A 57671-nucleotide genomic window follows, 5' to 3' on the forward strand; every position below is an offset into this window, starting at 1 on the left:
TTATTCTGGAACAGGGGATTTTGAGCGAAGAAGAGCTTGAGGAAATTCTAAATCCATTTGAAATGACAGAACCAGGTATTGCTGGGAAAAATCTCCTAAACTGTGAGGAATCCGAATTATAATGGAAAATATAATTACTTAATAAATAAAAATTGAATTTTAAATTATTTGAAAATAGTTAATTTTCCTGAAAGAACCAATTTTTTTAAAGTAAATTTAATAATAAGAGTAAATGTTCAGCATAAATATTATTGAAGAAAGGAGTAATATTGAAATGCAAAAAGAAAAAACTTTATGGCAAAAGTATCGCTCAATTCCATTAGTTTACAGAATTGCAGTATCTTTTATTCTAGGTTCTATAATGGGACTTATTTTTGGAGAAGCAATGGTTTCCATAAAATTTTTAGGAGATATTTTTATCAAATTACTTAAAATGATTGTTATTCCAATTATATTTTTTACTTTAATAATGGGAATGAAGAAATTAAGTCCTTCTAGACTTGGTAGAATTGGTATTCAAACTGTTTTATTTTATAGTTTGACTACAGCTATAGCTATATTAATTGGATTGTTTATGGCAAATCTTATTGATCCAGGTATTGGTTTAACTCTTAAAACCAGTGCTGAGATATCGGCTGAAAAAGCTCCTGGTTTTCAGCATGTTATTATGAATATTTTCCCAGATAATGTTGTAGGAGCAATGGCGGAAGGAAATGTATTACAGACAATATTTTTTGCAATTATTTTTGGAATAGCTTTGGCTATAGTAAAAGAAAGTGGAAAAGCTAAAATTAAAAAAATTGCTGAATTATTATTTGATCTTGTGGAAACAATTTCAGAAGTAATGTTCAAAATAGTATGGGGAATTATGGAATATGGGGTATTAGGTATATTTGCTTTAATGGCTGGAGTTTTTGGGGAATCAGGATTAAATGTAATTATTCCCTTTGCAAAATTAATTTTTTCTTTACTATTAGCTGTAATAGTTCATATTTCAATTACATATCTTTTAATAATAGTAATAGGCTTTTTAAGAAAATCACCACTATCTTTTTTAAATGGTTCCAAAAATACAATGCTGACTGCTTTGAGTATTCGTTCTAGTAGTGGAACTTTGCCTGTGACAATGAATGATGCTGAAAATAATTTAAAAATTGATGAATCTGTTTATAGTTTTACACTTCCTTTGGGTGCAACAATTAATATGGATGGTACAGCAATGTATCAAGGTGTAGCAGCTATATTTGCTGCCAATTTAATCGGGCAGGCATTAACAATAGGAGAACAGATGACCATTGTTTTAACAGCAACCCTGGCGAGTATTGGTACTGCAGGTGTGCCTGGTAGTGGTTTAATTATGCTAACTATGGTTTTAACACAGTTAGGCCTTCCATTAGAGGTTGTTGGTTTTGTGGCAGGAATAGATCCTATTTTAGATAGAATAAGGACTATGAATAATGTAACAGGAGATCTTGCAGTAACTTCTCTTGTAGCAAAACTAAATGATGCTATTGATTTAGATAGTGGAACCTGGATTTAGTAATTAATTGTATTGTTTCTGATAAGTTCAGTAAATTTCAAAATACTTTTGTAGTCCTGGGAATTGATGCAGCTGTTGGTTTTTTTGGTTGAGACGTTTTCTTCTATAAATAGCAAGCTAATGCTTCTTCTTTTATCTATAATTTTATCGGTTTTACCATTATATTTTTGATCTGATATTATTAATCTATTAATCTTTCAGAATTGTAATAGTCAATGAAATTTTCTATATTTTCTTTAGCTTCATAAAATTTCTGATAGATTTCTTTTCTATAGATATTCTTATACACTGGATGCAGATTGCAGATTCAATAAAACGTTTTTTTCCATTGATAAAATTGGTTTGCATAAATTCCATGTAATGAAAGCTGTAAATTAAGATGTTGATCAGGTAAGATGCAATGAACAGAATAAGCAGTTTGATAATAAAGAACTCAAAAGACAATGCACATCTGTCTTAAATACAAGAAGAATTTAATTAAAGGGCAGAAAAAGAAACTAAAATCACTATCCGAAATGAATTTAAAAACAATGAGAGCCTATAATCTTAGATTATTTCTGCAGAAATTCTGGAATATAGATGATCTCACAATAGCAGCAAGTTATCTGAAGAAATAATAACTCTGGGCGATTTGCAGCCAGCTGGAACCAATGGTTGAGATAGGCTGATTTATCTATAGACACTGGCAGGGGATAATAAACGATATTGAAAGCCGAATCAATAATGGTATATTAGAGGGTTTAAACAGTATTGTTTAGACCAGAAAGAGAAAAGCCAGAGGGTTCAGGAATTTTAATAATTTCATGACAGCTATATATTTACAGTGTGGTAAACTTGAATTTGATTTATTTAAAGCATTTATTTAATATTAAAATTCAGGCTGACTTGAGGGTGTATTTAAATTTTACGTTACCACTAATGTTAATATATACCATTTAGGTTATCCACACTAAACAGTTAAGAGCCTATTTCCTCATTAAGCAGGCTTTTTTTATATTCAATTTTTTTCTGCTTCAATAAATTCTATCAGCTTTCTGTAAAAACTAATATCTTTAGAATCCATTTCTTTAAGGTAATCCACCAGCTGTTCCAGCTCTTTATTGTCAGTTATTTCTTTCAGCAGGGATTTTTCTTTAACAGCATTTTTTTCATTAAAATCCAGCAGTGTGTCAATACTGCACTGTAATGTATCAGAAATTTTTTTGAGAATTTCATAAGAAGGCTCCTGATTTTTGCTCTCATAACCGGCCACAGTTGATCTTTTTATTCCCACCAGCTCTGCCAATTCTTTTTGTGTTAAACCGCGTTTTTTTCTCATTTTTTTTAGGTTTTCACCAAAAGACATAAAAACACCTCTGATTTTGTCGAAGGATTAAATAAAAAAGAAAATTTATGTAATTTGACTTGACAAAGTTCTGAATTGACACTATAATATAATTAAAATGTGGTAATTAAGAACAAAATTGTTGTAATACTAAACTGCAGCAGTAGATAAAAAAATAGATTAAAGACTATAAAAGGACAGAGTTCTTCCCCGAACTCTTAAAATTAAGAAAGGAGGGATTAAGTTTAAATAATTAAAATGTGGGGTAACAGATTACAGCTGCCACTGTTCTGTTAGTCAAACACTCTCTGACAAATTATATCATATTAATTAGTTTGTGTAAATTTATCACTGTTACTTTTGCCAGAAGTATCAGAATATTGTTACATACTGAAAATTATAATTTAAGAACTAGGGCTCTGGGCCGGGAGATATATTTCCCCGGCCTTTTTACATGTATAAGTAATAAGTTTGGGTTAATAAAGTTTAGAAATAGAAAAGGGTGTTTTTATGTGCAAAAAAATGAAAGCTGTTGTCAAGGATAAACCTGGAAAAGGTGCTGTATTAAAGGAGGTTGATATTCCGAATTGTGGTCCTGAACAGGTTTTAGTAGAAGTGGAAAGTACTTCAATATGTGGAACAGATCTTCATATTTATGAATGGAATAATTGGGCACAGCAAAACATTAAAGTACCACAGATAATGGGACATGAACTTGCAGGTAAAGTTATAGAAAAAGGTGAAAGAGTTGAAAATGTAGAGATTGGGGACTTTATATCAGCAGAAACACATATTCCATGTGGACATTGTTATCAGTGCAAAACAGGTAAAAGACATATATGTAATGATATGAAAATTTTAGGAGTACACACAGATGGTGTATTTGCTAAATATGCAGTTATAAATAAAGTCGATGTGTGGGAAAATGATGATTCTATTCCTCCTGAATTTGCTTCTCTGCAGGAACCGATGGGAAATGCTATAGATACTATAAGTGCTGGCAATGTAGCCGGAAAAAATATTTTAATTACCGGAGCAGGACCGGTAGGTCTGCTTGCCATAGCTGTTGCCAGAGCATTTGGAGCAGCCATTATTATAGTGAGTGAAATTAATGATTACAGAAAAGAACTTGCGGAAAAAATGGGAGCTGATATTGTTGTTGATCCTACCAGCAGTAATTTAGAAAATGTAGTTATGGATAATACTAATGGAATAGGGGTTGATTTTGCAGCAGAGATGTCCGGAAATGAGAATGCTTTAAAGCACTCACTGAAATCAATTACTTCCGGTGGAAGTATGGCTGTATTAGGTCTGCCGGACGGCAGTGTTGATTTAAATTTAACCGATGATGTAGTTTTTAAAGGTATAGATCTGCACGGTATAACCGGCAGAAAAATGTTTAATACATGGTATACCGCAAAACGTCTGCTGAAAGAAGAACTTGTTGATCTCAGTCCTTTGATTACTCATACCTTTTCATTAGAAGATTTTGAAAAGGGTATGAAGCTAATGGAAGAAGGAAACTGTGGTAAAATAATTTTGAAACCCTGAGGAGGAATTTTTATGAATACCGAATTTCAAAGAGAATTACAAAATAGAATTTCAGATTTAAAAAAAGAAGGACTATATAATAAAATAAAAACTTTAGAGAGTCCACAGGGAGCATGGCTGGAAATTAACGGAGAAGAAGTTTTAAATTTCAGTTCGAATAATTATCTGGGACTGGCAAATCACAAAGAAATTGTTAAAGCTGCTCAGGATGCTCTCAATAAATTTGGAATTGGTCCCGGTGCTGTAAGGAGTATTGCTGGAACTATGACACTGCACAATGAACTCGAAAAAAAGCTTGCAGAGTTTAAAAAAACAGAGGCTGTTTTAACTTTTCAATCCGGTTTTAATGCCAATTTAGCTGTAATACCTGCACTTGTTGGCAGAGAAGATACTATAATTAGTGATGAATTAAATCATGCCAGTATAATTGATGGAACCCGTCTTTCTGGTGCTGAAGTAAAAGTCTATAACCACGTAGATATGAAATCATTGGAAGAGGTTCTGCAGTCAGATTGTAAGGGGAGAAAATTAATTGTGACAGATGGTGTTTTCAGCATGGATGGAGACATTGCTCCACTGGCAGATATCGTTGAGTTAGGTAAAAAATATAATGCTTTAGTTATGGTTGATGATGCTCATGGTGAAGGTGTTTTAGGGTCTCACGGACGCGGTATTGTTGATCACTTTAATCTTCATGGAGAAGTGGATATTGAAGTAGGAACTTTTTCTAAAGCAATTGGAACAGTTGGTGGATGTGTTGCTGGAAGTAAAGTACTTAAAGAGTATTTAAAACAGCAGGGAAGACCATTCTTGTTTAGTTCTGCAGTTACACCACCAGATATAGCAGCAACAATTAAAGCAGTAGAAATTTTGCAGAGAGATGATAAATTAGTCAGTAAACTCTGGGAAAATGGTGATAAATTTAAAGAAAAATTAAAAGAAGCTGGTTTTGATGTAGGCCACAGCGAAACTCCTATTACACCGGTTATGATAGGTGATGCAAAAACTGCTCAGGAATTGAGTGACAGACTATTTGAAGAAAAAATATTTGCACAGTCGATCGGTTACCCAACTGTACCGAAAGGGAAAGCAAGAATAAGGGTTATGATTTCAGCTGTTCACAGCAGTGATGATCTGGAATATGCTGTAGAAAAGTTCAAAAAGGTAGGTAAAGAAATGGATTTAATTTAGATAAAATTAATTCTAAAAAATTTTATAATCAACAAATTTAAAACTCCTTTCTTATTGAAGTAGAAAATTCAATAAGAAAGGGGTACTTAAATAATAGAAAAGAAAGAAAATTCTAAAATAACATATATAATAGTTAGTTAGAAACATTTTATTTATATTTTAATAAACTAGAAGTTTCCTTTTCTATTTTAGTTAATTAAAATACAGTAAAATCAAAATATTTTAAGGGGTGTCTAATTAATGAAAAAATTAGGTTTGGTTCCCAGGTTATTGATAGGTATTATAATAGGTATAATAATTGGTATGATTTTTCCTACCTGGATGTCTAGACTGATTTACACATTTACTCATATTTTTGGAGAATTTTTAAATTATATTGTTCCCTTTGTAATTTTAGCATTTATTATTCCTGGAATTGCAGAACTTGGTGATAAAGCAGGTAAACTTTTAGGTTCCACAGTTTTAATTGCTTATGGGTCTACTATTACTGCAGGTACAATTGCTTATTTAATTGCAAGCAGAATAGTACCTGCTATTGTAAAAAGTGCTTCTGTTGCTAATCCTGAAGAAGGGGGATTGGAGCCATATTTAAAATTGGAAATTCCACCATTACTTGGTGTGATGACAGCACTTGTAACTGCTTTTATAATTGGTCTGGGTATAAATTATATTAGATCTCAAAAAAATCTTCAAAACCTGTATGGATTTATGAATGAATTTAGAGAGATAATAGTATTAGTTATTGAAAAAGTAATTATACCATTTTTACCATTTCATATTGCCGGTGTATTTGCAAATATGGCACATTCCGGGACTGCATTTCAAACCCTTAGTGTCTTTGGTAGGGTATTTGCCTTAATTATAGCAATGCATCTTGGTTATTTGGTACTACTGTTCTCAATTGCTGGTGGATTTTCTGGTAAAAATCCATTTACAAGTTTAAAAAATATGATTCCAGCTTATACGACTGCTATTGGTACTATGTCGAGTGCAGCAACAATCCCAGTAACTTTAAAAAGTGCGAAAAAGAATAATATTAGTGAACGAGTTGCTGATTTTGTTATTCCCTTAGGTGCTACAGTTCATTTAGCAGGAAGTACAATTACATTAACAACCTGTGCCATTGCAGTAGTATTAATCCAGGGGGGAACACCAGTATTTGGACATTTCTTTCATTTTATAGTTCTACTTGGTGTAACGATGATTGCTGCACCTGGAGTTCCTGGTGGGGCAGTAATGGCTGCTTTAGGCCTTCTAACCTCCATTCTTGGCTTTGGTGAAGGTGCAACTGCGTTAATGATTGGACTTTATCTGGCTCAGGATAGTTTTGGAACAGCATGTAATGTTACTGGTGATGGAGCAATTGCTATAATAGTTGATTCACTGCGGAAAAAAAGTAGAGAAGGGGTAAATGCAGCGTAATGCAAAAAAGGTTGATTTAGATAATTCGTAGTATTAGTGTTTTTTAGAATATATAATACCAGGACATTTGTCCTAAATATAAATTTTTAATTTAGTTAGAATCATTTTTTAAAATTTTAAGGTTCATATGGTCAAAATAAGGAGATGAAATTTATGCATAATTTAAAAAAGGTTGATCCGGAAATGGTTGATATAATTGCTGAAGAAAAAAATCGTCAGGCTAAAAATATTGAACTTATTGCATCCGAAAATTTTGTTAGTGAAGCTGTAATGGAAGCAGCTGGTTCTATATTAACTAATAAATATGCAGAAGGATATCCTCATAAAAGATATTACGGCGGCTGTGAAGTAATAGATAAAGCAGAAGAACTGGCAATAAAAAGAGCAAAAGAACTCTATAATGCAGAACATGCAAATGTGCAGCCTCATTCAGGATCTCAGGCAAATCAGGCTGTTTATTTATCACATGTTCCAGTTGGTGGAACTATTCTGGCTATGGATTTAACTCACGGTGGACATTTATCTCATGGGAGTCCAGTTAATATATCCGGTAAATACTTTAACTTTGTCCATTATGGAGTAACAAAAGAAGAAGAAATTATAGATTATGATCAGGTCCAATCTTTAGCAGTAGAACATAAACCAAAATTAATTGTTGCTGGCGCAAGTGCATATCCGCGTGTGATTGATTTTAAAAAATTCAAAGATATTGCTGATTCAGTTGGAGCATTATTTATGGTAGATATGGCACATATTGCTGGTCTGGTAGCTGTTGGACTGCATCCTAATCCAGTAGAAGAGGCTGATTTTGTGACAACCACAACTCACAAGACACTTAGAGGTACCAGAGGAGGAATGATTCTCTGCAAAAAAGAATATGCAAAAGATATTGATAAGGCAATTTTCCCGGGCCTGCAGGGTGGTCCTCTAATGCACATAATAGCAGCAAAAGCAGTTGGTTTTAAAGAAGCACTGACAGATGAATTTATGGATTACCAGCAGCAGATTATTGATAATGCACAAACTTTAGCTCATGAATTAAAATCACATGGTATGCGGCTGGTTTCTGGTGGAACTGATAATCACCTTATGCTTGTGGATTTAACCAATATGAATATAACAGGTAAGGAAGCAGAAGAGGCGCTGGATAAAATTGGAATTACAGTTAACAAAAATACAATTCCCTTTGAGACAAGGAGTCCATTTGTAACAAGTGGAATCAGAATAGGTACACCTGCAGTTACTACCAGGGGTATGAAAGAAAAAGATATGAAAAAAATAGCTGAATTTATATTTGAAGCATTAAAAGCTTCAGATGATGAAAAAACTCTTAAAGAACTAAAAAATAAGGTACATAAATTTTCTGAACAATTTATCAACTAATTAAAATTAAATACTTAACATTCAGGCCGGGATATCCCAACAGAACAATAGTACCGGGTACAAATGAAATTTTTCACTTGTACCCGGTACTATTTCCTTTTTATGTACCCGGTACCTATCTTTTTTTTCTAAAAATACAGCAGGATTATTTTAACAAATGTAGAATTATACCATAATTGTACTAAAATAATTTTTTTAGGAGGTCAGCAGATGAGCAGAAAAGAATTAGGCAGGAACATATTTTTAAAAATGTCACTATTTATTTTTATTTCATTAATTGTTTTTTCTTTTACTATCTGTACTGCAGTAGAAGGTAAATCTAATAATACAGTGATGGGTGGTTCAGAATTTATTCAGGCTGTAGTGGATAATAATATTGATCAGATTAAAAATTATGTGGAGCAGGGAGGAGACCCAAATCTAAAGCTAACATATCAGGGAAAGGAAACCTATCCCCTCATTATGGCTGTAAGGACAGATAATATTGATCTGGCCAAACTGCTGCTTAATAATGGTGCAGATATTTCTATTACCAATTCTAAGGGACAAAATGCCTACCAGATAGCACAGAACTCCGAGGTGAATCCACTGCTGTTGGCAGAGTTATATAAAGCTAAAAGCAGGTGGGAAGAAGAAACTGGAGAGACTTTAACTGCTGATACTGGTAATTCTGATAAAAATGGACAATCTAACAGCAGTGCTAAAAATGAAACTAAAAAAATTGCAGTTACAAAAAAAATCAGAGATGAAAGAAAAAAAGAAGAGAATAAAATTATCGAAATTGTTACCAAAGAGAAAACTAAGATTTTCACCTATACTAGTGGTGAATCATTCACAAAAAGGATGGGCGGTTTTAATGATGCTATTTTCAGTCAGAATGGAAAAACTCTTGTCTTAGTTGAAAGTTATGATAAAGGTCACAGAACAGTCAATGGGAATAGGCAGTCAAGAGATTATCACAAATTCAGTCTTTATCGGCTCAAAAACGGAGTATATAAATTTATTGACAGTTTAAATTTTAATACTTTTGTAGATACAGGCGGCCGATCCTATAGAGAGAATTATAATATGGCATTATCTCCTGATGGAAGTCTAATAGCTATACATAGAGAAAATAATATTTATTTATATCAGGGGGATAATTTCAATTTTATTTCTACTTTACCAATATCAAACTCTGATGAAGGATATTATATCGCAATAAGCCCTGATAATAAATATATTTCGGGAATTTATAGTTCTCGCTCAGATGATGTTTATTATAATAAGTGGTCAATCAGCCGGAAAAGTAAAGTTGTTACTAGAGAAAAAATTAATTTAATTAAAAATAATGCTTCAGGAAGATATATATATAAAGGTCTTGATTATTCTCCTGATGGCCGTTATTTAATAATAAAAGGGTATTTATATGCAGACCCTGGAGATTATTATACGGTGGCACTGATTGATGCAGAAAGTTTAGAGGTAATAAATGATTTTAATGCCGCCCAAAAAAATGATGTAACAGCAGATTATGTATTTGACCTATATTTCGATGGGGTTGGCAAATATGCATTTCTGCACACCTATGACAGCCATAAATTATTTAATTTACAAGAAAAAAGAATTGAAGATCTAAATTTTGAAGAGAGAATTAAGTTTTATGCAAGTGAAGATTTAGTTGACGGAAAATTTTATAAAAACTGGCTGGTAGGACTTTACAGTAGAAATGCTTTTTATGAGGTACTGCTGACCGAAAGTGATTCTGCTGAATATGCAAAAAAAGCAGTGAAAAATAAAAAACTAACATTTGATGAGAAGATTTATGGAATAAGCTATTTATATGATACTGATGAATGGGTGATCGCTGCCAGAGATGGGCTCCATTATATTGAAGCAGAAGATCAGGAAGAATATGAAGCAGCAAAACAGGCAGAAGCTGAAAAAGAAGCTCTGGCAGCAGAGCGAGATAAAAAGCTGGCAAAAATGGTGGCAGAAAGACAGAAAAAAAGAGAAAAAGCAGAAGCATTATACAAAGAAAGTCTTGAACTTATCAATGTTGGCTTTGTTGATCAGGGTTATAATAAATATATAGAGGCTGTTAAGACCGATCCTTTAACAGCCCGAAATATGGCCAGACTTGATCAGCTTTATAATATGCTGGGGACTATAGAAGTTTATCAGCTGGCAGAAATTTTCCGCTATCAAAAAGAAGTTATTTTAAATCAGGATAAAACAGCCAAACTCGGATTTATTCCTGAGCTGAAAAATAATCAGTGGAAGATCAAATCAGTTACTGCAGGTACTCCAGCTGAAGAGGCCGGAATGGAAGTTGGTGACCACATATTATTATTTGATGAGCAGTATCCAGAAAATCAGGAGGAATTATTCTGGCTTTTAGAAGAAAAATCTCCCGGTGATCAAATTGGATTAACATTTATAAGTGCTGATGCAGAAGGTGATTATAAAGAAGATGCTTATTTTAGACTTGTAGAAGGATATAGAGAAAATTCAGCAGTGGCAAAGCTGACAAATAGGATATTTGACTATGGACTGCTTGCTTTTAGAAGTGGACACAACCATTTGACCAGAAAAAGTATTGAAGAGCTGGAAAAACTGGCGGAAAAATATCCAGCTGATTTTTATCCACAGCTAAAAGAAGTAAATAAAGACTCAATTATTATTTTGGAAGCTCTGCTTAAAACATCAGCTGACAGCAGCAGTGCCTACAATTATATGCTGGAAAAATTGGATGGAAGAAAGCTGAATGAAGTACTGCAGGGATATTTTAAATTTTTTATTACAGCAGAAATAATGGCACCACTTTATGCAGATAGAGTTAAATTGTCATATTTTACAGGTGTTCCGCAGGAAGAACTGCCGGAAGTAGAAATGTGGCCACAGCAGAAATTGAATTTTGTTGATTTGAACGGCAGCTTCATACAGGGCCAGGCAGCAGACCCGTATAAAAAATAGTGCAGGAGGCTTTACCGTATCTTTTGGAAGGAACAGCTGCATATCAGTCTCAGATTTACAGAGGTGCAATTCAGTCTGTAGGAGGATCACAGATGAAGGCTGTCCTTTCTCTTGGTATGACAAAATGGGAGGGAATAAGGCATATTATTCTGCCACAGGCTCTGAGGAAAGTTATTTCGGCCTTTTATTTCCACTTTACATCAGCTTTTTTTCTGGGTACAGTTCGCTGATATTCAACATCAGGATAACCGATTATCATAACTGTCACGAGCACTTTGTTTTCTTTAAGGTTGAGAAAATCTTTAATTTCCTGATTATCTTCTGCAGCTGTTACAGAAAAGCCGCTGAATACGACTCCCAAATTTAGTGCATTTGCCATCAATTCCATGTTTCCGGATGCAAGTGCAGCATTTACCGGAGATTCTGCAGAAACTGCTATCACTGCCGGAGCATTGAAAAACAGGTTTTGACCCTCCTCGGGGCAAGCCCCCGAGGATTCCTGCTTCTTAGAAGTAGTAATCCACCATCTCCACAGGCTTAAAATCCTGTTAGCCCAACAGTATATCCTCTAACTTGCCTTTTGTATTTTTAAACCTTCATCTAAGATGTTTTTGCTAGCATTAATATCTCTATCGTGTACTTTTCCACATTCAGGACACTTCCACTTTCTAATATTTTGCCTTTAACTTTTTGAGATTTACTGAATTTAACCCATCCCAATTTAGGCAGCTTAATCTTATTATCCTTTATTTCAATATTGGTAGTTCCACTTTTTCGAATAAACTTATTAGTTCGATAAGAATTTTTAATATTCTTTTTAGATTTAAACTGGGGAAAATTATATTTGCCGCTAAAAAAATTATTAAAAGCTTTATCTAAATCTTTAAGAGCATTTTGTAAAGCAAATTTATCTGGCTCTTTAAGCCACATTAATTCTCTTTTTAATTGTGTTAGCTGCTTAGAATATTCAGTATATGTTTTATATTTATCTTCTTTAGCTTTTGCAAGAAAATGGTTATATACATACCTTGTACAACCAACTGATTTATTTATTAATATTTTTTGTTTTTTATTAGGATATAGCCTGAACTTATATCCTTTTTCTCTTATAATTTTTTTGCTTGTCATGCTTTCACCTCCTCACTAATATTACGTTACGTCAAATCTAATAGTTTTTTTAAAAGTATTAATAGTTATCATAATTGCCAGGTTAGGAATCTGCATAAAATGAAGGAATCGCCTCCTCTGAGCTAGTAAATAGTAATTGAGAAGTCACAACCTTCTACACCTAGAAAGGAAGTGTTACCTTCCATCTTCATCTCACTGACTTCTTCACTGTGTATTTTCAAAAGCAAAATTAAAGCTATCTGATACTACCCCGTATGGGTATATAGTATTTACATTAAACATATCATTTGATTTATTGTTTGTCAAGAAATTTTCACGAATGTGAACTTTCCTTTGTCAGTTTTAATAATTTTTACCCATTATTCCTATGAGGTATATTTAAGAATAAAAATTTTTCTCCCGTCTTCCAATTTGTAGGATACTGAGTTAAGATATATAATAAACTAAGGCAGCATTCAAGGGAAAATTTATTCAAAAGATTACAGGGAGGTTAAGTTCGAATTTTTAGCTGATGATATGGATGTTAAAATCTTTCGCGCTGAAAAACTTCTCTTTGACAGATCTATCAGGGAGAAGTTTTTTGAACTGCAGCAGCTTAACTGCTTTGTATTTATTAAATTTAAATAAAAAGGTGGGATTTATGTGAAATCTATTGATTTAATTGAAGATCTTTCCAATGCAAATGGTATTTCTGGATTTGAAGATGAGGTTCTTGAGGTGATCAGGGATTATGTCGGAGATGACCTTATGGTTAAAGAAGACAAGCTGAGAAATCTTTATCTGTATCATAAAAACTTTGATAAAACAAAGCCGGTGCTGATGCTAGATGGACACTCAGATGAAATAGGATTTATGGTCAAATCGATCAACAAAAATGGTACTCTTAAATTTATTACAATCGGCGGCTGGTATTCGCAGAATGTGCCGGCACATAAGGTTAGAATCAGAAATAAAGATGGGAAATATGTTAAAGGTATTGTAGCATCAAAACCACCTCATTTTATGACAGATGAAGAAAAAGATAAGGTTATTAAAATTAATGAGATGGTAATTGATATTGGAGCTGTAAACAGGGAAGAAGTTTTGAGAGATTACCGGATAGAAGCCGGTGCTCCCATTATCCCCGATGTTGAGTTTGAATATTATGAAGATAGAGAAATTATGACAGGTAAAGCTTTTGACAACAGGCTGGGTACCGCCTGTGTGGTTGAAATAATGAAAGAGTTAAAAGATGATCAGCTGGATATAAATATTGTTGGTGCACTATCGGCTCAGGAAGAAGTTGGTACAAGGGGAGCAGAAATTACGGCGCGAACTGTTAAACCAGATCTGGCAGTTGTTTTTGAAGGTACACCGGCTGATGATACATTTAAGGATGAATATGATGCTCAGGCAAAATTAAAAAGTGGTCCACAGATAAGGCATATAGATGTTTCTGTTATAGCAAGTCCGAGATTTACAAAATTTGCCCGCCGGACAGCTAAAAAAAATGATATACCTTTTCAGGATGCAGTGAGGGTTGGTGGAGGTAATGATGGAGGCAAAATAGCTTTAAGCAGTTCCGGAATACCAACTATTATTATAGGAGTACCGGCTAGGTATGCCCACACCCATTACGGGATTTCCTCTTTTGAAGATTACAAAAATACTGTCAGGTGGAGTACGGAGATCATTAAAGCTTTAAATAGAGATGTTATTAGTTCTTTTTAGATTTTTTCCGTGAAAAATCATTTCAATATATCAAAATTAAATATTTAGTCTTAATTTAAATAAAAAGCACCTATAATTGCATGCTTATGTTAGGAAATTTATTTAGAGAATCTGGAGTAATGATTTCCATTTTTGGTTAATTAAATGATTTTAGTAGTATGTAAATCATTTTTGTTTTAGATAATTATGCAGCTGAAGGAGGTGTTGATATGTAAAAAATATTTTATAAGAATTGTTCAGTATATAAGAAAAATGTTCAAAAAGATTTTACAGTACTTAAATTATTTAAGGGGGAAAATATATGAAAGCTTTAGAAGGAATTAGAGTAGTAGACCTTGGCCATGTTCTAGCAGCTCCGTTTTGTACAATGATTCTGGCTGATTTAGGAGCAGAAGTTATAAAGGTTGAGCCACCTTTTGGTGATGATTCAAGAGAATTTGGACCATTTGCTGAAAAAGGTGATGAAATTCAGAGTGGATATTTTATAAGTGTTAACCGTAATAAAAAGAGTACTTGTATTAATTTAAAGACTGAAGAAGGTAAAAAAATACTTACTGAACTGATCAAAAAATCAGATGTTGTAGTGGAAAACTTTCGTCCAACAACTATGAAAAAATTAGGTTTTTCCTATGAAGATATGAAAGAAATTAAGTCAGATATTATTTATTGTTCAATATGTGGTTTTGGACATGACGCTTTACCAGAATATGCTACAAAACCAGCTTATGACATGGTAGCCCAGGCATATAGTGGACTAATGAGTATTACTGGTCCAGTAGGAGGACCTCCCTGTAGAGTTGGATCTTCTGTTGGAGATATTTTTGCAGGACACCAGGGAGCTATAGGAATACTGGCAGCTTTACAATACAGAGAAAAGACCGGTGAAGGTCAACATGTCGATATATCTATGGTAGATGGATTAGTTTCTGTTCTTGAAAATGCTGTAGTTCGCTATACTATAAATGGTGAAATTCCAGGTCCATTAGGTGGAGCTCATCCCACTATTGTTCCTTTCCAATCTTTTGAAACAAAAGATGACTGGATAATTACTCCTATTGGTAACGATAAATTGTGGAAGGACTTCTGTAAGGCAATTGATAAAGAAGAATTAACAGATCATCCTAAATTTAAAACAAATCGTCTCAGAACAGAAAATAAGGATGAACTCATTCCAATTCTTGCAGAAGTTATGAAATCTAAAACTACTAAGGAATGGATTGACATTTTTGAAGAATATGGTTTACCATATTCACCACTAAATACAGTTGATAAAGTAGTTGAAGATGACAATATTAATTATCGGGGTATGATGAAAGAGGTAGAACAACCTGGAATTGGTAAAGTGAAGATTGCTGGTTCTCCATTGAAATTATCTAAGACTCCTGGAGAAGTAAGATCACATGCTCCAAAACTTGGCGAAAATACAGAAGAGGTTTTGAGTAAGTTGTTGAATTACAGTAATAAAGAAATTGAAAATCTTAAAAATAATGAAGTTGTTAAATAATTAAGTAGTTCAATAAATATAATCTGAGGGGGCAGTAATGCCCCCTCGGAAAAAGGAGGATCTTAAATGGAAATATTGGGAATGGGTTATGTGGCCTTGTTTATGTTAATTGGTTCATTTTTAGGTAGAATTTTAGGTCAGTTAATAGGTGTTGGCGGAGATGTCGGTGGTGTTGGTATTGCTATGCTTTTAATGGTGGTTACTACAAATTATTTAAAATCAAAAGGTAGACCACTCCATAAAAATACTGAACGGGGAGTTAAATTTCTCAGTGCTATTTACATTCCTGTAATTGTAGCCATGGCTGCACGCTTAAATGTTGTAGGTGCTCTTAGAGGAGGATTTGTTGCCTTGTTAGCAGGAGGAGTAGCAACTATAGGTGCCATGTTTTTAGTACCTTTAATTTCAAAATTGAGAAAAACAAATGATTAGAGAGGAGTGATAATAAATGTTTCAAGCAGCTTTAGAATCCTTTATGGGGGCAGATCATCTTATAATTGCAATTGCCTTAGTAGCTTTTATTATGTTAATTACTAAAAAAATATCTAAAATGTTAGGAGAAGAAAGAATTGCTTCTGCTTTGGCCATTATTACGGGTTTAATACTGGCATATATAGGAGGAAGAACAACAGGCGGTGATAGTGGTCTGGCTGATGTATATATTTTTGGAGGAGCAAGTGGATTAGGTGTGGGTTTGCTTGGAGGTAGTATGATTAGAGATTATACTATTATTTCAACAGCTTATGGTGTAAAAACTGAAAATTTAAAAAAAGCGGGTCCGATTGGAGTCATCTCTCTTTTTATTGGTGTTATATTTTCATTTATAGTTGGTGCCCTAATAGCCAGAATTCTAGGATATACAAATCCAGCTGAAATAACTACAATAGGTGCTGGAGCAGTAACATTTATAGTTGGACCTGTAACAGGAACATCTCTAGGAGTAAGTTCAGATATAATTGCTTTATCAGTAGCAGCAGGTCTTGTAAAGTCTATTTTGACTATGATAATAACTCCATTTATTGCTGATTTGATTAACCTAGATAATCCCACTGCTGCTATGGTATATGGAGCTTTAATTGGAACAACGAGTGGTGTAGCTGGTGGATTGGCTGCAACAGATAAAGAACTTGTTCCTTATGGGGCGATGACTGCAACATTTTATACAGGTCTAGGAACTTTGTTAGTACCCTCAGTAGGCTTTCTTCTTATGAGAATGTTATTTGCTTAGCTATTTAAATAGGGCAATTTTAAATTATTATCCTGGGTCACTTTTAGATTATCATATATATAAATTTTGTGTAAAAGACCAGATAAATGTAGTAGAGGAGTAGAGAGGTGTAAAAAAGACGTAGATTGTTTTTGTGATTTAAAAATGATAAATAATATTCTCAATATGTAAAAGCTCCCTCATTATGCGGGAGCTTTCTTTTTAGTTAAAATTGATATACACCTGTTTGCGACAGTATGGTGGCACAGTAATGTGTTATATTAATATTAGGTAAAAACTTCTTGTTTTTAAGAAGGTTTATTCTGATAAATCGAGAATTTTAATAAATAGAAAATAAAAGTATTTTAAGTATATGGCGACTTTGTGTGACTTTAATCGACATAATATTTAGAATGAGGTGGTTTAAAATGCAGAGTAACTTCTCTTTTTTAAAGACGAAGTGGTCAAATTTAGCAGAAATAGCTGAACTGGCAGAAGAAAACTTATATCAGGACCCAAATACTACAATTGTCAAATTAAGGATGTTTACAGAACAGATTGTAGATTATATATATGCCTATGATAATTTAGAAGAACCTGAAGAAAACAGCTTTTTTAATAAATTAAAATTACTGGAAAGAGAAGAATTAATTCAAGGAGAAATTGAAGATGTATTCCATACTTTAAGAATTGAAGGTAATAAAGGTGTACATGAGTCTTTAGATTCGACTGAAACTGCTAAAACCCTGCTTTCTTTAAGCCATAAACTTGCTGTCTGGTTTATGCAGCTTTATGGAGACTGGAATTATGAAGCAGAAGAATTTAAACTTCCCGAAAAAAATGATGAGCAAAAAACAGACTTAACAGCACTTGAAAATAAATATGATAGTCTGATTGAAGAACTACAGCAAGAAATAGATGATTTAAAGAAAAGTCAGAACAGTCAGGAAATAGAAGATAGAAAAGAAAAAAGCAGAAAAATAAGTAACAACTTAGTATTTAATGCTGATGAAGATAATATTATTAAAATTAATAAAGATAACAGCATTGAAATCAGTTCAGAATATAAGTTTATAACTACAGATACTATTGAAGATAAAACACCAGCTTATAAAGACTCCTGGGATGCTGTAAGAAGAGCTTTTAGCGGCAGACAGTGTCTTGCCTACTGGCGTTATCCGCTTTTTTCTAAACGAGGCGAAAAACATAAAGAACCTGATATTACAATAATTGATAAAGATTTAGGTGTTGTAGTCTTAGAAATAATTGATATTAAATTAGATGAACTGACTAATGCTCAGTATGAGCGCTGGGATTTTAAAAATGGCAGCAGCCAGGAAGTGATCTATAAAGTTGAAGATAACTTATATGAACTAAAGGGTCTTTATCAGGGTAATAGAAACCTAAGAAGAATTAAAGAGAGTTCTGCAGTGATTTTACCTGAGATAACTAAAGAGCAATGGTTAGAACAAGACTTTGATGATAAAAAAATTATTTTTAAAGATCAATTAACACCGAAGAAATTTTTGAATAGAATTGAAGAAATTGATACTTTAGCAGGAAATGAAAAGTTGAGCAGTGAAGCCTGGAATGATATCTTAATGATATTAACAGGTCAGATTACTCACAGTGTTCAAAGTTCTACAGATATTAATTCCACTAATGAATCGGATAAATTGAAAAAGCGCAGTCAGATAAAACAGAAAATTAAAGAGGATCTTTATGAAGTAGATATGCAGCAGGAGGTAATTGGTAAAACAATACCACCCGGTCCCCAGCGGATTAGAGGAATTGCTGGTTCAGGTAAAACTGTACTTTTAGCTCAAAAAGCTGCTCATATGCATTTGAAACATCCTGACTGGAAAATAGCTTTAGTATTTTTTACCCGCAGCCTATATGATAGCGTCATCGAAGAGGTAAATAAATGGCTTAAAAGATTTAGTAATGGCAAGGTTGAATATGATCCAAATAATAATAATTTACAAGTATTACACGCCTGGGGAGCTAAGGATCAGCCAGGATTTTATAGAGAATTGTGTAAGGCTCATGGTAAAAAACCATTAAGTGCTAGAAGAAAAAAATTAGTAGATGGAGCCCCAAATGAAAAGTTAGTTCATGCCTGCAAATATTTGTTGGAAGATGTTGCTGAAATAAAAGAAATTTATGATGCAGTTTTAATAGATGAAGCTCAGGATTTAGTAGTTGATAATGAAGAAATAAAATATGAGAATAAACAGCCATTTTACTGGCTTGCTTATCAGAGCTTAAAAACAATCGATAAAGATAAGGATAAACGTCTGATCTGGGCTTATGATGAAGCACAGAGTCTGAATTCACTAAATATACCTACTGCACCACAGCTATTTGGGGATGATCCGCATTTTAAAAGATTGGTCAGTGGTTTTCATCCCGGTGGAATTAGAAAAAGTGAAATTATGAATAAATGCTACAGGACTCCTGGCCCAATTTTAACTGCAGCTCATGCAATAGGAATGGGGCTTTTAAGAAAAGACGGAATGCTTAGAGGCTATACAACTCAGGAAGACTGGGAAAATATAGGTTATGAAATAAAGGAAGGGAGCTTTAATCCAGTAGGACAGAAGGTAGTCTTACATCGTCCTAAAGAAATGACTCCCAACCGGGTACCGGAATTATGGCCGGATGATATTATAAAATTTAACAGCTATAATACTCGTAAGGAAGAGCTTAACAATTTAGTGGAAAAAATAAAATATAATATTGAAGTCGATGGCCTCTCACCAAGTAGAGATATTTTAGTTATTGCTTTAGGAGAGAGTAGAGAAGCATATAATCTAAAAGTCAGAGCTGCTAAAAGGCTCAATAAAGAAGGATTTGATATTTATATTCCTAAAGCACTGAAAAATAATATTTTTTATCCCAAATTTCCTAATGAAGATAGAAATAAATTTTGGAATGAGGGTGGAGTTACCTTTACAACTACTTACAGAGCCAAGGGTAATGAAGCTTATATGGTCTATGTAATTGGTCTGGATAAAATTGCAGAAGATGAAAGTAATTTTGCCTTAAGAAACCAATTGTTTGTAGCTCTAAGCAGAACTAAAGGCTGGTTAGAAGTTAGTGGCATTGGTGATTTCCCGATGTATGATGAATTTAGAAAAGTTATTAAAAGTGGCAATACTTTTGAATTTAACTTTCAGAGGCCGCTATTAGAAAAGAATGAAAAGAAAAAAGAAGCAAGACAAATAAAAATTAATGATATAGTTGAACTAAACGATGGAGAAAGAGCAAAAGTAATTGAAAGGAATGATAAACAGCTGATAGTTAAAGTATCTCAAGATGAGACTAGAGTTATAAAAAATAATGAATGCAAGTTTATAAAAGAAGGTAAAAAAGTTTATTAAATAATTATATTGGAGAGATGATATATGCAGGATATTGTAAAAAATGGATTAAATCTTTTTAAATATTTAGAAGAAGTCATTCGATTGAGTTATAAGGTAACCTATAATGTTGATAACTACAACAACCTTTTATTATACGAATATCAGTTTCAGTCTGAAGAATTTATTACTATAGAAAAAGAAACAGAATTATCTCCTCCAGTAATAACAATTAAGAGGCCAGATGAGCCAGAGAGACCGGAAATACCAGAAATATTAAAAGGATGGATTGAATTTGAAGAAAATGATAAATACATTCTGCCAACTAAAATAAATAAAAAATCTGTTGTTAATGAAACTGGAGAGGAAGAAGAGATATATTTTTCTGATGAGGATCAAAGAATTGAAAGCTATCAGAAGTATGTAAATAAATTAGAAAATTGGTTAGAAGAAATTGAGCCGGTTTTAAAAATCAGAGATATTTATAATAAGTTATTCCAGGAAAGAAAAGCTCTGGATTATCAGGATAATATTGAGTTTGTAGTTGGTTATGGTTTAATGCAGTGGCAGAAAGATAATTCATTCCTCAATTATCCAGTTATTACCCACAATATGACTATTAATTATGATGGTAAATCAAATGAAATAAAAATTACATATCCAGATGATGCAAGCTGGATGTTACAGGACGAGCAACTTTCAGAATTTACATCTATGTCAGAAAGAGAAAGTATAAAAAAGGTCTTCAATGAATTAGTGAGTTCAGATCCTACTGAAGAGGGATTTCTTGATTTATTATATTTTTTAAAAGGACTGGCTCCAGGTGCGGAAGTCAAAAAAATAGATAAATTAGATTCAGCTAAGATTAGTCAGGATTTAAAAATTTTTGACGGCTGGCTTTTATTTACCCGCAAAAAAACAATTGTTGAACAGATAAAGGATATTGATGAATTTAAAAAGGAAATAAAAAATGCTTCAGCTATTGATAATCCAATTTTAGAACAAATTTTAACTCCACCGGAAGATAAAAAAATTGATCACAGTCAAATTGATACCCACACCGAGTGGGACAGCACTTTGGATAAGAAGGTCTTATTTCCTAAGAAAATCAACCAAGAACAGGTACGTATTTTAGATTATCTGCAGCAGAGTCAGGGAGTTGTAGTCCAGGGACCTCCTGGTACTGGTAAAAGTCACACGATTGCCAATCTTGTCTCTCATTTTGTCGCCAGTGGGAAAAGAGTATTAGTGACCAGTGAAAAAGAACAGGCTTTAAGAGTGTTATCTGATATGCTGCCTGATGCTGTTGAAAAATTAAGTATGACTGTTTTATCAAATGATGATGACAGGATTAAGAGGCTGGAAAGAGTAATAGATAATATCACTAATATAGTTTCCAACTCATCTGAAGCCCAATTATTTGAAAAGAGATCAAATCTGGAAAAATCATTTGAACATAAAAGAAAGAAATTAGAGTCTATCAAAGCAGATATGAAAAAATTATCTAATGCTGATAAGGCAGTATTTATAGAACCAATGGATAAAGAATTATATCCAGCTGATGCTCAGAGATTTGTTAAAAATGAAGAACATAAATATCAATGGTTTAATGATTTTCCTGCCTATGAAATAGAAGAAAAAAGAACTAAATTTGAAGAGATCATAAAACTACATTCGACAAATATTCCTTCAGCTGAAAGTCTCAGTGAAGCTTTAAAAATTAGAAAAGATATTGAAGATAATCTGGAAGATTTGGTAAATTATAAGCTACCTGATCTAAATCAAATAATAACCAAAGCAGAATTTGAAAAGATTGCAGAAAACAAGTATGAAATTGCAAAAAAAGAAGCAGATATTAATAAATATTTTGAGGGCTTAGAGTTAAAAAATAATTTAGATGATTTAAAAGAAGCATATAATTTTACTCAAGAAGTAAATGAGATTTATTCTGATATTGAAGAAAGCTGGGCTCTGGAGTTTATTGAAAACAATAAAAAAGAGATGGATAATATTGAAAAAAGTTTAAAAGAAATAAATGAGTTAAATAATAAAATGCAAAAAGAGGCAGAAAAATTAAGTTTTACAGATAATATAGAGCTTAATGATAAATATGATTACGAGAGTTATCAGAAGTTTATTGATCAGGCTCTTGAGAGAGTTGAAAATGGGAAAAATGCCTGGAATGTTTTAAGCTTCTTTGGTCTATTAGATAAGGGGCAGAAAGAGGCTATTAAATCTGTCCGTTTAAATCAGGAACTTCCAGAAACAAAAGAGACTTGGAAAAAGATTAAAGCATATATTGAAAGCAAAATTATTCAAAAAGAACTTATTGTCAAATGGGATAATTTTGCTGCTAATTTTATAGATAATAATTTGCCTGAAATAAAAATAGAAGACAAGGCGAAAAAAGTGAATTCAATTGTTAACAAAATTGTTAATGCCTTTAACTATAATAAATCCTTAAAAAATCAATTAAAAATGAAATTAAATAAAGTGATCTATGGTTCTGGAAAAATAATTCTAAATAATCTAGAAAAAGAATTTACAAATATATTAGAGGTTTTAGAGCTTAAAATAGATAATTTAAAGTTGAATCAGGCTGATGATAAATATAGCAAGCAAAAAGAATATTTATTGAAATTTAAAAATAAAAATGTTCATCCTACAGCTTTAAAATTGTTTGAAATCTTAGAAAAAGATTTTGCAGAATTCAGAGATCATGTAGATAGCTGGGGAGAACATTATAATCAATTAGTTAAATTAGATAAGGCTCAAAAAAAGCTGCAGGAAATGAAAAGTTATTTAGAGATTCTTAAAAAAGAAGCTTTTCGCTGGTATCAGGATTGGTTAGATTCTGAAATTGATTCTAATGAGCTTAAACCAGATAACTGGAAAGAAGCCTGGAAATTTAATATTCTAAAATCTTATCTAAAAGATATAGCAGATAAAAATGAGAAAATGTCTAAATTAGAAGCTGAACTTAAAGAAAATCAGGATAAGATTAGAGAATTAAAAGAAGACATTGTGGAAGTGACTACCAAAATTAGTTTGATCAATAATATTACTCAAAAGAATATAGGGGCCTTAAAAAGCTGGAAAAGTATGGTCAAAAAAATTGGAAAGGGTTATGGTAAATATGCCAGTAAATATGCTGCCAAAGCCCGTAAATATATGAAAGAAGCTAGAGATTCTGTACCTGCCTGGATAATGCCTGTCTATAAGGTTTCTGAGACAACAGTGAAAAAAATGTCAACTTTTGATGTTGTCATTATTGATGAGGCAAGTCAATCTAATGTAACTAGTTTACTGGCCCTTTTGCGAGCTAAAAAAGCAATTATTGTTGGAGATGAAAAACAGATTACTCCTTCTGCAGTAGGTAGAGATAAGCAGAAAGTTTTAGATTATATTACTCGTTATTTAGGTGATATTCCTTTTAGTGATAACTTTGACTTAGAAACTAGTATTTTTGAGTTAGCAGAAATATTTTTTGGGACAAAGAAATTGATGTTAAAAGAACATTTTAGATGTTTACCTGAGATTATATCTTTTAATAATGATCTTTTTTATCAAAATAAAATAATTCCATTAAGAAATCCGGCTCAGAGCGAAAAATTAGAGCCTGTTTTAGAAAATGTTTATGTAAAAGATGGTTATAGAAAAAATAAAGTTAATAAAGTAGAGGCAGAAGCAATTTGTAAAAAAATAGCAGAGTTAATAAAAAAAGATAAATATCGAGATAAAACCTTTGGTGTTATCTCTTTAACCGGAAGAGATCAGGCCAAACACATTTATAATTTAATTGATAATTATATTAGTACTAATGATCAAGAAAGAATAAGATTTCATGCTGGCGATGCTTATGATTTTCAGGGTGATGAAAGAGATATAATTATTTTATCAATGGTTGTTGGTGGTCAGAATGATAATTATCGAGCTTTATCCGGTAAAACCTATGAACAGCGAATTAATGTTGCTACCAGCCGGGCTAAAGATAAATTAATCTTATTCCATTCCGTTCAATTGGGAACTGATCTTACCAATCCAGATGATCTGCGCTATAAATTATTGAATTATATTAAAAATGGAATTACAGAAAAAGATTTAGATGAAAATAAAAAGAAAAAATGTGATTCTGTATTTGAAGAAGATGTCTATGACTGGTTAACTGAACGCGGATATGAAGTTACACCTCAGGTAGAAGTAGGTGCTTATAGAATTGATCTGGTTGTTGAAGGAGAAAACAACAGACTGGCTGTAGAGTGTGATGGTGACCGCTGGCATCCACCGGAAAAATGGTGGGCTGATAAAATGCGTCAGCATCAATTAGAAAGAGTTGGCTGGACCTTCTGGCGAGTATCAGGTTCTGCTTTTTATAATGATCCAGACCAGGCAATGAGTTCTGTAATTAAAATACTTAATTCTTTAAATATAAAACCTCAAAAAAGAAAAAAAGAATTTGAAGAAGAGTCTAAACAAATTGAAATAGATAATGAGAATCAGGATAGATTAAAAGAGCATAATCAAGTAAAGGATAATGAAAATGATGAAGTTGGCTCTAATAGTTTTCAAGTTATCAGCAGCCAAAAAGAAATCACTGAAAATGAAGAATTAAATCTTAAGTTTGATTTTGGAGAAAGTAATGAAGAAGACTTTGATGAGTTTGATCTACACGATATTGTAGAAAATTATGATGGTAGAACAGGGAAAGTTTATGATATTGAAAATGATCATCTGATTGTTATTAACGAAGCAGGCAAGATTGAAAAGTGGAAGATCAAAGATGTTGATTTGATTAGGCCAAGTTGATTTTAGCAGAAAGGGGCAGTTATGAGTTATCAAGAGATGAATCTAGATTTTGATAATCAAATTAATTATAAAAAATTAGCAATAGACTTTATTAAAGCGGAAACAGAAAAAGAAATTGATTCTATCTTAAATAAACATGAAATTTTTGCTGATGATAATAACTGGCGAAATTATGGTGATTTAGATAATAACTTTGGCACTATTGGTAATCAACAGAGTGATTCTACTTTAGCTTTAGTAGAAAAAATAATCAATAGTATAGATGCAGTTTTAATATCTGAAGCTAAAAAGACCGGTATAGATCCTAGTAGTGATGCTGCGCCTAAAACTATGAACCAAGCAGTTGAAAGGTTCTTTAATATTCAAGATGGTAAAATTTCTCTTCTTAGTTCAAAAGAACAAACTAAACTAGCTGAGAAAATAAACTTGATTGCAACAGGATCCCGTCAAAATCCATCTTATATTATTTATGATAAAGGTGAGGGGCAAAGACCAGAAGACTTTCCGGATACTCTATTAAGTTTACATAAATCAAACAAAGACAAAATTTTATTTGTTCAGGGTAGATTTAATATGGGTGGTACTGGTGCCCTTCCTTTTTGTGGTCATAAAAATTATCAGTTTGTTATGTCTCGAAAACATCCTGAAATTGATGATTCAAATAATGAATGGGGCTTTACTTTAGTTAGAAGAAGGCGCCCCAAGGATGGAGAAAAATTTTCGGTTTATGAATATTTTGCACCAGATCAAAAAATTGCAAGTTTTAAGGCTGATAACTTAGATATACTACCTGATAGTAAATCTGGGAAATATCAAAACAGAATAAATTATGGTACATTAATTAAGCTATATGAGTATGATATAACTGATAGAACTTTAATTACTTTTGATTTATATTATAGCTTAAACAGAAAAAGAGGGAGATAGGATTACAATTGATGTTGAACTAGACAGTTTTGGTGCTGCACCTACTTTTGCGAAGAGTTTAATTTTAAATATAACTGAAACTGATAAAGGAAAGAAAAAGAAGACTAAAACTAATAAACCTAAAGATAAAAATGATAATTTAAATTTACCTAATATTTCTTTATTAGAAAAAGAGGATTGGCCTGAAAAATGGAGTGAAGATAGTACAATTTTAATTAAAGAGTCAGATAAAGACTTAGATATTTATGTAAATAGAGATAATGTTAATTTAAAGAGAACTTTAAAAACTAAAAAATTAGATCAGAGTGAAATAGAGCTCTATGAAGAAAGATTTAAAATAGCTCTGGGATTAATAGGCTTTTCTATCTACTCTCAGTTAGAAGATGAGCAGGATAAAGAAAAAGTGATTCAAAAAACTACTAAGCCCATTTCTCAAATCATATTGCCCTTGATTGAAGAATTGGGAGATTTATCAGATTTGATGTAGAATAAGATATTTTATTATAAAATCATTTTCTGCTGCAGTTATAACAATAACATCAAATTCATCAATTTCTGAATAATATCATTATTTTCCTTGTTATTGCAGGGATTAATTAACTTATGTATAATATAACAAGTAGGAGTTTAATTGGCCCGATTTACAAGGAGAAGTGATATTTGATGAAAGAAAAATTAAAATATAGTTCAGGAATCAAGTCTAAACCCTTCCTGTATGTAGAGTTTAAAAAGGCTGCCGAGCTTATGTTAGAGCATCCCGACCAGTCTATCAGAGATTTAAAAAAGAAAACTGTAGAAGAAAATATATTTCAATTTGATTCAACTAATCGTAAAAAAGAAGTCGCTTCTGCAGTTTTTAAACGATTAAAAGTTTTAGATGATTTTTTAATAGAAAAATTATTAAATGGCACCATTGATAGTGGTAAGCAAATAACAGTTTATTCTATTTTAAAAACCGACCGACTCTTTTTTGAATTTATGAATGAAGTTTATAAAGATAAATACCAAGTGAGAGATCCATATTTAAGAGATAAAGACTTTAATATTTTCTTTCAACATAAGGCTGAGCAGAGTGAAAGAGTCGCTAAATGGGTTGATTATACCTATTACAAGTTGAAGCAGGTTTATATAAGAATCCTATTTGAAGCTAATTTTATTAAAGACCAGGATGAAAGAGAAATAAATAAACCCTTAATTAGTCCAGAACTTGAAGATCATTTAATTAATATCGGAGACAAAGTATATCTAGAAGCTATGCTGGGGGGAGAATAATGAGCGAGATAAGAAAAAGATTAGATCAAATACTGCCAGAAATAAAAAAGAAAGATTTTTTAAATAACAAAGGATTAGGTAATGAAATAGGATTTTATTTATTTGATTATGATCCTGAAGATGAATTAATAGTCAGAGATCATATTGATTTTTTAATTCGCAAGATGAATAATAATCCAGACACAGCAGATATAGTAGAATTTGATCTTTTTAATATTATGATAGAAATTCTTGAAGATAAAGGTTATTTGGATAAGACTTTTAAGATGGAAGAAAAAAGCGGCAGTCAAAAGATGATAAAAAAAATAAAGACTACTTTAAGTTTAAAAAGTAATGCCCGTTTATTTACCAACTACATTTCTGAAAGAGTTGAAGAAAATCAGATAATATTCATCACAGGAGTTGGTAAGGCCTGGCCGATTGTAAGATCACATACAGTTTTAAATAATTTACATCCTAAAATAGAGGATAATCCCTTAGTAATGTTTTTTCCAGGAAACTATGATGGTGCCAGCTTAAGTCTATTTGGGGATATTCATGATGATAATTATTATAGAGCTTTTTCTTTAGTACCCAGAAAAGATTCAGTCATTTAGGAGGCTAAATTAATGAGAATTGAAAATATGTTTAAAAAAGACATAAATAGAGAGATCAGAGGAGTTATTAAGGTTGCTCAGAATGATGAAAAAATAGTTAAAAATGAATTAGAAGAATATGTTGTTACCAATGAATTAGAAATGCACTTCCAGGACTTTTTTGAAGCCTATAAAAAAGGAATTGACGATTATACAGATAAGATGGGAGTATGGATTTCAGGTTTCTTTGGATCTGGTAAATCACATTTTTTAAAGATACTTTCTTACATATTAGATAATCGTGAAGTTAAGAATAAAAAAGCTAGAGATTTTTTTGATGAAAAGATAAATGATCCAATGCTGCTTGCAGATATGCAGAGAGCAAGTGAAATTCCTTCTGATGTTATTTTATTTAATGTTGATTCTAAGAGTGATTCTGACAGTAAAGCTGATAAGGAAGCAATTGTAAAAGTTTTTATGAAAGTTTTTAATGAACATCAGGGTTATTGCGGTAGTATTCCCTGGCTTGCAGATTTAGAAAGAAGATTGGATCAAGAAAATAATTATCAAAAATTCAAAAATGAATTTGCAGATATTGCAGGAGATAACTGGGAGAATAAAAGAGAAGATTTCTATTTTGAAGAAGAAGCAATTATTGAAGCTTTAGTTAGATCAACCAAAATGAACAAAGAATCGGCCAAGCACTGGTATGAAACTTCTGAAGATAATTACAGTATTAGTATAGAAAAGTTTGCAACAAGTGTTAAAGAATATATAGCAGAAAAAGAAGATAATCACCATGTATTATTTTTAGTTGATGAGATTGGTCAGTATATTGGCGATGATGGACAGTTAATGCTTAACTTGCAGACTGTAGCTGAAGACCTTGGTATTCACTGTGGTGGAAAGGCCTGGGTTATGGTAACATCTCAAGAAGAATTAGACAAAACTGTTAAAAGAATTAAAGGTATGGACTTTTCTAAAATTATGGGAAGATTTGATACCAGATTAAATCTTTCTGGGGCTAATGTTGATGAAGTTATTAAACAGCGTATTCTTGCTAAAAATGAAACAGCAATTGATACTTTAAAACTCCTTTATAATGATAAGAGTGCTGTTCTAAAAAATATAATCACCTTCAGTGAGGGTACCAGATTTATGGAAAACTATAAAGATGCTGCAGAATTTGCAGAAGTTTACCCGTTTGTGCCTTATCAATTTAAACTTTTACAGCAGGTTTTCGAAGAAATAAGAAGACATGGAGCTACAGGTAAACACTTATCTGAAGGTGAAAGATCTTTACTAAGTGCTTTTCAGGAAGCAGCTCAAACCATTACTGATTCTGATGAAGGTGAAATAATACCATTTTCAACCTTTTACAGACCAATAGAATCATTTTTAGATTCAAATATTAGAAGAGTAATTGAAAATGCTAAAATGAACGATAATTTAAGAGATTATGATGTTGAAGTTTTAAAGCTATTATTTTTAATCCGTTATGTTAACTTTGTTACAGCAAATATAGAAAACATTACTACTCTTTTAGTTTCTAAAATTGATGAAGATAAAATAGAGCTTAAAAAGAATATTGAAGAATCTCTACGCCGTTTACTCAAAGAAACATTAATTCAGAGAAATGGTGAAGAATATTTCTTCTTAACAAATGAAGAGCAGGATATTAATAGAGAAATTAATTCTATGGATGTCGATAGTTCTAAGATTTTAAAATATGTAGGAGATATTATTTTTGAAGAAATTTATACTGATAAAAAATATAGATACAATAAGAAATATGACTTTGCTTTTAATCAAATAATTGATGAAATGAATAGAGGTCGTCAGACTGAAGATATTGGGATTAAGATTTTAACACCATATTATCCAACAGTTGATGATCGTCAGCTATTATTAGAGTCTTCAGGTGAAAATAATATCATTGTCAAAATGCCTGATAATGCTAACTTCTTAGATGAGGTAGAACAGTCTCTAAAAATAGAAAAATATTTACGGAAAAGAAGCAGTCAGAATAAAACTAACGCTTATGAAGATATTATAAGCCGAATTCAAAGAGAACAGACAACTCGTAAAAAAAGAATTCAATCTTTAATTGAAGATAATTTAGGTGAATCTAAAATATTTGTTAGAAATAGCAATCCTGATATTGGAACTACTGATCCAGTTAAAAAAATTAACGAAAGCTTTAAATATTTAATTGAATCTCTTTATGAAAAGCTTAATTATATTAATAAACACTATGAATCTCAAAGTGATTTAGATGATTTAATCAACTCTGATAAATTGCAGTTAGAGTTAGGAGAGAATAAAAATAACAAACTGGCCTATGATGAAGTAAAGAATTATTTGGATAGAAAAAATAAACAAAATATGCGTGTTAGTTTTAAAAACTTAGTTGAGAAATTTACTTCTGTTCCTTATGGTTGGAGAGAATTAGACTTAGCTGCTGTTATAATCCAGCTTTTAAAAGCTAAAGAAATTAATCTCCAATACAATAGTGAAAATATTAATCTGAATAATAAAGACTTAACTGAGTATTTAACAAAGAAAAGACATCAGGAAAAATTAGTTATCAAAAAAAGAGTTAAAGTAGATCAGTATTTAATTAATAATGCTAAAAGCTTGGGTAGAGAATTGTTCAATAAAAGTACCTTACCTGATGATGAAGACAAGTTAAAAAAGAAATTGCAGTATTTAATTAATAATGAATATCTATCTAATATAAAATTTACTTTAAGAGAATATCATGAAGAAAAAGGGTATCCAGGCAAAAAAGAATTGAAATCTGCCCAAAAGGTGTTTAACGAGATTGAAAATATTGATGACTCCTATCAGTTTTATAAAGAACTTGATGAGCAAAGTGAAGAACTAAAAGAAACTGGAAGAAAACTAGACAGGATATTTGGGTTTTTTGAAAATCAAAGGGAACATTTTGATAGAGCTTTAGAGACTCTTCAGCTTTACGATAAGAATAAAAACTATATTGAAAACCAGGATTTAATTGAAATAGCTAAAGAACTTAGATCAATAGTTAATTCTGATAATCCTTATGCTAAAATACATTCTATTCCTAATTTAAGAGATGAATTTAATGAAATATTTGTTGATCAAATTTTAGAAGAAAAAAGTAAATCGAAAAAAGAAGATATCTTAATAGATAAAGAAAAAGTAAAAAGTGAATTAGAAAATAGTTCTTACGAATTTGAAGAGAATTTTAAGACTAATTTAATAAAGCGTTTTGATGAACTTTTAGAAAGATTAAAAGAGTCTAATAATATTAATGAGATAATTGCTATGCCTCAAGAAAGTGAAGTTATAAAACAGAAATGTTTTGATGATATTAATAAAAAAATTGCTGAAATAAAAGAGAAGCAGGGTAATGATCAAGAACCTGATATTGAATATGGAACAAAAAAAGAAAATGAACCAGAAACTTTGGTTAGAGAAAAAGAAACAAAAAACATTAGTTTAAATAAGCTTTTTAAAACTACTAAAACTATAAAAAATGAAGATGATATAGAAGAAGTTTTAAATGAAATTAGAGCTGAATTAAAGAATATTCTAGATGAAGATAAAAATATTAAATTAATATAGTGGGGAGCATAATATAATGAATAAATCAGCTATAAAAAAGTTTGCTGTTCAAGCAAGAAATCAACTTATGAAAGAAATTGATCAGAAGGCTTATGAGATAGGTATAGAAAAAGATAAAATTCATAGTTTAGAAAATAATGCTCAAATACACGGGAGAACTTTAAATTCAACTGAGATAAATCAGAGAAATAAGTTAATTGAAGAAATAGAACAAAAAGGTTATGAACAGGTTATAGATGAAGTAGCTTATACCTGGTTTAATAGATTTGTTGCTTTAAGATTTATGGAAGTGAATGGTTACTTACCTACAGGTGTTAGGGTGCTTTCTTCTAAAACAGAAGGTAAAATAGAGCCTGATATAATACAAGAAGCCTTAAATATTGATTTGGATATTGAAGCAGAAATAGTTCATCAGTTTGAAGATAATAGTGATACTAATGGTTTATACCGTTATCTTTTAATTAAACAGTGCAATTCTTTGAATGATATTATGCCCTTTATTTTTGAAAAAATAGCTGATTACACAGAGATATTACTACCCAATGATCTCTTGAAAGAAGACTCAGCTATTAGAAATCTGGTAGAAAATATTGATAATGAAGACTGGCAGGATGTTGAAATTATCGGTTGGATTTATCAGTTTTATATTTCTGAAAAGAAAGACGAAGTTTTTGGTTCCTCAGGGAAAGTAAAAAAAGAAGAAATTCCTGCTGCCACTCAGTTATTTACACCTGACTGGATAGTTAGATACATGGTTGAAAACTCTTTAGGGAGATATTGGCTGGAATCTAATGCTAATGATAGTTTAAAAGATAAATGGGAATATTATTTAGAAGAGGCTGAACAAGAGCCTGGGGTAATAGAAGAATTAGAAAAAATCAGAGATAGAAATATTAATCCAGAAGAAATAACTTTTTTGGATCCTGCTGCAGGTAGTGGTCATATTTTAGTTTATGCTTTTGAAGTGCTTTATGATATTTATAAGTCGGCAGGATATATGGAATCTTCCATACCTCAATTGATTTTAAATAAAAATATATATGGTCTTGAAATCTGTGATAGAGCAGCACAGCTAGCTTCTTTATCAGTTATGATGAAGGCAAGACAAAAAGATTCTAGAATTTTTGAAAAGAAAGTTGACTTAAATATTGTTTCTATTCAAGAAAGTAACATTATAGATGAAACAGCAATTGATTTATTAGTTGATAGTATTGAAGAGCAGAAATATAAAAATTATTTAGAGAAAGATTTAAAATATTTAGTTGATCTATTTGAAGATGCTAAAAACTATGGTTCTATTTTAAAGATTGAACAGGATATTTCTATTGATTTAATTAATAAAGCTTTAAATAACTTAAGTAATAGTGCTGTTGATTTATTCGGAGGGAAAAATAGAGGAATAATTATCAATTTGCTTCCTAAATTATTAGAACAATATCAGATTATGAGGAATAAGTATAATATTGTTGTTACCAATCCCCCTTATATGGGAGATAGAAATATGAATAAAAGTCTTAAAGATTATTTGAATAATAATTATAAAAAAAGTAAAGATGATTTATTTACAAGCTTTATAGAGAAAATTTTTATTTTTACTAATTCAAACGGCTTAATAGGACTAATGTCCCCAAATGTTTGGAGATTCAATAAAGCAAGTACAAATTTTAGAATAAATCTATTAAATAAACAAAATATTAATAGCTTAATTCAATTAGAAGAATCAAGTTTTTTAGAGGCTTCTGTTTCAATTACTACTTTTATATTAAGAAATAAAAAAGTTAATAATTTTTTAGGGACTTACATAGATTTATCAAATTTTAAAGGTGCTAATATTCAACCTACAAAAGTTAAACTTTCAATAAATAATAATGTAAATTATAAAAAAATTATTAATCAAGATGTTTTTAAAAAAATTGATGGAGCACCGATTACTTTAGATATTAATCATAATATATTAAATATACTTGAAGAAAGTGAAAAACTCAAAAATCATATTGAGTTTAAATCTGGTCTATCAACAGGAAATAATGACTATTTTCAAAAATTTTGGTATGAAGTTGATTTTTTTTCAATTGGATTCAATTATAAATCAGTTGGAAAAACAAAGTCAAAAGATAAAAAATGGTTTCCTTGTAATAGTGGAGGTAGTTTTCGAAAATGGTATGGTAATAATGAAAAAATTATTAATTATAAAAATAATGGTTATGAATTAAAAAATTATAGAGATTCCTCTGGAAAACTAAAATCTTCATTGAGAAATAAAGAATATTATTTTAAAAAAGGTATAACATATAATAAGATAGGTTCAGATAGATTTAGTGCTAGATACAAAAATCATGGTTTTATTTTTGATGATACTGGTAGATCGGCTTTTACTGGAAATGAAATTTGGGACAAAATAATTTTGTCATTTTTGTGTTCTAAATTATCTATTTTATTTCTAAAATTGATGAATAAATCAATCAGTTTTACTCATAGTGCTCTTAACCGTATTCCATTTTTATATAATAATGTTAAAACTCAAAAAGATGAAATTGCTTATTTAACAAATAGCTCAATATATATATCAAAAAAAGATTGGGATTCTTTTGAAATATCCTGGGACTTTAAAAAGCATCCATTATTAGCATATAAAAATGAAGCTAATACTATTCAAGAAGCTTTCAATAACTGGTCAGAGTTTGCAGAAGAAAAATTCTATCAACTAAAAGAAAATGAAGAAAAACTAAATGAAATATTTATTGAAATATATGGTTTAGAAGATGAATTAGATCCTGAAGTCAAAGAAAAAGATGTAACAGTAAGAAAAGCAGATAAAGCAAGAGATATAAGATCATTCATGTCTTATGCAGTTGGCTGTATGCTCGGAAGATATTCTTTAGATGAAGAAGGTTTAGTTTATGCAGGAGGAGAATTTGACCATTTAAAATATGAAACATTTAAGGCAGATAAGGATGGAATAATTCCTGTTTTAGATAAAGAATACTTTGATGATGATATAGTAGCTAGATTTGTTGAATTTGTTAAGGTAACATTTGGTGAAACAAACTTAGAAGAAAATCTTGAATATATAGCTGATGCTTTAATTGAAGGTGGAACGAGTGACCAGGATACAGCAAGAGAAACTATTAGACGGTATTTCCTCTTTGACTTTATAAAAGACCATACTTCTGAATATAATAAGTGCCCTATTTATTGGTTATTTCAGTCAGATGGAAGAGGTAAAGCCTTTAATGCTCTAATTTATATGCACCGTTATGATAAAGGAACTGTATCCAGAGTAAGAACTGATTATCTACATGAACTGCAGAATAAAATAGAATCAGAAAAGGTTAGACTGCAAAATATAATTGATTCTGATCTTTCAGGTCGCCAGAGAACTCAGGCTAAGAAAGATTTAGAGAAATTAGAAAAACAGACAGCAGAACTAAAAGAATACGATCGAAAATTAAATCACTTAGCAAATCAGCAGATTGAGATAGATTTAGATGATGGAGTAAAAGAAAACTACGCTAAGTTTGATGAAGTATTGAAGAATATTTAGGGGTGAAGTTATGAACTTAGATGAAATAAAAAATTTGCTAGAAAAAGAATTCAACCAAGCAACTAAAGAAAAGGAGCGTCATATCATTTTTTGGTATGACGCTAATGCTGCCTTTGTCGAAGAAATAAATAATTTAGAAATAGAAAATGCAGAGATCTGGAAGTTAAAAGATAATAATAACTTTAGAACTAAATATCAGCTGGAAGTTGAAGATACTAAATCAAATTATTTAATTTATTCCAGCCAAGCAAAACCAGAAAAAAAAGAAAACTGGCTTTTAGATATTTATAGATACTCACAGGAATTTACTGCCGATAAAACTACTTTAATAATGAGAGACTTTGGAGTAGAAGAAGAGTATATGCGGCCAGCATTTGAAAAACATGAAAAGTTTTTTAATAACAAACAAAGATATAACAGACTTAAAAATTATAATATAAAGGATTTTAATCAAGAAAAATTAGATATTGCAATCTTTTCAGCTTTAGCTAAACTAAAAACACCAAATTTAGAAAGAGCAGTAAAAGAACTTTTAAAAGATGTTTTAAATGAAGATAATAGTATCTGGGAGAAGTTAAATAAGTTCAGTTATAGTCAAAGTATCTGGGACCTTATTTCCAAAAAATATGGGTATGTTAAAGAAGAAAAATCATTAAAACAGTTAATGCTGATGTTTTTAATCACTAATATCAGACACAATCTAAAAAGAGATTTGCCAGAAAACTGGCAGAATGAATTATCTACAGAAGAGGCTAACTGTGTGGTCTTTTTGAGTAACTGGATGAACCATGCTAAAGATTATAAAGAATTTGATCAAAAGGCAGATATGCTGCAGGAAGATTTAAGTCTAAAAGATTATTTGAAGAAATGGGATATTAATGATTATCTGCAGTGTGAAAGTTTTAGAGCTTTTGATGAAATGATTATTCAAAAAATAGTTGATAACTTAGTATCTGGTTCAGAAGAGTTTAATAATTTTAAAGAAATCATTTCAATTCGTAAAACAAAACACTGGTATCAATATTTTAATAATACTTATCAGGCAATTGATTCTGCAATTGAGCTATTGAGACTAAAAAAAGAAGTTGGAGATATTCCACAACTAAAAGCTGAACAATTTTTTGAGAAATACAAAGAAGAATATTATCAATTTGATAAAGCCTACCGTCATTTTTATTTAGCCTATGATCAGGTAAAGAATAAAGGTATTCTAGCTGAATTAAAAGAAAGAATAGAAAATCTTTATTCTAACTGGTTTATCCAGGAATTATCAATCAAGTTTTCCAATAGTTTAGCTGATAAAGAAGAATGGAAGATCGGCTCTATAAAACAGCAGCAGAAATTTTATTACAATAATATTAGAAAGAAAATGGATAAAAAAGAAAGAACCTTTGTTATTATTTCAGATGGGTTTAGATATGAAGCAGCTCAAGAATTAAATGAGCAGCTGCAAAAAGAATTTAAATCACCAACAGAATTAATGGCCTATCAAGGCAGCATCCCCAGTGAAACAAGTTTAGGGATGGCCAGCCTACTTCCGAATAATAAAATTAATATTGATCAAGAATTTAATCAAGTTTTAGTAGATGGAATGCCTACTAATTCATCTAAAAATAGAGAAAAAGTTTTAAATTCATTTGTAGAAAAATCAGTCGTCTTAAGTGCTAAAGAATTATTGCAGATGACAAGAGAAGAAATGAGAAAAGTTATCTTTGGTAAAAACTTAGTTTATATCTATCATGATTTAATTGATACTATGGGAGAAAGCCACCAAACAGAACAAAAAGTCTTTGAAGCAGTTAATGATACTTTTGAAGATTTAAAAACATTGATTAATGCTTTAAAAAATAATGTTAGTGCCAGCAATATTTTTATTACTGCTGATCACGGTTTTATTTATAGAAGAAGAAAACTAGAAGCCAGTGATAAGACTAAACATAATGCAAAAGATTCTAATAAAGAAAGTAAACGCTATTTAATCAACAAAGAAAAGCAGGATGTAGATGGAGCTTTAACATTTAGCCTTAATTACTTAGCTGAAGATAATGACTTATATGTTTCAGTTCCCAGGGGAGCTAATAGATTCTCAACTCGTGGAGGCAACCTAAACTATGTCCATGGAGGAGCTTCTTTACAGGAGATAGTTATACCTGTAATTAAGTTTAAGTACGACAGAAAGGGCAAATATAAAGCCTCTAAGGTAGATTTAAAACTAACTAATATCTCAAGAAAGATAACCAACAGCATCTTTAGATTAGAATTCTTTCAGACTGATCCTATAAGTGAAAAAATAACTTCTCGTAAGGTATTAGCTTACTTTGTTGATGAGGAAGGAAATAAAATATCTAATGAGAACATTATTATTGCTGACAGCAAAGAAGAGGATGCTAAAAAGAGAAATTATAAAGAGAAGTTCACTCTCAAAAACCAGCAGTATGATGAAAATAAAGATTATTATTTAATACTTGAAGACCAGGATGAGTCAGTGGAGAAGATTTATGAAAAAATTGCTTATAAAATTAGTTTAGCAATAACTAATGATTTTGGATTTTAATATACTTTAATCTTTAAAGAAGGTGAATTTATGGAAGACTTTCTAAATGATAAATTAAATAAAGTATTTTCAGGTCGAGTAGTAAGAAAAGACCTTACTCAAAAAATAAAAGAAGGAGCTAATGTTCCAGTTTATGTTTTAGAATACTTACTTGGAATGTATGCTGCTACAGATGATGAAGATAGTATAGAAGAAGGAGTTCAGAGGGTAAAAGATATTTTATCCTCTAACTTTGTTCGGCCTGATGAAGCTGAAAAGATAAAATCAAAAATTAGAGAAAATGCTGTTTATACGGTAATAGATAAAGTAACTGTTAAATTAAATGAGAAAAAGGATGAATATCAGGCCAGATTTTCTAATCTGGGAATTAGTGGGGTTACTATATCTAGTAATTTTGTCAAGCAGTATAATAAGCTTCTTTCTGGTGGTATCTGGTGTATTTTAAAGATGGAGTATTTTTTTGATGAAGAAGCTAAAGATAGAAATCCCTTTGGTATAAAAACTCTTACTCCTATTCAGATGCCTAATATGGATTTAAGTGAGATATTTGATGGTAGAAACGAATTTACTAAAGATGAGTGGATGGATGCTTTAATTAGATCGGTTGGTTTAGAGCCAACTCAATTTGAAAATGAAGCTAAATGGCATCTATTAGAAAGATTAGTTCCCTTAGTAGAGAATAATTATAATTTAGTCGAATTAGGGCCAAGAGGCACGGGTAAATCTCATATTTATAAAGAAATATCTCCCAATACAATTTTAGTATCTGGTGGCCAGAGTACAGTAGCAAATCTATTTTATAATATGAATACCAGGAAAATTGGTTTAGTAGGGCTTTGGGATACTGTAGCTTTTGATGAAGTTGCAGGTATCAAGTTTAAAGATAAAGATGGAATTCAGATTTTAAAAGACTTTATGGCTTCTGGTTCTTTTGCCCGTGGTAGAGAAGAAAAGAGTGCTAATGCTTCCATGGTTTATATCGGTAATATTAATCAGGATGTAAAAGTTCTTTTAAAAACTTCTCATCTATTTGATCCATTTCCCGATGAAATATCTTATGATTCAGCCTTTTTTGATAGAATTCACTACTATCTGCCTGGTTGGGAAATTCCTAAAATGAGGCCAGAGTATATTACTGATCAATATGGGTTTATCAGTGATTATTTATCTGAATTTTTTAAAGAGATGAGGAAGTTCTCCTATTCGGATTCTATTGATAAACACTTTAAGTTAGGAAATAATTTAAACCAAAGAGATGTCATAGCTGTCAGAAAAACAGTTTCTGGTTTAATAAAACTTATATATCCCAATGGTAATTTTAATAAAGAAAATTTAGAAGAAATTTTACAATATGCTCTTGTAGGTAGAAGAAGAGTTAAAGAACAGCTTAAAAAAATAGGAGGAATGGAATTTTATGATGTACATTTTTCCTATATTGATACTGAAAGTAATGAAGAGGAGTTTGTTTCAGTACCTGAACAGGGTGGAAACAAGTTAATTCCTGAAGGCCAGGGTAAACCAGGTCATGTTTATACTGTAGGTGATACTGAATCTGGTATTATTGGTGTTTATAAGATTGAAGTTGAAGTAGTAAGTGGTAAAGGTAAGTTTACTAAATCAGGTTTGAGTTCAAATAGATTGGCCAGAGAAAATATTGATATGGCTTTCAATTATTTTAAGGCTAATTCAAAAAGTATCAGTAATAGTATCAGCATCTCAAAAAACAATTATCTGCTTCATATACAGGATTTACAGGGGGTGGGATTAACACCAGAGTTAACCCTTGCTGCCTTTGTTGCTATGTGTTCTGGAGCTATGCAGAGGCCTGTGCAGGAGAGAATGGTTATTTTAGGTTCGATGAGTATTGGGGGAACAATTAAAAAAGTATCTTCATTAGCTAATGTGTTACAGGTTGCTTTTGATGCAGGAGCAAAAAAAGTATTATTGCCAATGTCATCTGCTTCAGATATTTCTACAGTGCCTTCAGAACTATTTGCTAAATTCCAGATTTCTTTTTATGAAGATCCTATTGATGCAGTTTATAAGGCTTTGGGTGTGGGGTAGAATCAAATTAATATAAATTGGGGGATTATAGATGAGTAATAATATTGATAAATCTAAATTAGTTTATGTTAACATAGTCTGGATGAAATATTATAGGGGTCTAAAAAATAATGACAAAATTAATCCAGAATCAGGTGGAGGATCTCATCCACAAAAACATTTAGATGCTTTAGAAAAAACTAAATTTAAAAGATCATTTTGAAGATACTGACGGTGAAAAGAGCCTTAAACTGGCTAATTTGAATATATTTAAATCAGAAAGAAGGAAAAATCATGAATGAAACTCGCTTAAAAGAACATATAAAAAAATATAACGAAAAAGTTAACAGTTCACCAGAAATAGTTAATGAAGATCTTTTAGAACAAGATCAGCGGATAAAATATTATCATTCTTGGACTAAAGATAAAATATTAGAAATGACAAGAGAAGATCTATACAAATTTTTCTCTAAACTCTGGGCCATGGTAATCTGGGGTAATAAAAAATATGCTGTAGATAAAATAATTGATGGTAATGGAATTGATAAATTGAAATCAAGAATGGCAGAGTTTTTGTGGAGTGAAAGAGATATAGAAAAGCGATGGGATAAATTCAGAAAAGATATGAAAGGTTTTGGTCCAGCTATTATGAGTGAACTTTTATGTCATTTTCATCCTGATAAATATATAATTTGGAACAGCAAAACTTTGACAGGTTTAAACTACTTAGGGCTAGATGATCTTCCAAAATACAATTATCAACTTGATGGTAAAAAATATAAAGAAATTTGTCAAATAGAACAAAAAATTGCTGAATTTTTAGAAAGAGGAAGTGAACTTAAAGATGTTAATTTATTAACTGTCAATTATTTCATTTGGGACGAATTGCAGATAAAAACTGCTGTTGAAACAGATACTCCAGAAGATGATGAAGAATTAGCTAAAATAACAGAGGAGGACAAGCGAGGCTTTGTTCATGATGAGATCAAAGAAAAATTAGCTGAAATTGGTGAGTGGTTAGGATTTAAAACTTATACTGAAACCAGGGTGGCTTCTGGTTCTGTTGTAGATACAGTTTGGGAATCTACTGTTGGTAATATGGGCCGTATTATATATGTTTTTGAAGTCCAGACTAAAGGTTCTATTGATAGTTTATCAATGAATTTACTTAAATCCTTAAATAATCCTGCAGTTCAAGGAGTTATAGCAGTTTCTGATCCTAAACAATTAGAAAAAATCAAAAAGAATGTTGCTGATATATCAACTTTAGAAAACAAATTAAAGTTCTGGAATTATACTGAGGTTTTAGATAATCATGAAAGATTAGCCAGGGTAAATGAATCTATCAATAAGCTTGGTTTAGTACCAGAAGGATTTTAAATAATTTTTGAAAGGAGTATAAATTATGGCCCGTTATTCTAACTGTCCTCAAAGTTACGAAGTTTTTTCAGATTTTATGGATAGATGTCTTTTAAATGATCAAAGTTTAATCTGGCCTGAAAAAAATGTCTGGACTTTAGAAAACTTGAAGAAAATAAAGGTTAATTTTATAGATAATCCAATTATGGGTGGTGAATTTTGGGATAAACTTTTTAACCAATTTTCTGATTTGAATGATGACTGCTGGCGTATTTTGGCAGATGCATTTTTTGTCTATACGTTGCCTTCAACTTATATGAAACCAGAAAAGAAATATGAATATATAAATAAGGTGTGTGAGCAGAGGAATTTAGAATTACCTGATTTTAAAGAGGATATGTGGGATGTTTTAAACCAGGGTTTTACAAGAACAGCTATTCAATATCATCAGAAATATAAACAGCTCTGGGTAATTTTTCTTTTTGCAATTAAAGTCAAGGAAAAAGAAGACAGAACAGAATTTTTAGATGATCATTTAGCAGTAAGAGAAGAGTTATATAAGATAATTGATGATATTAATCCTAATGATAGATCTTACGGTATGTTAAACGCCATTTTACATTTAGGCTATCCAGAAAAATATGAAAGAATGATCAGTCTAAGTAATAAAAAGAAGGCTGTTAAATATTATGAAGATAAAATTAAAGATCAAATTGATTCCGAAGCTAATTTGGACCAAAAGCTATTAGCTATTAGAAATTATCTAGAAGAAAAAGAATTAGTAGATGAAAAATTAAATTTTTATGCACCGCAATTCCAAGAGCGATGGAGAGGAAAAAATAAGGTAAAAGAGGAGAATGATGAGGAGTATACTACAGATGAGCAAGTGGAAGAAGATCCATTTTTAGATGAACTTGTTAAAACTTTAAGAAATAAAAAGCAGATAATATTATATGGACCTCCTGGAACAGGAAAAACATATTATGCTAAAAAATTAGCTAGAGCCATAATTTCTCAGGATAATTTTGAAAAGGATTATTCGCAATTAACTGCTTTAGAAAAAGATAAATTACAACTTGGAGCAGCTAAAAATAATGGTAATTCTCAAAAATATCTTCGTTTCTGTACTTTTCATCCAGCTTATGGTTACGAAGAATTCATGGAAGGGTATAGACCGGCCTTATCAAAAACAGGAAAAGCTATTTTTGAACTACAGGATGGTATCTTTAAAAAAATCTGTAATGATGCTAGAGAAAATCCAGAACAAACTTATGTTTTGATTATTGATGAAATTAATAGAGGAGATATTCCTAGAATTTTTGGGGAGTTAATTACTCTTTTAGAAGCAGATAAAAGATGGAGCAAAAACAATGAAGAAGATTATATTTCACTTACTTTGCCAGCTTCTCAAGAAAACTTTACTGTTCCAGAGAATGTTAACATCATAGCAACAATGAATACAGCAGATAAAAGTATTGCCTTATTAGATATTGCACTTAGAAGAAGATTTGGTTTTAGAGAATTACTACCTAAGCCTGAATTATTAGAAAATCAAACTATAGCAGGAATTAATTTATCAGAACTTTTAAATCATTTAAATAATAGGATAATAGAAAAAATAGACAAAAATTTACAGATTGGACATTCATATTTAATGAAAAATGAAAAAGCAATTAAAACAGAAGAGCAGTTAATTAGTAGGATAAAAGATGAAATACTTCCACTGCTGCAGGAATACTGTTTTGATGACTTTAGTACTTTAGAAGAAATATTGGGTCCTAAATTATTTAATTTAGAACAGGGTAGATTTAATGAAGAAATATTTTCTTCAGCAGGTAAAGAACTAATCTTAGATAGTTTAAAAAGCATATTAGCTGAGGAAAAAACAAATGAATGATCTAAAAACAGTATATATATCGGAGTGGTCCAAATTAAGTGCAGAAGAATTGAGGGAAAAATATAATCTCAGACAGCTTGTTAACTCTGATTTTAAATTAATTAATGAAATAGAAAACAAATTAAAAATTAGACAGTTGAGTAATGGTATAGAGATAGAAAGTAATTCTTATGTAGGAGTAGTTAAATTAAATAACTTTCAAATCATAATTTCTCCTAAAATAACAAATTTTAATCTAGCTAAAATGATTGCCTTTGCTTATGATTTAGAAAGCATTGAAATATTAAATGAGCTTAATGAATTAGCAACTGATAAAGCAAATATTTCAGATATTATTTCTTTAATTTTTCTAAAAGAAACAGAAAATATATTTTATCAAGGTTTAAGAAAAAGATATCAGGAAAAAGAAGAAGATATAGCCTCCTGTAGAGGTAAAATAAATTTTAATAAACTAGCTAAGAATTCTTCCTCTTCTGTAACACTACCTTGTAGATATCAGGAATTAACTGTTGATATAGAGGAAAATCAAATCATTTTGGCTGCTTTAAGATTATTATTAGCAAATACAAATAATAGAAAGTTAAAGAAAAAGTTAAATATTCTATTTTCTAAAATTAAAATTGAAGTCAGTTTAAGGTCATTATCTTATCAATTATTAACTAAAGGTTTAAATAATAGTGATCGTTTAAATAATAATTATAAGAATCTTTTTAGATTAGTTGAGTTGCTTTTAAGAAAAGAGGATTTTAATTTATTAGGGGAGCAAGATAATGACTTTCCAGGTTTTTTATTGGATATGAATCTTTTATTTGAAAGATTTTTAAAAAAATATTTTAAGAGTAAATTATCTCCAGGCGTTAAGGTTGAAGCTCAAAAGAGTTTAAAAAATAAATTTAGATCTGATAAATTATCATATAATTTAATTCCTGATTATCAGTTTTTTGAAGATGGAAAGTTAGTAAGAATAGCTGATGCCAAATATAAAAATTATGAGCAGAAAAAAGTGTCAGTTTCTGATTTATATCAGTTAACAGCTTATGCATTAGCCAACAAAGGAAAGATTAATCAAGTTTACTTATTTTATCCAGGTTCTAAAATTGAATCTAAAACATTTTCACTTAATAATTTAGCTAGAGATATCAAAGTTGAAATAATAGCTCAGGGATTGAATATTGAAAGGATTTTAGATGATATTGAAAATAAAAATTTGGATTTTAAATTATTTGATTAAGAGGTGTATAATAATGGATATTGCTAATGTTGCAAATGTCATTAATGATAAAAGCAAGGATTATAAAGTTGGAAATCTTCAATATTTTAGAAAAGAATATAAAGATATTCAACATCCAAATACATATAAATTATTTTCAAAAAGAACTATTATGGATGATGATCCTGATAACTCGTATATTTTTCATTCTGCTGGTAGAAAAGAATTTCAAGTCAATGTAGGTTATGAAAAATTTAGAAATGAATTTAGAGCTGGTTTTGCTTTTTCTATAGAGCCAAGTAGATCTGTTACTGATCCAGTTTCAATTTTTAAACCTAAAATAAAAATTTATAATAATTATATTGAAAAAAATCTTGATAAGTTTGATGATTTAATGATGTTTCATCATGATGAAGATTATAATAGGAGTTCTAATTATCCAATTGAAAAAATTGAAGATCATCTTATTGATCAAGGTATGTTTATATTTATGGGAACTATTTTCAAAAAAGAAGCTGATGAATTCTTAACTGAAAAAGAATATAAACATATTTTAAAGACATTAGATAGACTTTATGAGATCTATAAATATATTGAGAAAAGAGAATACTGAGGTTAATAATAGAAAGTATCAAGGGGGGGATATGTGTCAAAAAAATATATTGATGAATTTATAAAAGCACTAGATTCTGAAATAAAGAGCTTAAAAAAGGGAACTTATGGTAATATTGTTCCTATATTCAATGGAAAATTCAAAAGAAAAATAAATAATCTATATATTTACACTTTTAAGCTAGAAAATTTTCTTAGTGTTATGGATGATACCCCTGTTGAAATAATAATTAATAATAAAAATTATAAGGGACAAATAATTTCAGTTAAAGGGTTAGAAGTTGATATTGCAATTGAAGAAAAATTAGGAGTTTCTATTCCCAAAGCTATTATTAATACTAATTTATGGTTTTTATTAGAGAGATTAAAAGACAAATTTGAAGAGAATAAAATCAAACAAAATAGATTTAAAACTAGTGATAAATTGTTTGGTTTTAACTTTAAGAATAATAATTCAAACATTGAACCTAACTATACAATCTCAGATAAGGTTCCAAATCAATCTCAAAAAGATGCTATTTTTAATTATTTAAATAATGAAGTGTCAATAATTACGGAAAAGTACGTAAGTTTTTTCTACATTAAATTCTGAAAAATTAGAAAAAGGAAAAGATAATATTTCAATTAAAATTAGTTCACTGAATAGGGTAGATAAAGCATTAAAAAAGGGAAAAGTTTCATTACTAGATATTCAATACAGAATGGCACCTCAAATAGCAGATATTTCAAATAGATTTTTTTATAATAACATTAGCAGCTGCAATTGTTATGGGGAGAAATGCTAATGGTTTAAGAGAATGGAAATTAAAAAATGGAATGACTTTAAAAGAATTTGAAAAGCCTGATGAAGAATAAATTGTAATTATAAAAAATAAAAACACCTGATAAAATATCAGGTGTCTTCATAATTTTAATTTTGCCCATTTAAGAGCTCTTTATAATTTTATTTTCTATATTAATAATACTATTTTATCAGTCAATTGTCAAGCAGTTTCAAACAAAAATTCACTTATTTTTTGGTTAAGATCTGCTGGTTTTTCTTTGATGTCATATATAGCTTTTTGTTCATTAATTCGCTGGATATCAATTGCTCTCATATCACTTAAATGAAGTCGAGAAGTTTTATCATTTTTAAAATCTTTAATTTTAATATCAATTTCAATTTTAGAATTAGGAGGATTAGAATTTTCTTTTACTGATGTTGTAGGAATAACCAAATATTTTGATCCAAAATCTTTTAATATATAGCAGTAATGACCACCATAAATTTCTTTTGGATATCCTCTTCTTAAATTAAAATATGCAATTTGTCCTGTGGTTGGCCTAGTTGCTGGTTTTATTTTATAAAAAGAGGTTGATGGATCATTCGTTTCGTTTGGAACAATTATATTGTAAAAAAAGTGTAGTTCTCTAATCCAATATTTTAATTCTCTAGCAAAACCGTTAATATCATAGTTTTTAATTTTTTTGAGCGTAGCTTTAGCTTCCTTCACATCATCAGAAAAACTCATATTTGGTTCACCTCCATTAAATTATATTAATTATAACATAATTTCTATAAAAAGGAAATAAATTTCTGTAAATTTCAGAATATTATACGGAAAAATAAAAAGAGGTAGATACAATGTCATCAATTAAAGATTACTTAGCAAAAATAGTTTCAGAATATAAAGAAGCAAGATTACATGAAGAATTTACTGGCCATAAACTTGGAGATTTAATGCGCCATGAGCTCCCAGATTATCTAGAAGAAAAACTTTCATCAAATTTTAAAACAGAAAATTATATAATCAAAGGTTCAATTGGAATGGGTAATTGGGCTAAAGTTCCCTGGCTTGCAATAATGAATAAAGATATAACAACTACAACTCAAGAAGGAGTCTATGTAGTTTATCTTTTTTCTCAAGATATGGAGAGAGTCTACTTAATCTTTAATCAGGGAGTAACTCGCAGCACCAAAGAAGAATTTATAAATAACCGTGATAAATTAAGATCTAAGATGGATTTAGGTGATTTTAAAACTGATAATGAAATTGATCTTGCTGAATCTGGTAAAGGTAAGGCTTATGAGTTATCAAATATATGTTATAATAAATATGAAGCTGAACAATTAATTAATAATCAAATTCCAGAATCAGAATTAATAGATGATTTAATTCAAATGATGAAAATTTACCAAAGATATTATGAACAATATTATTTAGAATTAGATGAAGCTGAAATTGAAACAGGAGAAGGAGTTTCTGAAAATATGGATGACTTAACAACAAAAGAAAAACTAACTCAAATCAAAAACTACATCAAAGCTCAGGGCTATACCTATCCTGACAATTTAATAGAAAACTTCTATCTTTCTCTAAAAACAAAACCTTTTGTCCTGCTGGCAGGTATCTCAGGTACAGGTAAAACAAAACTGGTAGAACTATTTGCCAGAGCTATTGGCTGCAGCTCAGATAATGACCGCTTTAAGTTGATTTCAGTTAAACCAGACTGGAATGACAGTGCAGATCTTTTAGGTTACAGCAATATCAGAGGAGACTTTCAGCCTGGCCCGATTTTAGAAATAATTAAAAAAGCAGCTGAAGATCCCGCTAACCCCTATTTGGTCTGTCTTGATGAAATGAACCTGGCTCGAGTAGAATATTATTTCAGTGACTTTTTATCAAAGATGGAAACCCGTCACTATGATGGTGATCAGATAAAAACAGATAGATTATTAAATGAAAATGATTTTGATCAAAATGACAGCAATGATTCTAAAGCTAAATACTCAAATCTACATATCCCGGACAACCTCTATCTCATTGGAACGGTTAATATGGACGAAACAACCCATCCATTCAGCAAAAAGGTATTAGATAGAGCAAATACAATTGAGTTCAATCAGATTGATTTAACAGCCTTTTTAGAGGAAGATTATTCAGTGCAGGCTCAGAGCTTAAAGGTAAATAATCAATTTCTAGAAACAGAGTATTTAAATCTAAAAGATCTGCTGCCTGCTAAAGAAGGTGAAGTCAGAAGAATAACTGAAGAACTGGAAAGATTAAACCAGATACTTAAAAAGGCAAATCTACAGGTAGGCTACAGAATCAGAGATGAGATTAACTTCTACATAGTTGAAGCTCTGGATAAAGAACTGCTCGCTAAAAACACTGCCTTTGATAAAGAAATTCTACAAAAAGTATTACCCCGGATTCAGGGTAGTTCAGCCATCATTAAAGAAATACTGCTGGAATTATTTGATTTCTTTAGTGGAAGCAGCTTCAGTCAAGAAAACGGTCAGCTGTCTAATAGAGTCTGGAATTATTATCAGGCAAATCAGGAAAGCTTTAAGTATCCGGAATCAGCAGAAAAAACAGCATATATGCTGCGGCGCTTTGAAGAAGATGGTTTTACTTCTTACTGGCTGTAAAAATATATAAGATTCCAGGCTAAATTGGGTAATAAAAATTAGTTATTTTTAAAGCTTTTACTTCAATAAAATTAAAAATGAATAGAGAGACAGTTTTCTTAAATTAATGATAAGCAATAAATTTAAATATTTTTTTGATATCAGTCTGACATAATGTTGTCACACTTCTGTGATATTATAAAAATAACAGAAGAAATATTGTATTTGATTCAGGTATTAAACTTTAAATTATTTTTTAAGAGGTGATCCAAATGGCAAAGTTCGTTTCTTTTCTCTACAAGCTGGCCAGAATTGCAAATGATGCAGAAACTTTAAGCAGCGGCAGTCCTAAAAGAATTGCTAAACGAGCCAAAAATAAAGTTATCGGTAGATCAATCATTAAAAAATTAATGAAATAGGGGGATATTTATGGAAGAAATCTTAGATGAAGTAAAAATTGGTGAAAAGTTAACTGTAGGAGTAAATGCTTCTAATGAAGAAATTGGTCTATTTATTGCTTCAGAAGATGTTTCGGCAAGCTGTGCCTTTAGAAAAGAAGAGTGGGATAAATTTGTGGAAGCAGTAAATAAAGCTGACAAAAAAATAGAATAGAGAGAAATAAAAATAGGGCTGTAAGTTTTCATTGAACTTTACAGCTCTGTAATTTTCAGTATATCTTCATGCATATGCTAAACTAAAAGTGTACCCAAAATAATGTTGTGAATGTCAAATAATATTTTACGCTTTTCGCTCAATAAGATTTTACACCTAAGATTTTCCAAAAATGGTTTCTCTGTGAGTTAATCTGCAGCTATCAAACTAATAGAGCTTAATAACAAATGAGTTTTAACTTTTTTAGCTCCCATTACAGTTAAGTTCTCTAAATTTAGATGCTCTTTTAATCTGGAAAAAGTTCTTTCAACACTGGTTCTTTCGTTGTAGATCTTTCTCCAGGTTCTAGAATCCCTATGTGGAGTTGAAATATATCTGGGGTTCTCTTTTGGTCTGGTTTTAGTTACTCGACCATAGTTGCTGTTAGAACACCACTTAGTTCCATGAATACAATCAACTTTACCACATACATGTGGGCATCTAAATTTATTGACCCCTTTGTAATGACCCCAGTAATACATTTTGTGTCCACCACTACAGACTGGTGTTCCTTTAAAATCATAGAAACCAGCTGGTGGCTGTTTAGCATTACGCTTGTTAATTGGGATAATGGTCTGAGATTCCTGCTCAAAGAGAATATACTCATAGATATCAGTATAGTCATAACCTGAATCCATAGTCCAGTATTTAGGTTTAGTTAAATCTCTTTCAGCTAAAAAGTCATTAACCTTTTCAACTAAAGATATTGCCTGAGTTTTATCTGCATGATTGGCTGGAGTCAAAGTTAAAGCAATTGGTAATTCTGAGTTAGTTTCAACTGCAGCATGTATCTTCCAGCCAAACCAGGTTATCTGATTTTTATGGGAGTCGAATTTAGTACCCCAATCAGGGGTAGAATTATTTTCCTTATCTATCTTTGACCTTGGCTTAGCTCGTTCATATGCTTCAAGTTTTGAAGCATCAATAGCCATTATTTCAGTATCCAATAAATCAAGTTCTATACTTTGATCTAAAAGATTATTCATTAAAATTTCAGCTCCATCAGTCTCAGATAATTTGCTGTAATATAGGCTAAATGTTGCTTCACTGGGCACCCTACCAGTGGTAGAAAAACCGCAGACATATCTGAGATAAGGACTTCTATCAATTTTACTTACTAAGTCTGCTCTGGTGGGAATCTTTTCGATCTGTTGGACCAGAAAAGCTCTTAAAATAGCTTCTGGATTGTATCCAGTTGGTCCTCCATTAGACTTAGGCTTAATCTTTTCAACAATAGGTTTTAAATCAATAGGATCTAAAATACAAATTAATTTGTCTGTTTCCGATAAATTCAGCAATTCTTCAAAGGGAAAGAGACATTCTTGTCGAATAGTATTAATAGGCTTCACCTTCTTTCTGTTTTTTTAGGTGTTACTATTAAATTCGACAAGAATGGGGTGAAGCCCTTTTTATATCATTAAAATCTTTGTTATATCAAGGCTTATTTTTATGAAATTCACTTAATATAACTGAATTTATTCATTTCAATCTCCAATTATGGCATACTATACCTATAACCTATACTATAACAGAAGATGATTTTAATGTTTAACAATATAAATTTATTCACCCAGCCTTTATTAATGGCACTGCTGATAACTTTTCTCAGGATAAGGTTGTCTTTGATCAATTTCTATAAATTAGAATAACACAATAGGGAGATGTTAACATTATGAACAATTGGTTTTATCATGGAAATAATATTGATACAAAAATTAATAAGTCAAAACCATATAAAGGAATTAGACAGGAATTAAAAGATTTTAGAAAAAATTATTATTTATCCTTTAAAAATAATTTGATGTCTATTACTGATATCAATAAAGAAGCAGTGTATAGTAAAGTTGAATTAATAAATAAATATTATAAAATTGCAGAATCATTTGAAAGAAAACATAACATTAGTTCCCAATCAAAATTCAGATCCACTATATTAGAGGAATTTATGGGTTATCTTTTTAAAGATATACCTGAAATAGAGGGTATGGGATTAGAGTTTAATAATAAAAATATATTTGCTGGGATTAAATTAGATCATAATGGCAATATAAATATTCAAACTAAAGATGTAGATTTTTGTATTGGTAAAAATTTCGATATTTATGTTGACGCCCAAAAAAACAAATATGAAATATTTATTCCTATTGTTGCAATTGAATGTAAAACTTATTTGGATAAAACAATGTATAGTGAAGCACAGTTTTCAGCTCAAAAAATAAAAAATGGTACTCCTAATGCTAAAACATATATCATAATGGAAACTAATGAAGTAGCTCTTGATAAATATTCACCGCAAAGTCCAATTGATGAATTATATGTATTAAGAAAGGAGACTGGTAAAAACATAAGCAAAGAGATTACATATACTTTCTTTAAAGAACTTCATGAAGATATAAGACAGGTTAATAAATTAAATGAAATAATACTGCCGGGTAAAATTCTAAATCCTGATGTAGGATAGTTATTAGAAAATTACATTTAAAAAAAGCAGAAAATTATTGGTTGAGAAAATTTTTTCCACCAATAATTTTAGTTTATTATAATCTATAATTTTTTTCTCATTCAAGATTCAATTTTAACTGTTTAGGTACTTTTTTTACTCTTTCACGAGCTTTTTTAGTATATTCTTCAGATATATCTATTGAAATATATTTTCGGTTTTCCTTCTTGGCTACTGCGGCAACAGTACCTACTCCACCGAATGGATCCAAAATTATATCTTCTTGATAGCTAAATAATTTAAGTATTCTTCTGGCTAGTTCTTCTGGGAACATTGCAGGATGATCATATTCTTTCATATTTCTTTCGGGTGCAATACTCCATTTTGAGTATACCCATTCTTTAAATTCATCAGCAGTTATGTCTATATTTTCTTTTTTACCAGTTTTTTTGATATCGCCTTTACAGTAAACTTCAACAAATTCCCATGTATATTTAAAATAAGGGCTTGAAGGACTTTTCCAACTTCCCCAGGCAGTATATTTACAATTGTAATTATTTTTCTCCCATAATATTTCTGTTTTCCAAATCATCTTTTTATCTATGAAATATTTACCTACGATATGATGAAGTGGAATGTAATCAGAAAATAAGGGTTGAATATTTACAGCAAATCTACCACCATATTTTAGAACTCTAATACATTCATCAAAAATAGCAAAGAGTTGATCTAGATACTGCTGCCACTTTATTGAATCATCGGTTGCTTCATAATCTAATCCAAAATTATACGGTGGTGAAGTAAAAATAAGGTCAATTGAATTATCAGGTATTGTTTTTAGATATTCTAAACTATCAGCGCATACAATTTGATTAATCTTTTCTTCTGTTAGCTTATTATTTTGTTTTTTAAAATTATTATCTTTTGCATAATAATATTTACCTCTAGCTGTTTCTTTTTTCTTTCTGTTTTTTACTTTGCGTTCTTTATTATAATCAATATATATTTTTTTACCATTATCAATACCATAACTTTTATTTTTATTAATTTTTTGTTTAATAACTTGAAAATATTCAGGCTTTTCATTGAAAAAACTTTCAAATTTATTTATATCAAAACTATTAAGATATATTAAAATGTCATTATCATTATTCTTTTTAAGGAACAACTCATTTTCATCAAAATATTTATTTATTTCACTTAAAATATTTTCTGAACTTTCTTGTTTAAAATTTTTCTTTTTGATTTTTATTTTGATATAATTGTTTTTGTTCATTATTTTAATCACCTTTCAGTAGAATCATCAAATTTTTTTATATATTGTTCAATTGCTTTATTCACAAGCCAGCTTATAGATCTATCTTTTTTTTCAGATATTTTACCAAGTTTATCCCAATTTTTTTTATCATCTTCGGAAATATATATGTTTTTTCTCAAGGTCAACACTCCCTTTTCTTTTATGCATATATTATAATATGATATGCGTATAAATTCAAGCATTTATATAATTTTTTTGAGCGTATATTTAGCTTCATTTATATTATCAGGAAAATTTATATAAAAGGAAAAATTTAAAAGGAGTAGATACGATGCCACAAATCCCTATATGGTAGACTAGTTGTCGTGGGGCACAAAAAAAATCTGTGTATAATAGAGTAACGACAATAAATCCTAAGGAGAATTACAATGCCAAGAAAAGTTTATTCTAAAAAATTAAAAGAGTCCATATTTAAAAGACTGGCTCCACCTAATGCTGAAAAAGCACCTGATATAGCTAGAGAAACTAATATACCCGTTAATACTCTCTACACCTGGAGATCTAAAGTTTTAAAGAGTAATCCAACCAGCAATAAAAAAGCAAGTAAATGGTCTTCCGGTGATAAGTTTCAGGCTGTTTTAGAAACTGCAAGTCTCTCAGAACTAGAAACTGCTAAATACTGCCGTGAAAAAGATATCTATGTAGAAGATCTAAAAACTTTTTTTGGTAAAGACAGTACGGTATTTATTTAAAATTTTTTAAATTGTTTTTAATTGTATGGTAGATAGTTTGTGAGTTATTTAATATACTGTTTGTGTGGCTGATTTCCTTTCTTGGGTATTTATTTTTCATTAAAGATATTATATCAAAAAAGGAGGTCAGCTGCATTTTTATTTAGTTTTCTTGTAAAATGGTGATGATATAATTAGAATGAAATCAATATTGAAAAAACGCATTAAAAGGACTGATAAATATGCTGATCCAGGCAACTAAAAAGTTGAGAGATGAATTAAATCTGGAAGAATTTGAGCAAAAAGAAAGACCTGCTTTATTTTCCTGGCATGCTAATTTTTTAAGAATTAATCGGAGAAAAACAGTAGTTTTAGTTAATGATGCATGTGATTATACTGTGATATTATATGGTGTGAAAAAAGATGATCTTAATCATTTTCCAGACCGGGTCAAAGAGGGAATAAAAAGATCTTTTGAGCGTGAAGGAATTAAGGGAAGTTTAATAGAAAAATATTTATCTCAATTTGAAGATTTTTTCTATCAGAAAGCAAAAAATAGAAGTCATATAGCCAGAATGAATAATTCCTGTAAAGAGGCCAAAAGATTTGCTGATAGATTTAATGAAAATGAAATTTATCAGCCTCAAGTAGCAAAGAATATAAATAATATGCTCCGCAAAAATGATAATAAAGATTATTTTTATCCTGATAAATCTCTGCAGCAGGAATTAGCAGAATATTATGGAGAAAAAGATGTAATCGAGACTAAAGCAGCTGTTTTAAAAGTTGAACTTGAACTGGGTAAATATGAAGCCTGGAGAAAAGTAATAGTACCCCTAAGTTATACCTTTAGAGAGCTGCATAATGTTTTGCAGAAGCTCTATAACTGGCAGGATTACCATCTGCATGAATTTTTTGTCTACAGTGAAGAAAAAGATGATACTAAAAATTGGAACCATGGAGAATATCACCGGAACGGCTATAAGGCTATTTTGAATCTAACAATAAATCAGGATAATTTAGAATATAATAAGTATGAATTGAACTATCAAGATGAAGATTTTGAACTGGCGGTAGAAAATGAAGTTAAATTAAAAGATGTTTTGCCTGCCAGAATAAAATACATTTATGATTATGGTGATAATTGGCAGCATTATCTAGAAACTGAAAAAATCATAGAAGATTATAAGTCAAATCAGCCGACCTTTTTAGAAGGAGATGGAACTGCTCCCCCGGAAGATGTAGGAGGAGTAGGTGGTTTTGATGAATTTATGCAAATCATATCAAATCCCGAGCATGAAGATTACGAGTCAATGCTGGAGTGGGCTAAAAATCAGAGGTTTAAAGAATATGACCCGGAAGAAATAAAAACTAAGCTTGAGCGTCATTTTTAAATATATAAATTAAAAAATCGGAGAGATAATTTTTATGAAAGGTAAATGCAAAATTTGTGGTAATGAATATACTCAATCAGGAATGTCCAGACATTTAAAATCATGTCTAAATAAGAATTATGACAAAATAGTTGCAGAAGAACAAGCTCAGAAAACTTTATATTATCATATTTATATTAAAGGGACATATAGGTCAGAATACTGGCTGCAGCTGCAGGTCAAAGCAGACGCTAAATTAAGTGATCTTGACAAGTTTTTGCGTGATATCTGGCTGGAATGCTGTAATCATCTGAGTGAATTTGAAATTAATGAGCGGCGCTTTACATCCAGTGGACTTAATATGAATCACAAAATTAAGGAAGTTTTAAGAGAAAAAACTAAATTTTCATATACCTATGATTTTGGTTCTTCCACTAAATTGGATTTGAATGTAGTTAATGTATTTAAAGCTGGGGAAAGAGAAGAAAAGATCAGTGTTCTGGCAAGGAATAACCAGCCTGAAATTAAGTGCAGTCACTGTGATAATCTCGCTGAATTTGTATGTCCAGATTGCATTTATAACAGTGGCGGCTGGTACTGCAGTAACTGCCTTGATAAACATGAAGAAAATGACTGTATGAGAGAAACTGATAATCTACTGCCGGTTGTTAATTCTCCCCGAGCTGGAGTCTGTGCTTATTCTGGCAGTTAAATATTATTTCTCAAGGTTTTGGCAAAGGAGTTAAAAAAGATAGCTAGAGAAATCTTCAAAAAATATAACAGCTATAACATGGAAAATCATTTTGATTTACCTTTTTGATTATTTTCAAGAATAGAGGTGTTAAAAAATGACACTTAGAGTTAATTTAGAAGATGTTTTAGAAGCATTAGAACTTAGAACCAGAGAGAGTAATTATTTTTATTATAAAAAAACTGGTGAAGTTTTCATGATAATGGATGATGAATTGAGAGCTGGAGAGGAAGATCCTGACCTTGATAAATTTCCAGAATGGCAGCGGGAGAATATTAAAGCTGCAGTAGATATTATCTCAACTAATGACTATATTAGGAGTTTCCCCAAAATTTATTTTCAAGCTGCAAAAAATGGGGAAAGTCCAGATGACTATATAAGACTTCCGGATGATTATGAAATTGATGACTATAGCATTATGGAAGATTTTTGCTATTCAGTCGAAGATGAAGAACTGAGAGAGGAACTTCTTTATGCTATCCGAGGAAACGGTGCCTTTAGAATGTTTAAAGATAAGATTTATCAATATGATCTAGAAGATCAGTGGTATGATTATAAAGATCAGAGATATAAGGATATAGCAATAACGCAAAAGTTATTAAGGGTGATAAAATGGCCACTAAAAAAATTGACCTGATCACAATTAAAAATAATAAATTTTCTTTAAACATCAAAGGAAAGCCTCTTCATCCTGATCACGAAAAAGAATTTCCGGAGGCAAATAAGGCTCAGGCTGCCTACAGCTTTAGCTCAACTCTAGAAGAGATCTTTGACTTCAAATACCATGATCCAGAAATAGACCAGCTCAGGCTGAGTAAGTTCAATTCCACAAAAAGCTATCCCCTCTTTTTTGAATATCAAAACTATGATTTTTATCTGGAAGCCGAAATGCCGATTGAGATCTACCATCCCAATCGCGAGATCAGAGAATCTCTGTCCCATCCTAATGATAATCCCAATGTGCTTTACGGCAGCATCAACTTCGGCAGTGATATCGGTTATTCTGAGTTTGAAATTCGCAGTAACTCTCAGGTGGTTTTAACTTTCAAACTGGAAGTTTTTCCGAGTAAAATTGACTACCAAAAGGACTACAATCAGCTTTTAGCGGAAGTAAACAGGGAAGTATATAATTTAGCCTATGATTTTTTGAGAAAGACCTACCAGCAGATGAAAATTTCCGAAAAGCAGAATATCACGGAAGCTGAGTTTTTTGTGATAATTGAAAATATCTTTGATGATTTATTTAAAGCTCTAAAAAGAGTTGAGGAGTCACCTCATCACCGGATCATTAAGAAGAGAAATGTTCGGCCTGCTGCCAGAGTTAAAAAAATGGGCAGACAGAGCCTGAAGTGGTTGAATAAAAACAGCCGCCATTATGATCAGGAGCTCAAGCTGCCGGAAAAAATGCTGGCAGTGGAAAAGGAGTTAAGCTATGATAATTTTGAAAATAAGTTTATTAAATGGAGTTTCTCAGAGCTGATCAAAAGACTTAAACATTTTAAAGCAAATTACCGCAGTTACAAGCTTAATCCGGATCCGGATTTGATTGCTGAAATCGATAAAATGATCAGAAAGCTTAAATTAAAGCTCAAGCATTCTTTTCTGGCTGAGGTAGGTAAACTGCAGAAAATTGATTCCATTTCTCTGGTGCTGCAGATGGCCCCCGGCTACAAGGAATTATATAAATATTACCTGATGCTTTTAAAGGGGCTTTCTCTGAATGGCGATATCTTCAGGCTTTCAATTAAGGAACTCTGGCAGCTCTATGAATACTGGACCTTTCTTAAATTAAACAGCCTGCTCCAGGATAAATATAAGATGGTTAAAAATAACATCATTGAGCTTGATTACAGCGGTATCAATGTCACTCTCTCACAGGGAGCATCAGCAGAGGTCGAATATCAGAATCCAATTACCGGTGAAAAATTTACTTTAAGCTACAACAGAGCAAGCGGAGATTCTATTACCACCAATCAGAAACCGGATAATATTTTATCTTTAAGCAAAAATGATTCTGAGCACCAGTATAAATTTATCTTTGATGCTAAGTATCGGCTCAACACTGCAGAAGATGGTACAGGATATAGCAAAAGGTACAACGGCATTCCTGGTCCGGAAGAATCTGATATTAATACAATGCACCGCTACCGGGATGCAGTGGCAGCTGAGATGGGAGAAAACTACAGGAGAACAATGGTTGGAGCCTATGTGCTCTTTCCCTATCATGATCAAAAAAAATTTAAAAACCATAAATTCTTTCAGAGTATTGAACAGGTTAATATAGGAGCCTTTCCTTTTCTGCCGGACAGTACAGAACTGGTGTCCGAGTTTTTAGAAAATATTATCGATGAATCAGCTCAGAGCAACTTTAACCGCAATCTGCTGCCGACA

The 57671-nt window shown here is 30.8% G+C and carries 45 protein-coding genes and 1 pseudogene (1 of these 46 running past the window's edge); 37 read left to right on the forward strand and 9 right to left on the reverse strand.

Annotated features, from left to right (window positions below; all coding sequences use genetic code 11):
* The first annotated feature begins 274 nt into the window (after nt 1-274).
* Nucleotides 275-1540: a dicarboxylate/amino acid:cation symporter gene (locus DFR78_RS07430; RefSeq protein WP_114458212.1), complete on the forward strand. Its 1266-nt coding sequence runs from the start codon at nt 275-277 to the stop codon at nt 1538-1540.
* Nucleotides 1541-1721: 181 nt separating this feature from the next.
* Here DFR78_RS07430 and DFR78_RS12405 read toward each other — a convergent pair whose 3' ends face one another.
* Nucleotides 1722-1829: a hypothetical protein gene (locus DFR78_RS12405; protein ID WP_158531730.1), complete on the reverse strand. Its 108-nt coding sequence runs from the start codon at nt 1827-1829 to the stop codon at nt 1722-1724.
* 154 nt (nt 1830-1983) lie between these two features.
* Here DFR78_RS12405 and DFR78_RS12410 point away from each other — a divergent pair, with 154 nt between their 5' ends.
* Nucleotides 1984-2157 (forward strand): transposase, encoded by a 174-nt coding sequence (locus DFR78_RS12410; protein WP_114458214.1) that lies wholly within the window; start codon nt 1984-1986, stop codon nt 2155-2157.
* Nucleotides 2158-2537: 380 nt separating this feature from the next.
* Here DFR78_RS12410 and DFR78_RS07445 read toward each other — a convergent pair whose 3' ends face one another.
* Nucleotides 2538-2885: a helix-turn-helix domain-containing protein gene (locus tag DFR78_RS07445; protein WP_114458215.1), complete on the reverse strand. Its 348-nt coding sequence runs from the start codon at nt 2883-2885 to the stop codon at nt 2538-2540.
* Nucleotides 2886-3374: 489 nt separating this feature from the next.
* On the opposite strand from DFR78_RS07445, the gene tdh reads away from it, so the two are divergent.
* From tdh to DFR78_RS12165, 6 genes are all read left to right on the forward strand, one after another.
* Nucleotides 3375-4415, forward strand: a complete 1041-nt coding sequence (tdh, locus tag DFR78_RS07450) for an L-threonine 3-dehydrogenase (protein ID WP_114458216.1) — start codon at nt 3375-3377, stop codon at nt 4413-4415.
* A gap of 6 nt (nt 4416-4421) precedes the next feature.
* A complete protein-coding gene (locus DFR78_RS07455) occupies nt 4422-5606 on the forward strand; it encodes a glycine C-acetyltransferase (protein WP_114458217.1) in 1185 nt (394 codons plus the stop codon).
* Nucleotides 5607-5846: 240 nt separating this feature from the next.
* Nucleotides 5847-7028: a dicarboxylate/amino acid:cation symporter gene (locus DFR78_RS07460; protein ID WP_114458218.1), complete on the forward strand. Its 1182-nt coding sequence runs from the start codon at nt 5847-5849 to the stop codon at nt 7026-7028.
* A gap of 153 nt (nt 7029-7181) precedes the next feature.
* Complete coding sequence (gene glyA, locus DFR78_RS07465; RefSeq protein ID WP_114458219.1) at nt 7182-8411, forward strand: serine hydroxymethyltransferase; 1230 nt, start codon at nt 7182-7184, stop codon at nt 8409-8411.
* Between the two features lie 210 nt (nt 8412-8621).
* Nucleotides 8622-11366 (forward strand): PDZ domain-containing protein, encoded by a 2745-nt coding sequence (locus DFR78_RS11930; protein ID WP_158531731.1) that lies wholly within the window; start codon nt 8622-8624, stop codon nt 11364-11366.
* Nucleotides 11367-11458: 92 nt separating this feature from the next.
* A complete protein-coding gene (locus tag DFR78_RS12165) occupies nt 11459-11596 on the forward strand; it encodes a hypothetical protein (protein WP_233487023.1) in 138 nt (45 codons plus the stop codon).
* On the opposite strand, the gene DFR78_RS07480 is transcribed toward DFR78_RS12165, so the two are convergent.
* From DFR78_RS07480 to DFR78_RS12420, 3 genes and pseudogenes are all read right to left on the reverse strand, one after another.
* The gene (locus tag DFR78_RS07480) at nt 11551-11931 is read right to left on the reverse strand and encodes a nitroreductase family protein (protein ID WP_114458221.1); all 381 of its coding nucleotides are present in this window, start codon (nt 11929-11931) and stop codon (nt 11551-11553) included. The genes DFR78_RS12165 and DFR78_RS07480 overlap by 46 nt on opposite strands.
* Nucleotides 11932-11934: 3 nt before the next feature.
* Nucleotides 11935-12039 (reverse strand): zinc ribbon domain-containing protein, encoded by a 105-nt coding sequence (locus tag DFR78_RS12415; RefSeq protein WP_369834951.1) that lies wholly within the window; start codon nt 12037-12039, stop codon nt 11935-11937.
* Between the two features lie 371 nt (nt 12040-12410).
* Nucleotides 12411-12494: pseudogene (locus tag DFR78_RS12420) on the reverse strand (helix-turn-helix domain-containing protein); the annotation flags it as partial.
* A 642-nt stretch (nt 12495-13136) separates the two neighbouring features.
* Here DFR78_RS12420 and DFR78_RS07495 point away from each other — a divergent pair.
* The 20 genes from DFR78_RS07495 (at nt 13137) to DFR78_RS12425 (ending at nt 45470) form a co-directional block, all read left to right on the forward strand.
* The gene (locus DFR78_RS07495) at nt 13137-14204 is read left to right on the forward strand and encodes a M42 family metallopeptidase (RefSeq protein WP_114458222.1); all 1068 of its coding nucleotides are present in this window, start codon (nt 13137-13139) and stop codon (nt 14202-14204) included.
* Between the two features lie 301 nt (nt 14205-14505).
* A complete protein-coding gene (locus DFR78_RS07500; protein ID WP_114458223.1) occupies nt 14506-15708 on the forward strand; it encodes a CaiB/BaiF CoA-transferase family protein in 1203 nt (400 codons plus the stop codon).
* Between the two features lie 66 nt (nt 15709-15774).
* On the forward strand, nt 15775-16140 hold the full coding sequence (gene madL, locus DFR78_RS07505) for a malonate transporter subunit MadL (RefSeq protein WP_114458224.1): 366 nt from the start codon (nt 15775-15777) through the stop codon (nt 16138-16140).
* Between the two features lie 16 nt (nt 16141-16156).
* Complete coding sequence (madM, locus tag DFR78_RS07510) at nt 16157-16936, forward strand: malonate transporter subunit MadM (RefSeq protein ID WP_114458225.1); 780 nt, start codon at nt 16157-16159, stop codon at nt 16934-16936.
* 407 nt (nt 16937-17343) lie between these two features.
* Complete coding sequence (locus tag DFR78_RS07515) at nt 17344-20298, forward strand: DEAD/DEAH box helicase (protein ID WP_158531732.1); 2955 nt, start codon at nt 17344-17346, stop codon at nt 20296-20298.
* A 24-nt stretch (nt 20299-20322) separates the two neighbouring features.
* Nucleotides 20323-25083 (forward strand): AAA domain-containing protein, encoded by a 4761-nt coding sequence (locus DFR78_RS07520; RefSeq protein ID WP_114458227.1) that lies wholly within the window; start codon nt 20323-20325, stop codon nt 25081-25083.
* 21 nt (nt 25084-25104) lie between these two features.
* Nucleotides 25105-26010 (forward strand): hypothetical protein, encoded by a 906-nt coding sequence (locus tag DFR78_RS07525; protein ID WP_114458228.1) that lies wholly within the window; start codon nt 25105-25107, stop codon nt 26008-26010.
* 663 nt (nt 26011-26673) lie between these two features.
* A complete protein-coding gene (locus tag DFR78_RS07530) occupies nt 26674-27282 on the forward strand; it encodes a DUF1819 family protein (RefSeq protein ID WP_114458229.1) in 609 nt (202 codons plus the stop codon).
* Nucleotides 27282-27878, forward strand: coding sequence for a DUF1788 domain-containing protein (locus tag DFR78_RS07535; RefSeq protein ID WP_114458230.1), 597 nt, complete (start codon nt 27282-27284; stop codon nt 27876-27878). Before DFR78_RS07530 ends, DFR78_RS07535 begins: the two co-directional genes overlap by 1 nt.
* A gap of 12 nt (nt 27879-27890) precedes the next feature.
* A complete protein-coding gene (gene brxC / locus DFR78_RS07540) occupies nt 27891-31466 on the forward strand; it encodes a BREX system P-loop protein BrxC (protein ID WP_114458231.1) in 3576 nt (1191 codons plus the stop codon).
* A gap of 16 nt (nt 31467-31482) precedes the next feature.
* Entirely contained in the window at nt 31483-35010 is a 3528-nt protein-coding gene (gene pglX, locus DFR78_RS07545; protein WP_114458232.1) for a BREX-1 system adenine-specific DNA-methyltransferase PglX, read from the forward strand.
* A gap of 10 nt (nt 35011-35020) precedes the next feature.
* The gene (pglZ, locus tag DFR78_RS07550; RefSeq protein ID WP_114458233.1) at nt 35021-37564 is read left to right on the forward strand and encodes a BREX-1 system phosphatase PglZ type A; all 2544 of its coding nucleotides are present in this window, start codon (nt 35021-35023) and stop codon (nt 37562-37564) included.
* Between the two features lie 30 nt (nt 37565-37594).
* Nucleotides 37595-39628 carry a protease Lon-related BREX system protein BrxL gene (gene brxL / locus DFR78_RS07555; RefSeq protein WP_114458234.1) on the forward strand — a complete coding sequence of 678 codons (2034 nt, stop codon included), beginning with the start codon at nt 37595-37597 and terminating at the stop codon, nt 39626-39628.
* A gap of 31 nt (nt 39629-39659) precedes the next feature.
* Nucleotides 39660-39830, forward strand: a complete 171-nt coding sequence (locus DFR78_RS11935) for a hypothetical protein (RefSeq protein ID WP_158531733.1) — start codon at nt 39660-39662, stop codon at nt 39828-39830.
* Nucleotides 39831-39901: 71 nt separating this feature from the next.
* Nucleotides 39902-40987, forward strand: a complete 1086-nt coding sequence (locus DFR78_RS07560) for a hypothetical protein (RefSeq protein WP_114458235.1) — start codon at nt 39902-39904, stop codon at nt 40985-40987.
* Between the two features lie 25 nt (nt 40988-41012).
* Nucleotides 41013-42863, forward strand: coding sequence for an McrB family protein (locus tag DFR78_RS07565; protein ID WP_114458236.1), 1851 nt, complete (start codon nt 41013-41015; stop codon nt 42861-42863).
* A gap of 49 nt (nt 42864-42912) precedes the next feature.
* Nucleotides 42913-44094, forward strand: coding sequence for an McrC family protein (locus tag DFR78_RS07570; protein ID WP_158531734.1), 1182 nt, complete (start codon nt 42913-42915; stop codon nt 44092-44094).
* A 13-nt stretch (nt 44095-44107) separates the two neighbouring features.
* Entirely contained in the window at nt 44108-44686 is a 579-nt protein-coding gene (locus DFR78_RS07575) for a hypothetical protein (RefSeq protein WP_147267760.1), read from the forward strand.
* Between the two features lie 33 nt (nt 44687-44719).
* On the forward strand, nt 44720-45277 hold the full coding sequence (locus DFR78_RS07580) for a hypothetical protein (RefSeq protein ID WP_089716541.1): 558 nt from the start codon (nt 44720-44722) through the stop codon (nt 45275-45277).
* Between the two features lie 46 nt (nt 45278-45323).
* Nucleotides 45324-45470, forward strand: a complete 147-nt coding sequence (locus DFR78_RS12425) for an AAA domain-containing protein (RefSeq protein WP_369834952.1) — start codon at nt 45324-45326, stop codon at nt 45468-45470.
* Between the two features lie 198 nt (nt 45471-45668).
* Here DFR78_RS12425 and DFR78_RS07595 read toward each other — a convergent pair whose 3' ends face one another.
* On the reverse strand, nt 45669-46196 hold the full coding sequence (locus DFR78_RS07595; RefSeq protein ID WP_114458240.1) for a hypothetical protein: 528 nt from the start codon (nt 46194-46196) through the stop codon (nt 45669-45671).
* 113 nt (nt 46197-46309) lie between these two features.
* Here DFR78_RS07595 and DFR78_RS07600 point away from each other — a divergent pair, with 113 nt between their 5' ends.
* The 3 genes from DFR78_RS07600 (at nt 46310) to DFR78_RS07605 (ending at nt 48688) form a co-directional block, all read left to right on the forward strand.
* Entirely contained in the window at nt 46310-48097 is a 1788-nt protein-coding gene (locus DFR78_RS07600) for an McrB family protein (RefSeq protein ID WP_114458241.1), read from the forward strand.
* Between the two features lie 251 nt (nt 48098-48348).
* Nucleotides 48349-48495, forward strand: coding sequence for a hypothetical protein (locus tag DFR78_RS11940; protein ID WP_158531735.1), 147 nt, complete (start codon nt 48349-48351; stop codon nt 48493-48495).
* 10 nt (nt 48496-48505) lie between these two features.
* Entirely contained in the window at nt 48506-48688 is a 183-nt protein-coding gene (locus DFR78_RS07605) for a hypothetical protein (RefSeq protein WP_114458242.1), read from the forward strand.
* Between the two features lie 188 nt (nt 48689-48876).
* Here the strand turns inward: DFR78_RS07605 and DFR78_RS07610 are convergent, their stop codons facing one another.
* Entirely contained in the window at nt 48877-50025 is a 1149-nt protein-coding gene (locus DFR78_RS07610; RefSeq protein WP_158531736.1) for a transposase, read from the reverse strand.
* Nucleotides 50026-50399: 374 nt separating this feature from the next.
* Here DFR78_RS07610 and DFR78_RS07615 point away from each other — a divergent pair, with 374 nt between their 5' ends.
* Entirely contained in the window at nt 50400-51188 is a 789-nt protein-coding gene (locus tag DFR78_RS07615; RefSeq protein WP_114458244.1) for a Bpu10I family restriction endonuclease, read from the forward strand.
* A gap of 97 nt (nt 51189-51285) precedes the next feature.
* Here the strand turns inward: DFR78_RS07615 and DFR78_RS07620 are convergent, their stop codons facing one another.
* Nucleotides 51286-52443: a site-specific DNA-methyltransferase gene (locus tag DFR78_RS07620; protein ID WP_114458245.1), complete on the reverse strand. Its 1158-nt coding sequence runs from the start codon at nt 52441-52443 to the stop codon at nt 51286-51288.
* A gap of 8 nt (nt 52444-52451) precedes the next feature.
* On the reverse strand, nt 52452-52604 hold the full coding sequence (locus DFR78_RS11945) for a hypothetical protein (protein WP_158531737.1): 153 nt from the start codon (nt 52602-52604) through the stop codon (nt 52452-52454).
* 249 nt (nt 52605-52853) lie between these two features.
* Here DFR78_RS11945 and DFR78_RS07625 point away from each other — a divergent pair, with 249 nt between their 5' ends.
* From DFR78_RS07625 to DFR78_RS07645, 5 genes are all read left to right on the forward strand, one after another.
* A complete protein-coding gene (locus DFR78_RS07625) occupies nt 52854-53177 on the forward strand; it encodes a hypothetical protein (protein ID WP_114458246.1) in 324 nt (107 codons plus the stop codon).
* A 221-nt stretch (nt 53178-53398) separates the two neighbouring features.
* Entirely contained in the window at nt 53399-54550 is a 1152-nt protein-coding gene (locus DFR78_RS07630) for a plasmid pRiA4b ORF-3 family protein (RefSeq protein ID WP_114458247.1), read from the forward strand.
* A gap of 34 nt (nt 54551-54584) precedes the next feature.
* Nucleotides 54585-55241: a hypothetical protein gene (locus DFR78_RS07635; RefSeq protein WP_114458248.1), complete on the forward strand. Its 657-nt coding sequence runs from the start codon at nt 54585-54587 to the stop codon at nt 55239-55241.
* A 136-nt stretch (nt 55242-55377) separates the two neighbouring features.
* Nucleotides 55378-55917, forward strand: coding sequence for a UPF0158 family protein (locus DFR78_RS07640; RefSeq protein ID WP_114458249.1), 540 nt, complete (start codon nt 55378-55380; stop codon nt 55915-55917).
* On the forward strand, nt 55893-57671 hold the 5' portion of the coding sequence (locus DFR78_RS07645; RefSeq protein ID WP_114458250.1) for a restriction endonuclease-like protein. The gene runs 690 nt beyond the window's last position; the window shows 1779 of its 2469 coding nt (coding positions 1-1779); its start codon is at nt 55893-55895; its stop codon lies off the right edge, out of view. The genes DFR78_RS07640 and DFR78_RS07645 overlap by 25 nt, the downstream gene beginning before the upstream one ends.

Source organism: Halanaerobium sp. MA284_MarDTE_T2 (assembly GCF_003337245.1).
Taxonomy (GTDB): Bacteria; Bacillota; Halanaerobiia; order Halanaerobiales; family Halanaerobiaceae; genus QPJE01.

Excerpts from the sequence above, each read along its gene's own strand:
- DFR78_RS07430 (WP_114458212.1), top strand. The coding sequence starts at position 275 with ATGCAAAAAGAAAAAACTTTATGGCAAAAGTATCGCTCAATTCCATTA.
- DFR78_RS12410 (WP_114458214.1), top strand. The coding sequence starts at position 1,984 with ATGCACATCTGTCTTAAATACAAGAAGAATTTAATTAAAGGGCAGAAA.
- DFR78_RS07445 (WP_114458215.1), bottom strand. The coding sequence starts at position 2,885 with ATGTCTTTTGGTGAAAACCTAAAAAAAATGAGAAAAAAACGCGGTTTA.
- tdh (WP_114458216.1), top strand. The coding sequence starts at position 3,375 with ATGTGCAAAAAAATGAAAGCTGTTGTCAAGGATAAACCTGGAAAAGGT.
- DFR78_RS07460 (WP_114458218.1), top strand. The coding sequence starts at position 5,847 with ATGAAAAAATTAGGTTTGGTTCCCAGGTTATTGATAGGTATTATAATA.
- glyA (WP_114458219.1), top strand. The coding sequence starts at position 7,182 with ATGCATAATTTAAAAAAGGTTGATCCGGAAATGGTTGATATAATTGCT.
- DFR78_RS11930 (WP_158531731.1), top strand. The coding sequence starts at position 8,622 with ATGAGCAGAAAAGAATTAGGCAGGAACATATTTTTAAAAATGTCACTA.
- DFR78_RS12165 (WP_233487023.1), top strand. The coding sequence starts at position 11,459 with ATGAAGGCTGTCCTTTCTCTTGGTATGACAAAATGGGAGGGAATAAGG.
- DFR78_RS07500 (WP_114458223.1), top strand. The coding sequence starts at position 14,506 with ATGAAAGCTTTAGAAGGAATTAGAGTAGTAGACCTTGGCCATGTTCTA.
- madL (WP_114458224.1), top strand. The coding sequence starts at position 15,775 with ATGGAAATATTGGGAATGGGTTATGTGGCCTTGTTTATGTTAATTGGT.
- madM (WP_114458225.1), top strand. The coding sequence starts at position 16,157 with ATGTTTCAAGCAGCTTTAGAATCCTTTATGGGGGCAGATCATCTTATA.
- DFR78_RS07515 (WP_158531732.1), top strand. The coding sequence starts at position 17,344 with ATGCAGAGTAACTTCTCTTTTTTAAAGACGAAGTGGTCAAATTTAGCA.
- DFR78_RS07520 (WP_114458227.1), top strand. The coding sequence starts at position 20,323 with ATGCAGGATATTGTAAAAAATGGATTAAATCTTTTTAAATATTTAGAA.
- DFR78_RS07525 (WP_114458228.1), top strand. The coding sequence starts at position 25,105 with ATGAGTTATCAAGAGATGAATCTAGATTTTGATAATCAAATTAATTAT.
- DFR78_RS07530 (WP_114458229.1), top strand. The coding sequence starts at position 26,674 with ATGAAAGAAAAATTAAAATATAGTTCAGGAATCAAGTCTAAACCCTTC.
- DFR78_RS07535 (WP_114458230.1), top strand. The coding sequence starts at position 27,282 with ATGAGCGAGATAAGAAAAAGATTAGATCAAATACTGCCAGAAATAAAA.
- brxC (WP_114458231.1), top strand. The coding sequence starts at position 27,891 with ATGAGAATTGAAAATATGTTTAAAAAAGACATAAATAGAGAGATCAGA.
- pglX (WP_114458232.1), top strand. The coding sequence starts at position 31,483 with ATGAATAAATCAGCTATAAAAAAGTTTGCTGTTCAAGCAAGAAATCAA.
- pglZ (WP_114458233.1), top strand. The coding sequence starts at position 35,021 with ATGAACTTAGATGAAATAAAAAATTTGCTAGAAAAAGAATTCAACCAA.
- brxL (WP_114458234.1), top strand. The coding sequence starts at position 37,595 with ATGGAAGACTTTCTAAATGATAAATTAAATAAAGTATTTTCAGGTCGA.
- DFR78_RS11935 (WP_158531733.1), top strand. The coding sequence starts at position 39,660 with ATGAGTAATAATATTGATAAATCTAAATTAGTTTATGTTAACATAGTC.
- DFR78_RS07560 (WP_114458235.1), top strand. The coding sequence starts at position 39,902 with ATGAATGAAACTCGCTTAAAAGAACATATAAAAAAATATAACGAAAAA.
- DFR78_RS07565 (WP_114458236.1), top strand. The coding sequence starts at position 41,013 with ATGGCCCGTTATTCTAACTGTCCTCAAAGTTACGAAGTTTTTTCAGAT.
- DFR78_RS07575 (WP_147267760.1), top strand. The coding sequence starts at position 44,108 with ATGGATATTGCTAATGTTGCAAATGTCATTAATGATAAAAGCAAGGAT.
- DFR78_RS07595 (WP_114458240.1), bottom strand. The coding sequence starts at position 46,196 with ATGAGTTTTTCTGATGATGTGAAGGAAGCTAAAGCTACGCTCAAAAAA.
- DFR78_RS07600 (WP_114458241.1), top strand. The coding sequence starts at position 46,310 with ATGTCATCAATTAAAGATTACTTAGCAAAAATAGTTTCAGAATATAAA.
- DFR78_RS11940 (WP_158531735.1), top strand. The coding sequence starts at position 48,349 with ATGGCAAAGTTCGTTTCTTTTCTCTACAAGCTGGCCAGAATTGCAAAT.
- DFR78_RS07605 (WP_114458242.1), top strand. The coding sequence starts at position 48,506 with ATGGAAGAAATCTTAGATGAAGTAAAAATTGGTGAAAAGTTAACTGTA.
- DFR78_RS07615 (WP_114458244.1), top strand. The coding sequence starts at position 50,400 with ATGAACAATTGGTTTTATCATGGAAATAATATTGATACAAAAATTAAT.
- DFR78_RS07620 (WP_114458245.1), bottom strand. The coding sequence starts at position 52,443 with ATGAACAAAAACAATTATATCAAAATAAAAATCAAAAAGAAAAATTTT.
- DFR78_RS07625 (WP_114458246.1), top strand. The coding sequence starts at position 52,854 with ATGCCAAGAAAAGTTTATTCTAAAAAATTAAAAGAGTCCATATTTAAA.
- DFR78_RS07630 (WP_114458247.1), top strand. The coding sequence starts at position 53,399 with ATGCTGATCCAGGCAACTAAAAAGTTGAGAGATGAATTAAATCTGGAA.
- DFR78_RS07635 (WP_114458248.1), top strand. The coding sequence starts at position 54,585 with ATGAAAGGTAAATGCAAAATTTGTGGTAATGAATATACTCAATCAGGA.
- DFR78_RS07640 (WP_114458249.1), top strand. The coding sequence starts at position 55,378 with ATGACACTTAGAGTTAATTTAGAAGATGTTTTAGAAGCATTAGAACTT.